At 60.2% G+C, this 57671-nt stretch carries 49 protein-coding genes, 1 tRNA gene and 1 pseudogene (2 of these 51 only partly in view); 13 read left to right on the forward strand and 38 right to left on the reverse strand.

Annotated features, from left to right (window positions below):
- A protein-coding gene (locus DW178_RS00825) for a hypothetical protein (protein ID WP_118349247.1) crosses the window boundary here: on the forward strand, positions 1-290 show its final stretch. Its footprint begins 298 nt before the window's first position; 290 of the gene's 588 nt are visible here — the last part of the coding sequence; the start codon falls outside the window, past its left edge; its stop codon occupies positions 288-290.
- Positions 291-366: 76 nt separating this feature from the next.
- On the opposite strand, the gene DW178_RS00830 is transcribed toward DW178_RS00825, so the two are convergent.
- On the reverse strand, positions 367-798 hold the full coding sequence (locus DW178_RS00830) for an acyl-CoA thioesterase (RefSeq protein WP_118349248.1): 432 nt from the start codon (positions 796-798) through the stop codon (positions 367-369).
- 41 nt (positions 799-839) lie between these two features.
- On the opposite strand from DW178_RS00830, the gene DW178_RS00835 reads away from it, so the two are divergent.
- The 3 genes from DW178_RS00835 to DW178_RS00845 are packed head-to-tail and all read left to right on the forward strand — an operon-like array spanning position 840 to position 3453.
- Positions 840-2027: an Mbeg1-like protein gene (locus DW178_RS00835; RefSeq protein ID WP_118349249.1), complete on the forward strand. Its 1188-nt coding sequence runs from the start codon at positions 840-842 to the stop codon at positions 2025-2027.
- Positions 2027-2974, forward strand: coding sequence for a prenyltransferase (locus DW178_RS00840; RefSeq protein WP_286168429.1), 948 nt, complete (start codon positions 2027-2029; stop codon positions 2972-2974). The genes DW178_RS00835 and DW178_RS00840 overlap by 1 nt, the downstream gene beginning before the upstream one ends.
- A 38-nt stretch (positions 2975-3012) precedes the next feature.
- Positions 3013-3453 carry a hypothetical protein gene (locus DW178_RS00845; protein WP_118349250.1) on the forward strand — a complete coding sequence of 147 codons (441 nt, stop codon included), beginning with the start codon at positions 3013-3015 and terminating at the stop codon, positions 3451-3453.
- An 11-nt stretch (positions 3454-3464) separates the two neighbouring features.
- Here DW178_RS00845 and gluQRS read toward each other — a convergent pair whose 3' ends face one another.
- The 17 genes from gluQRS to DW178_RS00925 all read right to left on the reverse strand — a co-directional run bounded on the left by gluQRS (position 3465) and on the right by DW178_RS00925 (position 21233).
- Positions 3465-4424 (reverse strand): tRNA glutamyl-Q(34) synthetase GluQRS, encoded by a 960-nt coding sequence (gene gluQRS / locus DW178_RS00850; RefSeq protein ID WP_286168430.1) that lies wholly within the window; start codon positions 4422-4424, stop codon positions 3465-3467.
- Entirely contained in the window at positions 4425-5789 is a 1365-nt protein-coding gene (locus tag DW178_RS00855) for a phenylacetate--CoA ligase family protein (RefSeq protein WP_118349251.1), read from the reverse strand.
- A gap of 28 nt (positions 5790-5817) precedes the next feature.
- Entirely contained in the window at positions 5818-6249 is a 432-nt protein-coding gene (locus DW178_RS00860; protein ID WP_118349252.1) for an ACT domain-containing protein, read from the reverse strand.
- Positions 6249-6839 carry an indolepyruvate oxidoreductase subunit beta gene (locus tag DW178_RS00865; protein WP_042434236.1) on the reverse strand — a complete coding sequence of 197 codons (591 nt, stop codon included), beginning with the start codon at positions 6837-6839 and terminating at the stop codon, positions 6249-6251. The genes DW178_RS00860 and DW178_RS00865 overlap by 1 nt, the downstream gene beginning before the upstream one ends.
- 3 nt (positions 6840-6842) lie before the next feature.
- Positions 6843-8582 carry a thiamine pyrophosphate-dependent enzyme gene (locus tag DW178_RS00870; protein ID WP_118349253.1) on the reverse strand — a complete coding sequence of 580 codons (1740 nt, stop codon included), beginning with the start codon at positions 8580-8582 and terminating at the stop codon, positions 6843-6845.
- Positions 8583-8643: 61 nt separating this feature from the next.
- Positions 8644-9084, reverse strand: coding sequence for an FHA domain-containing protein (locus tag DW178_RS00875; protein ID WP_042434243.1), 441 nt, complete (start codon positions 9082-9084; stop codon positions 8644-8646).
- 22 nt (positions 9085-9106) lie between these two features.
- Positions 9107-10525 carry a D-alanyl-D-alanine carboxypeptidase family protein gene (locus DW178_RS00880; protein ID WP_286168431.1) on the reverse strand — a complete coding sequence of 473 codons (1419 nt, stop codon included), beginning with the start codon at positions 10523-10525 and terminating at the stop codon, positions 9107-9109.
- A complete protein-coding gene (locus DW178_RS00885; RefSeq protein WP_118349255.1) occupies positions 10515-10943 on the reverse strand; it encodes an ACT domain-containing protein in 429 nt (142 codons plus the stop codon). The genes DW178_RS00880 and DW178_RS00885 overlap by 11 nt, the downstream gene beginning before the upstream one ends.
- Positions 10944-10948: 5 nt before the next feature.
- The gene (locus DW178_RS00890; RefSeq protein ID WP_118349256.1) at positions 10949-12250 is read right to left on the reverse strand and encodes a phenylacetate--CoA ligase family protein; all 1302 of its coding nucleotides are present in this window, start codon (positions 12248-12250) and stop codon (positions 10949-10951) included.
- Between the two features lie 77 nt (positions 12251-12327).
- Positions 12328-14268 (reverse strand): VanW family protein, encoded by a 1941-nt coding sequence (locus DW178_RS00895; RefSeq protein ID WP_158573945.1) that lies wholly within the window; start codon positions 14266-14268, stop codon positions 12328-12330.
- 422 nt (positions 14269-14690) lie between these two features.
- Positions 14691-15335: a CDP-alcohol phosphatidyltransferase family protein gene (locus tag DW178_RS00900; protein ID WP_118349258.1), complete on the reverse strand. Its 645-nt coding sequence runs from the start codon at positions 15333-15335 to the stop codon at positions 14691-14693.
- A 115-nt stretch (positions 15336-15450) separates the two neighbouring features.
- Complete coding sequence (locus DW178_RS00905; protein WP_042434255.1) at positions 15451-15831, reverse strand: 4Fe-4S dicluster domain-containing protein; 381 nt, start codon at positions 15829-15831, stop codon at positions 15451-15453.
- Positions 15832-15835: 4 nt separating this feature from the next.
- Positions 15836-16924, reverse strand: a complete 1089-nt coding sequence (locus DW178_RS00910) for a hydrogenase large subunit (RefSeq protein WP_118349259.1) — start codon at positions 16922-16924, stop codon at positions 15836-15838.
- A 1-nt stretch (position 16925) separates the two neighbouring features.
- A complete protein-coding gene (locus DW178_RS00915; protein ID WP_118349260.1) occupies positions 16926-17972 on the reverse strand; it encodes an NADH-quinone oxidoreductase subunit C in 1047 nt (348 codons plus the stop codon).
- Between the two features lie 5 nt (positions 17973-17977).
- Complete coding sequence (locus DW178_RS00920) at positions 17978-18418, reverse strand: NADH-quinone oxidoreductase subunit B family protein (RefSeq protein WP_042434261.1); 441 nt, start codon at positions 18416-18418, stop codon at positions 17978-17980.
- Positions 18419-18428: 10 nt separating this feature from the next.
- Positions 18429-19298: an NADH-quinone oxidoreductase subunit H gene (locus tag DW178_RS11485; RefSeq protein ID WP_286168432.1), complete on the reverse strand. Its 870-nt coding sequence runs from the start codon at positions 19296-19298 to the stop codon at positions 18429-18431.
- Between the two features lie 15 nt (positions 19299-19313).
- On the reverse strand, positions 19314-21233 hold the full coding sequence (locus DW178_RS00925) for an NADH-quinone oxidoreductase subunit 5 family protein (protein ID WP_286168433.1): 1920 nt from the start codon (positions 21231-21233) through the stop codon (positions 19314-19316).
- 575 nt (positions 21234-21808) lie between these two features.
- Here DW178_RS00925 and DW178_RS00930 point away from each other — a divergent pair.
- On the forward strand, positions 21809-23290 hold the full coding sequence (locus DW178_RS00930; RefSeq protein ID WP_286168434.1) for a DHA2 family efflux MFS transporter permease subunit: 1482 nt from the start codon (positions 21809-21811) through the stop codon (positions 23288-23290).
- A 186-nt stretch (positions 23291-23476) separates the two neighbouring features.
- Here DW178_RS00930 and DW178_RS00935 read toward each other — a convergent pair whose 3' ends face one another.
- The 8 genes from DW178_RS00935 to ileS form a co-directional block, all read right to left on the reverse strand.
- A complete protein-coding gene (locus DW178_RS00935; RefSeq protein ID WP_158573947.1) occupies positions 23477-25648 on the reverse strand; it encodes a hybrid sensor histidine kinase/response regulator in 2172 nt (723 codons plus the stop codon).
- Entirely contained in the window at positions 25641-26462 is an 822-nt protein-coding gene (locus DW178_RS00940; protein ID WP_118349263.1) for a substrate-binding periplasmic protein, read from the reverse strand. The genes DW178_RS00935 and DW178_RS00940 overlap by 8 nt, the downstream gene beginning before the upstream one ends.
- 322 nt (positions 26463-26784) lie before the next feature.
- A tRNA-Pro gene (locus DW178_RS00945) sits at positions 26785-26861 on the reverse strand.
- Between the two features lie 133 nt (positions 26862-26994).
- On the reverse strand, positions 26995-28206 hold the full coding sequence (coaBC, locus tag DW178_RS00950; RefSeq protein WP_118349264.1) for a bifunctional phosphopantothenoylcysteine decarboxylase/phosphopantothenate--cysteine ligase CoaBC: 1212 nt from the start codon (positions 28204-28206) through the stop codon (positions 26995-26997).
- Entirely contained in the window at positions 28199-29230 is a 1032-nt protein-coding gene (gene hemH / locus DW178_RS00955; protein WP_118349265.1) for a ferrochelatase, read from the reverse strand. The genes coaBC and hemH overlap by 8 nt, the downstream gene beginning before the upstream one ends.
- A gap of 95 nt (positions 29231-29325) precedes the next feature.
- Complete coding sequence (locus tag DW178_RS00960; protein ID WP_118349266.1) at positions 29326-30393, reverse strand: RluA family pseudouridine synthase; 1068 nt, start codon at positions 30391-30393, stop codon at positions 29326-29328.
- Positions 30394-30954, reverse strand: coding sequence for a signal peptidase II (lspA, locus tag DW178_RS00965; protein WP_286168435.1), 561 nt, complete (start codon positions 30952-30954; stop codon positions 30394-30396).
- Positions 30955-30959: 5 nt separating this feature from the next.
- Positions 30960-33806, reverse strand: coding sequence for an isoleucine--tRNA ligase (gene ileS, locus DW178_RS00970; RefSeq protein WP_118349267.1), 2847 nt, complete (start codon positions 33804-33806; stop codon positions 30960-30962).
- Between the two features lie 302 nt (positions 33807-34108).
- Between ileS and DW178_RS00975 the strand changes: the two genes are divergently transcribed.
- Positions 34109-34996 (forward strand): DegV family protein, encoded by an 888-nt coding sequence (locus tag DW178_RS00975; RefSeq protein WP_118349268.1) that lies wholly within the window; start codon positions 34109-34111, stop codon positions 34994-34996.
- A 234-nt stretch (positions 34997-35230) separates the two neighbouring features.
- Here DW178_RS00975 and DW178_RS00980 read toward each other — a convergent pair whose 3' ends face one another.
- Positions 35231-36811, reverse strand: a complete 1581-nt coding sequence (locus DW178_RS00980) for a YfcC family protein (RefSeq protein ID WP_118349269.1) — start codon at positions 36809-36811, stop codon at positions 35231-35233.
- 290 nt (positions 36812-37101) lie between these two features.
- On the opposite strand from DW178_RS00980, the gene DW178_RS00985 reads away from it, so the two are divergent.
- Entirely contained in the window at positions 37102-38064 is a 963-nt protein-coding gene (locus DW178_RS00985) for a response regulator transcription factor (RefSeq protein WP_118349270.1), read from the forward strand.
- 178 nt (positions 38065-38242) lie between these two features.
- Here DW178_RS00985 and dinB read toward each other — a convergent pair whose 3' ends face one another.
- Positions 38243-39541 (reverse strand): DNA polymerase IV, encoded by a 1299-nt coding sequence (dinB, locus tag DW178_RS00990; RefSeq protein WP_118349271.1) that lies wholly within the window; start codon positions 39539-39541, stop codon positions 38243-38245.
- Between the two features lie 99 nt (positions 39542-39640).
- Here dinB and DW178_RS00995 point away from each other — a divergent pair, with 99 nt between their 5' ends.
- A complete protein-coding gene (locus DW178_RS00995) occupies positions 39641-40768 on the forward strand; it encodes an aminotransferase class I/II-fold pyridoxal phosphate-dependent enzyme (protein WP_118349272.1) in 1128 nt (375 codons plus the stop codon).
- Positions 40769-40862: 94 nt separating this feature from the next.
- Here DW178_RS00995 and DW178_RS01000 read toward each other — a convergent pair whose 3' ends face one another.
- Complete coding sequence (locus tag DW178_RS01000; protein WP_118349273.1) at positions 40863-43478, reverse strand: heavy metal translocating P-type ATPase; 2616 nt, start codon at positions 43476-43478, stop codon at positions 40863-40865.
- 20 nt (positions 43479-43498) lie between these two features.
- Positions 43499-43831: a metal-sensing transcriptional repressor gene (locus tag DW178_RS01005; RefSeq protein ID WP_286168436.1), complete on the reverse strand. Its 333-nt coding sequence runs from the start codon at positions 43829-43831 to the stop codon at positions 43499-43501.
- Between the two features lie 510 nt (positions 43832-44341).
- Between DW178_RS01005 and DW178_RS01010 the strand changes: the two genes are divergently transcribed.
- The 5 genes from DW178_RS01010 to DW178_RS01030 all read left to right on the forward strand — a co-directional run bounded on the left by DW178_RS01010 (position 44342) and on the right by DW178_RS01030 (position 51072).
- Positions 44342-44626: an ArsR/SmtB family transcription factor gene (locus tag DW178_RS01010; protein ID WP_042435168.1), complete on the forward strand. Its 285-nt coding sequence runs from the start codon at positions 44342-44344 to the stop codon at positions 44624-44626.
- Positions 44627-44679: 53 nt separating this feature from the next.
- On the forward strand, positions 44680-44898 hold the full coding sequence (locus DW178_RS01015; RefSeq protein ID WP_118349275.1) for a cation transporter: 219 nt from the start codon (positions 44680-44682) through the stop codon (positions 44896-44898).
- A 40-nt stretch (positions 44899-44938) separates the two neighbouring features.
- Positions 44939-46858, forward strand: coding sequence for a heavy metal translocating P-type ATPase (locus DW178_RS01020; RefSeq protein ID WP_118349276.1), 1920 nt, complete (start codon positions 44939-44941; stop codon positions 46856-46858).
- Positions 46859-47095: 237 nt separating this feature from the next.
- Positions 47096-49267, forward strand: a complete 2172-nt coding sequence (locus DW178_RS01025) for a HelD family protein (RefSeq protein WP_286168437.1) — start codon at positions 47096-47098, stop codon at positions 49265-49267.
- A gap of 20 nt (positions 49268-49287) precedes the next feature.
- Positions 49288-51072 (forward strand): ABC transporter ATP-binding protein, encoded by a 1785-nt coding sequence (locus DW178_RS01030; RefSeq protein WP_118349277.1) that lies wholly within the window; start codon positions 49288-49290, stop codon positions 51070-51072.
- A 21-nt stretch (positions 51073-51093) separates the two neighbouring features.
- Here the strand turns inward: DW178_RS01030 and DW178_RS01035 are convergent, their stop codons facing one another.
- The 8 genes and pseudogenes from DW178_RS01035 to DW178_RS01070 all read right to left on the reverse strand — a co-directional run.
- The gene (locus tag DW178_RS01035) at positions 51094-52194 is read right to left on the reverse strand and encodes a nucleoid-associated protein (RefSeq protein WP_118349278.1); all 1101 of its coding nucleotides are present in this window, start codon (positions 52192-52194) and stop codon (positions 51094-51096) included.
- A 100-nt stretch (positions 52195-52294) separates the two neighbouring features.
- A complete protein-coding gene (gene murB / locus DW178_RS01040) occupies positions 52295-53248 on the reverse strand; it encodes a UDP-N-acetylmuramate dehydrogenase (RefSeq protein ID WP_199669205.1) in 954 nt (317 codons plus the stop codon).
- Positions 53249-53253: 5 nt separating this feature from the next.
- Positions 53254-54774: a helix-turn-helix transcriptional regulator gene (locus tag DW178_RS01045; protein WP_118349279.1), complete on the reverse strand. Its 1521-nt coding sequence runs from the start codon at positions 54772-54774 to the stop codon at positions 53254-53256.
- Positions 54775-55058: 284 nt separating this feature from the next.
- Entirely contained in the window at positions 55059-55310 is a 252-nt protein-coding gene (gene tatA, locus DW178_RS01050) for a twin-arginine translocase TatA/TatE family subunit (protein ID WP_118349280.1), read from the reverse strand.
- A gap of 538 nt (positions 55311-55848) precedes the next feature.
- Entirely contained in the window at positions 55849-56655 is an 807-nt protein-coding gene (locus tag DW178_RS01055; RefSeq protein WP_158573949.1) for a formate dehydrogenase accessory protein FdhE, read from the reverse strand.
- Position 56656: 1 nt separating this feature from the next.
- Positions 56657-56866 (reverse strand): hypothetical protein, encoded by a 210-nt coding sequence (locus DW178_RS01060; protein WP_286168438.1) that lies wholly within the window; start codon positions 56864-56866, stop codon positions 56657-56659.
- Positions 56866-57198, reverse strand: coding sequence for a hypothetical protein (locus DW178_RS01065; RefSeq protein ID WP_147363783.1), 333 nt, complete (start codon positions 57196-57198; stop codon positions 56866-56868). The genes DW178_RS01060 and DW178_RS01065 overlap by 1 nt, the downstream gene beginning before the upstream one ends.
- A gap of 74 nt (positions 57199-57272) precedes the next feature.
- Positions 57273-57671 (reverse strand): annotated as a pseudogene (locus tag DW178_RS01070) (molybdopterin-dependent oxidoreductase) (its annotated part continues 151 nt past the right edge of the window); the annotation flags it as partial.

Genomic DNA, 57671 nt, shown 5'->3' on the forward strand with positions numbered 1-57671 from the left:
ACATTGATAAGGACACGGCAACCGTAGATCTCACCATCACCTGTAAAACCACGGACAGCATCTTTGCCGCACTGGAACAGAAAGCCACAGAAGATTTCGAATCCGGCGCAAGCGCGAACAATACTGAAGAGCAAACGCAATCCGAGGTTGCCGAAAACACACTTGACCTCATCAATGCGGCAGCACCGGTACAACATGATCCGATTACGGTAACCTTGCATAAGATTGATAAGTCATGGATTGTTGACAGCGACATCAATGGAGCATTACTGAAAGCGCTGCAAGGCTAGCTAATGTCACAAGAGCGCACAATGAGATTCAGATGCTGTATACGGATGGCACTTGATTTTCGTAAGCACATGAAGCTTATCGTTCGCAAACCTGTTCATAGAGATCAAACAGTTCAGGCAGCGTGCGCTTGATACTTACCGGCTTAAACGTGTTCGAATCAACAAGACAGTGAGTGCTCGTGCCTGTAACGCAAGGCTTAGCTACTTCCACGTCGTCACCCTGCTTAAACACCTCATATGAATACGTGGTTTTGGTGCCACGGGATTCACTGACCCAAGTGCGTACGATGGCAACGTCACCGTATCGCAAAGGCTCTCCGTAGCGCACTTCGAACGAGACGACCGGCGACATGTAGCCGGCTTGTTCAATGCGTGCATACGGATAGCCAAGCTCTTCAAGAAAGCGAGTCCGTGCGTCCTCAAAATACAGCAAATAGTTTGCATGATACACAACTGCCATCTTGTCTGTTTCCGCATATCGAACAGGTATCGCCGTGCAAACTTTCATAGCAACCTCCAAGTACCTAGCAAAACGATTAGAATGAAGCCATGGACTCAATCGTAACGTATATTGAACGTGAGCAGCGAACGTTTATCGAATCACCCGTAAATCCGGTTGATTCACTTGTGTTTTCATCGTTGTGCTATTTCAATTTTGATCAGCTTGTTCTAAAACCCGAGCTGACCGCAGTTAACTGCCTATTAGACACGCATACCTCAACGCCTGTATTGCTGTCCGACATATTAGCTTTATGCGAAGTCAACTTGCTTACCGAAGGGAGCTGGCTCAAGGACTCCGAGAACACATTGCGTTTCATTCAGGCCATCAGGGCCAGCAGGCGTTATCGAGATGTCTCCGTCGCTCTGTTCGTCGACGAAACCTCTGATGCGGTTGACAAGCAATTCTCGGCATGCACCTTTTTCTTCGAGTCCAGCCAAGGAATCATGGCATACATTGCGTTCCGAGGAACCGATGGAACGCTGACGGGCTGGAAAGAGGACTTCAATCTTTCATATAAACCGGTTATCCCCTCCCAGCGCTCCGCGCTTGCTTATGTTTCCGGCGTTTCGTCAGCAACGACCTGTCAGCTGATACTCGGCGGACATTCAAAAGGCGGAAACCTTGCCCAATACGCGGCATTGTGCACAGACGAAGGCACCTATCGTCGGATCATCGCCATATACGATCACGATGGACCTTCGTTCCTTGAAGACCCCTCCCCTCGTCGAACTACCGCTGAGTACGATCGTAAACTGCATAAACTTGTTCCCGAGTCTTCTGCGTTCGGAATGATATTGGAACGCAGCGACGATTATCGCGTGGTTCAATCGTCGGCTTCCGCTATCTTTCAGCACCACCCTTTCTCATGGATGGTCGAGGGAGACGATTTCGTCTACCAACAAGATTTGAATGCATCTGCACAGTTCTTCGATGAAGCGTTAGATACGTGGTTACGCAGCAAAACGCCTGCTGAGCGAGAGCGCTTTATTCAAACCATATATGATTTGATCACGCAAACAAACGCAACAAGCTGGGCAGATTTCCAAACCCGTCTGGGAGCGAATATGGCAACCGTGATGGGGGCTGGCTCCAAACTCGACGTCGACACCAAACAGTTCCTCATTTCCACATTAGGAAGTCTGGGGGCAACGCTGAAAAACCAAACCATAGCCCGCATTAAGGATGCGGGAAACGGTCTTCTGCAAAACGAGTCTAGAAAGCGAAGCAATCAGTAATGAGCCGATCACAAAACCCTAGCGGGCACTCTTACAACCGATTCACCGCGAAGATGGCATTCGACCTTGCTGCTCCTCACACCTGGCCAGCGTCGATAGCGCCTGTTGCAATAGCCGCCTCGTTGGCAATAGCGACGGGGTACCCGATATCCGCAACCTTGACCATCGCGCTCCTTGGCATCTGCATCCTCATGCAAAGCTCGGTGAACACGTTCAATGATTACTACGATTACGTTAAGGGCACCGATTCGTCGGATGATGATGTAGACCCTACCGACGCTGTGCTGATCTACAACAAGGTGAATCCTACCTGTGCACTGGTATATGCCATCGCTTTACTGGTTACAGCTTTTATCCTGGGCGGCTATGTGATCTATCACGCCGGACCGATTCCCCTTGCAATCGGTGTCATCGGCGCGGTTTTCGTTGTTCTCTATTCTGCTGGTAAAACCCCGATTTCTTATCTCCCTCTTGGAGAAGCGGTCAGCGGCATCGTTATGGGCGGCCTTATCCCCTTGGCGTGCTACCAGGTTCTCACCGGGTTGCTCACTCCCCTAGCTGTGCTTTGGGCGGTCCCGGAAATCCTCGGCATCGGCTTGATCATGTTCACCAACAACACGTGCGATATCGAGAAAGACGCCGTAGCCCATCGCCGTACGCTATCCGTGCTGCTGAATCGCGAAAAAGCCCGCAGGTTGTACCACGCGATCATGTGGTTATGGCTCATCGCAATCATCTTAATCGTCGGCATCTTCTTCACGCAGGGCCTGATCATGCTCCCCTTTTTACTGCTTTCGACCTATCCGCTCCTCAAAGCTTTGCGAAATAATCCTTTGGCGCCGCAAAGCCGACAAGCGGCCATGTCGCAGATTTGCTCGGTGAATATCGCCTTAGGTGCTTGGTATGCCGCTGCGATTCTGGCGAGCAATTCTGTTATCGTATGCTAGAGAGATTTACCGGACTGTAAAGAGACGAGGTTTGCTCAATGGGATTGCTTCAAATCTTTTTCGCCGTCATCTTTGGATGCGTTTCGCTGCTCGTGGCTTTTCAGCTGATGAATGGAAAATGCCTTCAGCTGGTCTACAAATATGACGAGAGCGCAAATTACCAAAAACAGCAACAAGAAGCCAAGGCTAAGGAAATCACCAGATTGGCAAGTGCCGTTACCTTCGCCTTCTTCGCCACTGATGCCAGCTTGTTGTTCTACGAACTCGGGCAGACCATGGGCGTTCCTGATCTGGCTACGATCTTCTCCCTTGTGTGCGATGTGGCCATGGTGGCGTTTCTGATCACCGTTGTTCGACTGTATGTGAAGCTTGTCGGTTCGAAAGACCCCAAAGCCAAGTTCAAAAGCAGCAATGTTCGAGTAACCATTTTCGTTTTGGCTCAATGCGTGCTTCTCAGCCTGATGGCGGTTATTTTCTGATCAGAAGGCCGTTATCGCCAGGCAATTTGAACAGGATCGCCAAACAGCTCAGGTAATTGCGCTGCATCGAACGTAGCCAGCAGCTGTTCAGGGGTTGCAGGATCGCACGTTGGGGCAAGTCCGCATATGCCTGCGATATGTCCGATAATCGCTTCCGGAGTCTTAAACCTTACGAGCAGCTCTTCAATACCGGCATCATGATCGCGCTTCGAAAGCCGGCGATTCTTCTCCGCAACCAATAAGGGGATATGCGCATAACGAGGATGATCAAGCCCGAGCAATTCCTGCAAGTATAGCTGCTGAGGCGTGGAACAAAGCAAATCAACGCCTCTCACGATGCTTGTAACGCCCTGAGCCGCATCGTCCACGACCACCGCAAGCTGGTATGCGAATGCCTGATCGGAACGACGGATAAGGAAATCTCCGCAATCATGCGCCAAGTTCTGCTCATAGCGCCCCTGCACCATATCCTCGAAGGAGTATGCGGCATCCGGTACGCGTAAACGCTGCGCTGGGGCCCTGCACAAGCTTTTTTCAGCAATCTGCTCCGCAGTCAACCCGCGACAAGTGCCAGGATAGACGAATTTCTCTCCCCTATGCGGAGCAGATGCCGCATGCAGGTCAGCGCGCGTACAGAAGCATGGGTACACCAGACCTTTGCGCTCCAAGCCGCTGAACGCCTCGAGATAGGCCTCATCCCTATCATGCTGAAAGAACGGGCCTTGATCCCAGGTAAGGCCCAACAACTCGAAATCTCGTTGCACAGCGCTGATATATTCCGCTTTAGAGCGGTCACGATCTAGATCCTCGATACGCAGAACGATCGTTCCGCCTTGGGATTTAGCAACCAGCCAAGCCGAAAGAGCAGCATAGATATTCCCCGCGTGCATCCGACCTGTCGGAGATGGAGCGAACCGCCCCACCACGGGACGGTTCGCTCCAGGTTCGAAATAATGCGACTGCGACATCATTTACTTGCGCAGATCCTGAACATGCTTGGTCTTGCCGAACGAACGCTCGATACCGCCAGGCTCGACAAGCTTGACCTTCGAAGCCACAAGCAGAACGCTCTTGAGTTCCTTCTCGATATGCTTGCGGAACTTGTCCATTTCCTCGAAGGAGTCGCTGAACGCCTCAGGCTTCAGCTCCACATGCACGACCATGCGATCCAGACCCGTTTCGTTGTCAACGACGATGCGATAATGCGGGGTCACGCCGTCAATGCCCGAAAGCACATCTTCCACTTGGCTCGGGAACACGTTCGTACCGCGAATGATGAGCATATCATCGCAACGGGAACGGACCTTCTGCATCCTTGCGGACGTGCGGCCGCACTTGCAGGGATCCGTAACCACGCGCGTCAAGTCGTGCGTGCGATAGCGCAGAACCGGGATAGCTTGCTTGTCGAGCGGGGTGAGGACCAACTCGCCCATCTCGCCATCGGCAACAGGCTCGCCGGTTTCAGGATTTACCACTTCCCACAGGAAATGGTCCTCAGCGATATGCTGCATATCGCGTTCAGCAAGGCACTCGCCCGACACGCCAGGTCCCATGACCTCGGTCAGACCGTAATTGTCCGTGCAAACGATATGCATACGGGATTCGATTTCGGCCTTGAGACCCGGAGGGCATGGCTCTCCGCCGAACAGACCGACGCGTAGCGTGGAGGTCTCCCAGTCGTAGCCCATCTTCTCGCCGACTTCGCAGATATGCATGGCGTAAGAAGGCGTAGCCACCAGCACCGTCGTGCCATAATCCTGGATCATCTGGATTTGGCGCTCGGTATTGCCCGAGCCGGCAGGGATCATCATGCAGCCAAGACGCTGCAGGCCGTAATGCAAGCCGAAACCGCCGGTGAACATGCCGTACCCGAATGCCATCTGCACGCGGTCGGTAGGCACGACGCCCGCCATCTGCACCAATCGCATGATGCAATCGTTCCAAACGTCCATGTCGTGGCGGTTATAGCCCACCACGATGGGCTTTCCCGTGGTGCCCGAAGACGAATGAAGCTCCACCACCTCGTCCAAAGGCACGGCGAACATGCCATACGGGAACGTCTTGCGCAGCGCATGTTTGTCGGTGAAGGGGAGCTTGCACACGTCCTCCAAGCACTTGATGTCGGAAGGCTTCACGCCCATCTCGTCCATCTGGTCGCGATACCACGCAACTCGCTCATAGGTCCACTCCACCTGCGCGATCAGCTTTTCAAGCTGAATGGCGCGGATGCGCTCACGCGAACAGCATTCCACATCCGGGTTATGAACGGGCAGCTCATTGAAGCGACCCTCAGAGGCCGCGCGAAGCGCTGCGCCCTTTTCCGTGATATCGATCATGAAACAACACCTTATCTAGCGTGCGAGGTTAGGCAATACCGGCCGTCATGTGAAGAAAATCCTTCTGATCAAGCAGCTCAACGGGCTGATCGGCCAACAGCTTCTCCGCTTGATCAAGGTCTTTGACGTACAGGCAAATATACGTGGAGATCAGCGAATAGCTGTACTGCACGTTGATGCCGCACGAGGAGAGCACCTTCAAAACACGCGCCAACTCGCCAGGCTTGTCCTCAAGACGAAGGCACAGCACAGAGGTTTTCGTGGCAGCGCAATTCATATCATGCAACACCTGCAGCGCGCGATCGGGGTCATCGACTACGAATCGCACGATGCCGTAATCGCAGGTGTCGGATGCGCTATAGCCTCGAACGCTGACGTTTGCCTGCGTGAACGCATCAACCACACGGGACAAATGCCCCGGCTTGCTTTCAACGAACACGCTGATCTGCTGAACGCTCATTATTCGGCCCCCTTTCGGGCAAATTCATAACCGGCATCGAATGCGCGAAGGTTCGCTTCGACGGTTTTGGGAGGAACGCGCTTTGAGATGACTTCCTTCCATACCTCTTCGGAGAAATCCAGGCGCGTGGCCAGAGCCCCGAGCAGCACCACGTTCACCGATTTCGAGGTTGCCACCTGTTCGGCGATAGGGCCCGCGGGGATAAGCGAAGCACCCGCGGCCTGCAGCTTCTCGCGCGCGTTTTCAGGCATGCCGGCCTTGCCGGTGAGCACGGGCAGCGGTTTGATGTCCTCGTCAGCCACCAGCAGATAGCCGCCTTCGCGAACGAAGGGCAGATTGCGCAGCGCCTCGGTGGTTTCAAAAGACACCACACAGTCGACGCACCCGTGGTCGGCGACCATGGTTGCGACCGGCTCGGTTCCGAAACGGACGACCGTGGTAACGGCGCCGCCGCGCTGGGACATGCCGTGGATCTCAGAAACCTTCACGTCGTAGTTGCTTGCAAGGGCCGTGCGAGCAAGCAGGTCCGCGGCAAGGATGGTGCCCTGCCCGCCGACGCCGCACAGCAAAACGGTAGTTGCGTTGGACATGGGCTATTCCCCTTCCTTGGCCGTGGATACGATGCTCTTGAACGCGCAATACTGCTCGCATTGTCCGCAGCCGATGCACATGCCGCCGTCGATGACAGCATGCCCGTCCTCGGTCTTGGCGATGGCCGGGCAGCCCAGCGTGGTGCACACGCCGCACGCAGTGCACGTATCCGCAACGGCATACGCAGGCTTGCGGATACGGTCGATGAGCACGCAGGGGCTGCGGAACACGATAACGGACAGCTCATCGGAGCGCGTGGCCTCGCGCAGGGCAAGACGGACAGCCTTCATATCGTTGGGGTCGACGGTGCGCACATCGGGCACGCCGATGGCATGAAGCACGCTTTCCAGGTCAAGCTCGCGCGACGGACGATGCTGCAGCGTTTCGCCATTGAAGGGATTGCCCTGTCGGCCCGTCATAGCGGTGGTACGGTTGTCGAGCACGCAAACAGTCCCAGCGCCCTTGTTGTACACAGTGCTGATAAGCGCCGAAAGGCCGGAATGGGCGAAAGTGGAGTCGCCGATGACGGCGACCACGGGGCGATGCTCGGTGCCCGCCCAAGCGAGTTCGAAGCCATGGGACATGGAAACGGAGGCGCCCATGTCGATGCATGTGTCCATTGCGGACAGCGGGGGCAACGCACCCAGCGTGTAGCATCCGATATCGCCGGTGACGACGGCCTTGATGCGTGAAAGCTCCTTGAACACAAGGCGATGCGGGCAACCGGCGCACAACGCGGGCGGGCGGCCCGGAACGTCGGCAGGAGCTTGCGCATGCGCGGGAGCTTCCTGACCGAACGCCGTGCGGATAAGTCCGGGAGTCAGCTCGCCGTCACGCGGCAAGCCGCACGGGAAATCGGCGACGCGAACGCCCAGCGCACGCACCGCGTCGGTCAAGTAGGTCGAACCTTCCTCTACAACGTACAGCGCGTCCACGCCTGCCGCGAACTTACGCAGCGCCTGCGCGGGCAAGGGATACGTGACGCCAAGCTTGAACACCGATGCATCTGGGAGAGCCTCCACCACATGCTGGTAGGCAGCACCGGCGCACACCACGCCAACAGCAGCGCCCTTGCGCTCGACGCGATTGAACTCGCAGGTTTCAGCCCATTTGGAAAGCTGCTCGATGCGCTCAAGCTGCACCTTGCGACGCGGCTTGGCGAACGCCGGCATCATAACCCACTTCGCCGGGTTGCTTTCGTAGGGCTTAAGCTCGTGCTCGGTACGCGGACCGCGCTCGACCGGGGTCTTCGTGTGGGACACGCGCACGGAGGAGCGGATGAAGAACGGCACATCGAAGCGCTCGGACAGATCGAAGGCGGTGCGGGTGAACGCCAAGGCCTCCGCGGAATCGGCGGGATCCATCATGGGGATATGAGCCGCCGCTGCATAGTAATGGGAGTCCTGCTCGTTTTGGGAGGAGTACATGCCGGGATCGTCGGCGGCAAGCACCACATACCCGCCGCCGACGCCGGTATAGGCGGCGGTGAACAGCGGGTCCGCCGCAACGTTGACGCCGACGTGCTTCATGGTGGACAGCACGCGCGCGCCGGCCGCGCTTGCGCCGACGCCCACCTCGACTGCGACCTTCTCGTTGACGCACCATTCCGCGTACACGCCGTCCATCTTCGCAAAGGTCTCAAGCGTTTCGGTGGAAGGCGTGCCCGGATAAGCAACGCCGATACGGCAACCGGCTTCCCATGCGCCTTGAGCTATCGCCTCGTTTCCTGATAACAGTTCCATGTCGCTCCCGTCTGTGAAAACGCGCGAACGCGTTTATCCGAAACCGCGGACTCCCGCGGCGTTACTCTTCTTTGTACACCAAGCAGAACGCGCCGATTTGCACGACGTCGCCGTCAGCCAGGAGATACGTGTCGATGCTGTTGTTGTTCACCCATACCCCGTTAAACGATGCCTCATCCGAGATCTCGTAGCCCGAATCCACCGGCTCGACGGAGGCGTGCGTGCGGGAGACGGTCATATCGTTGAGGAAGATGTCGCACTGCGGGCTGCGTCCGATGCTGAGCTTTTGGTCCCCAAGCTTGAACGACACGCCGGTTTGAGGCCCGCGGACCACGTGAAGCACGGCCGTGGGCTTGGTCTTCGCGGCGGCGACCAGCTGGTCTTCGCCGAACTGCAGCGGTGCGAAACGCTGCGTGGAACCCTGCAGCTTGAAGCCGCAGTGCGGGCAGGCCGAATCCTCGGGACCTACCGGATTGTTGCATACCGGGCATACATTGGCCATGATAGCTCCTTCCTACATGCCGCTATTGCGTCGACGTGGATTTGTCCACGATAAGCGGCGTGGTGTTCAAAAGCTGCGAGGTTGCCGTTTTATCCTCGCCAGAGAAACCGCGCATGAACCTGTCGAAGGCGATGCCGATGCCCTCGAAGAAGTTCGGGGCGGCAACGTCCTTGCACGCCACCAGATCTTGCGTGGCGATGACCTGGTTGCGCTGCTTGAACGTGACGGTTCCAACGACCTGACCCGCCTTCACCGACCCGTGCAGCTCGTTGAACTGCACGGTTTGGCTGACGTTGCCGTTCAAGTCGAAGACCTCCACGGCGCTTTGCGGATCGGAGAACGTAGCGGGCACCGTACGGTCTATCCAGTCATCATGCGCCACCTGAGCCACCAAGGGCACGGAGGTGCCGTTCATCTGCGTGTTCTGGTCGCAATTGGCAAGCTGGTAAGACTTGCGGTGCTCAAATACCCACTCTACGAGCTCATCCGCATCGAAAAAGCGCTGGCTTTCCGACGTCGACCCCAATACGATAGCGTACAGCTCCTGCCCGTCTTTGTTGACGGCGCCCGCGAACGAAGCGCCGGCCTTCTCGGTGTAGCCCGTTTTAACACCGATGGCATCATCGTTGATATCGAAGAAACCGTCGGTGGTTTCAAGGAACACATCGGCTGTGGACCCGCCGCGTTTTACCGTGATGGTGGTGGACCCGCCGCCGACTACCGAGCGGAACGTCTGGTTGGTCATGGCGTAGGCGACCACTTTGGCCTGGTCGGCCGCAGTGGAATGCAGGTTGCCGTCATATTGGTCGAAGTCGAGGCCATGCGGGTTCTCGTATACCGTGTTCGTGCAGCCGAGCTTTTGCGCCGTGGCGTTCATCTGCGCAACGAACGCCTTCACATCGGAATCGCCAGAGGCGGTGCCGCTCGACCGCAAGGCCGCGCCGACAGATTCGGCGATGGCGATGGCGGCGTCGTTGCCAGACGGCACCAACAGCGCGTACAGCGCCGTTTTAAGCGTCATGGTATCGCCTTCTTGCAACCCGGCGGAGGACTCGCCCACCGCGGCGGCATCCGCTGAAACGGTGATGGTGGAATCCAAGGACGTCAAGCCGGAGGCCACGGCGTCGAGCGCCACCACGCCCGTCATGATCTTCGTGACCGAGGCAATGCAGGCGGCATCGTCGGCGTTGCGCTCGAAATACACGGTGCCGTCGGTATCCACCACGATGGCGCGTTCGGCGTCGATGTTCGGGCACTGCGCCACGGCCAAGCCGCGAGCGTCGACCGTTTCGCCCATGACGACGTCTGCTTTGCGCACATCGGCGTACGCATCGCCGACGCCGCAGGCGACGGGGGTGAGGGCCAGCACGAACACAAGCACGCACGCGATGGCGCGTGCGTGCTTGTTCAGCCCACTATGCAACGTGAAGCTAGTCGACAATGTACACATCCTCCGCGGAAACGGGCGCAAAGCCGGCATCGGCGAGCTTGCGTTCGATTTCCTCGTCTCCTGATACCTTCAATACGTCGATAGCGTGCCCGCCTTCGACCGACATGCAGTAACCGTATTCAACGTTGACGTCGCACTCGTCCAAGAACTCGAGCAGCGAGGCCAAACCGCCCGGCACATCCGGGACGCGAACGGCCATGACCGGCGTGACGGCGGCTCGCCAACCGGCAAGCGTCAGCTTCTCGGCGGCTTTGTTAGGCGTATCGCACAGCATACGGGCCACACCGAAATCCTCGGTATCGGCCAGATACAGCGCGTGCATGTTGACGCCGGCATCCGCGACCGCACGGGTAGCTGCGGCCAGACGGCCCTTTTCGTTCTCCAAAAAAACGGTGAGCTGGGAAATCATAGCCCTTACTCCTTTCGCAGGTCGATGATGCGCTTTGCCTTGCCCTCGCTGCGCTCGATGGACTTAGGCTCGACGAGCTTGATGTCCACTGCGATCTGCAGGTTGCCCTTGAGCTCGGTGGCCAGACGCTTCTTGAGCGCTTCGAGCTTGCGGATCTCGTCGAACGGGAACTCAGGCACGGTCTCGACGCGCAGCTCCACGTGGTCGAGCGGGCCACGCGTAGTCAGGATGATCTGGTATTGCGTGGCGATCTCGGGGAAGCCGGTGAGAACCTGCTCGATCTGGGACGGGAACACGTTCACGCCGCGCAGGATGAGCATGTCGTCGGAACGGCCGATGATGCGATCGATCTTGCGATGCGTGCGGCCGCAGGCGCAAGGCTCGGAGATGATGCGCGTGATGTCGCGCGTGCGATAGCGCACAAGCGGGCAGCACTCGCGCGTGAGCGTGGTGAACACCAGCTCGCCGTACTGCCCATCGGGCACCGGCTGCAGAGTGTCGGGGTCGATGATCTCGGCGAAGAAGTGATCCTCGGCCAGGTGCAGGCCGCTCATCTCCTTGCACTCGAAGGCCACGCCCGGGCCCATGACCTCCGACAAGCCGTAGACGTCGCAGTACTGCACGCCCAGCTTCTCGGCGATTTCGTCGCGCATGCCCTGGCTGCAGGGCTCGGCGCCGAAGATGCCGGCGCGGACCTTCAGGTCGGTTGCAGGGTTGATGCCCATCTCGATAGCGGTGTCGGCGATATGCAAGGCGTAGGACGGCGTGCACGCCAGCACGTCGACCTCCATATCCTTAAGCATCTGGATTTGACGCTTGGTGTTGCCCGAGGAAATGGGGATGACCGCGCAGCCAGCGGTTTCGCCGCCCCTGTGAGCGCCCAGGCCACCGGTGAACAGGCCATAGCCGTAGGCGATCTGCATGGTGGCGTTCTCGTCGCAATCGCAGATGGCAAGACCGCGCGCAAAGCACTCGCCCCAATGCTTCAAATCGTTTTCCGTGCACCCGACGACCGTGGCCTGACCGGTAGTGCCGGATGAGGCATGAAGGCGTACGACCTTCGATCGCGGCACGGCGAACAACCCGTCAGGGTAGTTGTCGCGCATGTCCTGCTTGAGAACGAACGGGAACTTCGTGATGTCTTCGAGCGTTTTCAGGTCGCCCGGTTCGACGCCGGCGTCCTTGAAGCTCTTCTGATAGAAAGGGACGTTGTCATACGTATACTGCACGCACCACTTCATGCGCTCGAGCTGCAGGTCGCGCAGCTCCTCACGTGACATCGTTTCGATTTCCGGCTGGAAGTACACCTTTCTCTTACCTTTCTTTGTGCGCGGCGCCTGGCGTGCGGTGGGCGCGTATCGCCGCTTAAATATGAAGTAACCCGCTAGCTTCGATCCGGACCCTTCAAGATAACCTCGTTGATGGGATCGTACACGCTAGCGAACAGGTCTTGGCGCACGATGTTTCCGTTCACGTCCTTGACCGTACGCGTCACCTCGATGGTCGAACCGTCGGTGCCGCGCGTTTTCACGTAGCTGGTGCCCGGCGCAAGGGTATCATCCACTTTGGTGGTGGTCGAATACTTCTTGCCCGCCTCCCATTGACCGGTTTCGGTGGTTACCTGATAGCCGGGATCGACTCCATACAGTGTAGCGGTTACCGACCCGACTTGGGTGGAAACCTTTACCAAAACATCGCTGGAGATGTCGTTTCGCCACACAAGGTCAAGTTCGGGGTACGAGACGGCCGCATCGCGTCCGGCCGGATAGCTGGCGATGTAGAGCGAATGATTATGGCGCTCGACGATCGGAAGACCGGACTCGTAAACCGCATCGAACACCGTAGTGGCAACCTGGCAGATGCCGCCGCCCACAGAATCGGTGTACTCGCCATCGATGATGGCGCCCGCTCCCAGGAACCCTTTCTCCTCGTTGCAATCCCCCGTGGTCCCGTTATACGACCACGTCTCGCCGGATTTGCAGATGGAGTTGTCAAGTATCTGGGAGACCAGCTCGATATTGTGGTTGCGGTTCTCGGTGCCTTGGCCCGTGGTATAGGTGGTGGTGAAGGTACCGATAGGGCCGACCACGCCTTTATCGACGGCCTCCTGGAAGGTGAGACGCTGAGGCATATCTTCGGCATCCACCTCGATCACGGGAACCTGTTGCGCCGGGGCAACGCTATCCCCTTGCCCGAACAACGCAGAAGACAACTCTTCTGCGGCATCCGACACATCGGGGAGCTTGCCTTGCCCGTCGGTGGTGACGCTCACCTGGCCGGACCCATCGGTCTCGAAACCGACGCCTGAGAGCGAATCGCCCTCAGCCTGACGGATGCCCGATGCCATGGCCGACTTGGACAGCTGTTGGTCGATATAGGGGCGCAAACGCCAGCCATCCCCCGCCCGCTCCACGCACGTGGATACCCAGGCGCCGACCTCGGAGGCGGTTGCCTGCCATGTATGACCGCCAAACTGGAAACGTGCGCCCCCGGCAAGCGCCGAGGTGACGTCCTGACCCAGCTGAGCAGCGGCATCGGATGATATGCGCACGGGGGTGTACTCGGTATGCGCGACGATACGCCCATCGGAGAAACCGAGCATGGCGTCACCGAGAAGACCTGCCAGCGTTTGCCGGTTGACCTCCCAGCCGTCATTACCCCGCACCACATAGGCCACGCCGCCGGAAACCTTCACATCGTAGTCCACGCGCGCCTGCCCGATGGCCGCATCGATGCCCGAAGCAAAGTCCTCAAGCGCCCCTTCATCGAAGGAAGGTTCCACTTCGATGCGTTTACCGAACAAACCCGCGCCCACGCGCGCGAGCACGCCGCCGTCGGAGCGCCCCACAGCAAGCGCCTGCTGGGCAAGCTGGCCGGAATCCAGCGACGCCCCCAACTCCGCGCCGGTGGTCTGCCACGCCTGCTTCGAAGCCATGGCCTCGTCCACCGCCACCTGCTCGGCAAGCGCCGCATCCTGCTGGTTTTGCGCCGCAGCGGCCTCGTCGGTTTGCTGCGCCGCCTCGTCGGAAGCGAACACCGTGGCGCTAGCCTGCTGAAGCGGCTGCGCGTAGGCTTGGTCGAGCGTTTGCTCGATCTCCTGGGCGCTCAGCCCGGACACGTCGATATCGCCGACCTTGACGCCGGAGTACGCACGACCAGCATGGGAAACCCCATCGACGGCGCAAACGACGACGAGCGCGATAGCGCACACCGACACGATAAGCGCGGGCCTGCTCTTCCGCACAAGCTTGAACCAGGCGCGAAGCAAGGCGCCTACCACGCGCCCGATGGCGCGGACAAGGGTGGTAAGAACCCCGAATAGCAAGGAAAGCACGCTCCCGGCAACTGATGCAATGGCGGAACCGCCGCCAGAACGCGCTTGCCCGCGATCGCGAGCACCGGAAGGACGCGAAGAGGTGCGCTGCTGCTTGGTCCATAGATTTGGCTGCACGCCCGAACGTTCGGTCCCCGCAGAATGCATGCGACGACCCGACCGCTGGGCGGTTCGGGCCGTCGATGACGTTCTATTCCCTTGTCTTGGCGCACGAGGCGAACCCGCACCCGCGCAGGAGCGGCCGGATGCATGTTGATAAGATCCGCCGGAGGAGGAATGCGCGGCCGCATGTCGAGGAGATCCGTTGCTGCTCCTGGGCCTTCCAGAGTTTACGCGAGCGTAATCACCCGAACGCGTTTGCGAGCCAGGACGCGAAGCACCCCCTCGCGAAGACCTGCTATGCTGCGGAGCACTCACCTTACTCGCCCCTTCGCTTCAAGCCGACGAGCCTTCTGCATCTTGCGGTACCCGGCCAACACATAGTACAGCGTGGTGAACAGGCCAATCAGCAAGCCGGCGTACACGAACCAAATGCCCCAAGAGCATGCCTCGGAACCAAAGCCCGGCAACCAGGATGCTTCAAACCAGCCAAGCCCGCCGATGAGGGGCATGTTCAGCAACAAGCCCGCGAACCCGACGAACAAAAACGTGGTGGCCACCTTGCCGGGATAGATGACGGCGACGCGCTCGTGATAGCGCTTCAGCAGATACGCTCCCCCGACAAGGAGCATCAGATCGCGCCCCAAAACGACGAAGACGATCCAGATAGGCAAACGGCCCACGAGCATGAGCCCGATGACGCCGCAGCTCATGAGGATCCTGTCCACCGCAGGGTCGAGCAGCTGTCCGAGCTTCGACACGCAGTTCGTGCGCCGCGCAAGCTGGCCGTCGATCCAATCGGTGCCAGCCGCCAGCGCGAACATGAACGTGGCGAGCAGATCGTAGCCGTTGAGCAACAGCACCATGTACACCGGCACCATGCACAACCTGATGAAGGATATAACGTTGGGAATGGTGAAGATGCGGTTAGTGACTGCTTCGGTTTTCTGAGATGACATGTGTTCCCTACCCCGTGGCCTGCAACGTAAGACGGGGCGCCCGAAAGCGCCCCGCGCAAGTTTCGAATGCGATTATACTAACCTACCGAGCATCGAAAGGTTACGGTTGGGCTACCTATTCACCGGCATCTTCACGTTTAGGAGCGGCTTTGGGCCGCTCGGGGATGCTGAAGGTGTGCACGCGCTTTTGCCGCGATACGGTCTCATAGGTGGGCAGCATGGTAAGGCTGCCCTTGGGGCACTCATAGGTGCAACTGCCGCATTGGACGCAGCGGAAGTGGTCGATGGCCCAGGTACGAGCCTTCTTGTCAACCTCGATAGCACCGCAAGGGCAGCGCTTGACGCACAGGCTGCACAAGATGCAGGTGGACTCGTCGACCTCCACATGACCTTTCAAGCCCGCGGGAGGCTCGGGTTTCACCACGGGGTACAGCACGGTCTCGGGCTTTTTGAACAGCGAGCCGAACGTCATTTTTCCAAGTTTGAATCCGCTCATCGCTCTACCTTTCCGTGCAGCTGATGCAAGGGTCGATGGTCAGGATGATGTTGTTCACATCAGCCAGATCGCAGCCCTTCAGGGCGATGGTCATGCCTGCGATGTTCTGAGAGGTTGGCGTGCGCATGCGCATGCGCTCCAAGAACTTCGTGCCGTTGCCGCGTGCGTAGTAGTAGCACTCGCCGCGAGGCTGCTCGAGCACGTTGCAGGCCTCGGCGCCATCGGCGGGATTGCCCTTGACCTTCACTTCGATATCGCCGGCGGGCATTCGGGAGATGACCTCTTCGATGATGTCGATGGACTGCAGCACCTCAAGGCAGCGCACCTGAACGCGCGCATAGCAATCGCCGTCGTTGGACAGGATGGGCTGGAACTCGGAAAGCTTGCCGTACCAGCCGTTGCCGAGCATGCGTACATCGTAGTTCACGCCCGAAGCGCGGCCGAACGGGCCGACCATGCTTTGCGCGACGGCGTCGTCGTGGCTGACATAGCCGACGCCCACCAGACGGTTCTTCACCGAGGTATCGGTGAGCAGCGTGTTCATGATCTGGCGATACTCGTCCTTCAGACCTTCGAGAACCTGCTTGATGTATGCGAACATGGCATCGTCGACATCGCGCACAACGCCGCCGACCTTGACCACGGATAAGATAACGCGGCCGCCGGTGGTCTTCTCGAAGATGTCGAGCACGCGCTCGCGTAGGCGCCAGCAGTGCATGAACAGGCTTTCGAAGCCGAAGGCGTCGGCGGCAAGGCCGAGCCACAAGACATGCGAGTGGATACGCGAGAGCTCATGCCACATGACGCGCAGCGCCTGGGCCCTGTCGGGGATCTCCACGCCCATGAGCTGCTCGACCGTTTCAGCATAGCCCATGGAATGACCGAAGGCGCAGATGCCGCAGATGCGCTCGGCAACATAGATGAACTGGTTGTAGTCGCGCGTTTCCACGAGCTTCTCAAGGCCGCGATGCACGAAGCCGATCTGGGGCATGGCCTCGATGACCTTCTCGTCTTCGACGACGAGATCCAGATGAAGCGGCTCGGGGAGAACCGGATGCTGCGGTCCGAAGGGGATGACGGTTGCCTTTCCCATGCTATTCACCAGCCTTTCCGTTTTCCTGCGCTTGGCGCTGCTTCTCCTCGAACGCGGCGCGCACCTTGGCGGCCTTCTCGGGATCCATGTTCTTCAAACGCTCCTCGAGCACGGCGACCTTCTCGTCGTGCTCGGCCTGAGCGGTTTCCTGCCGTGCGCGCGCATCGAGCGCGGCGCGTACCTTGGCGGCCTTCTCGGGATCGAGCTGGGCGAGCTTGGCGTCGAGCTCGGCCTGCTGCTGGGCCGTGGCCTGGCCGGTGGCCCGCTGGCTTTCCATCTTCGCCTCGTTGGCAAGCGCCCCGCGGACAGCCTGGGCCCTCTCGGGCTCCATGCCCGAGAGCTTGGCCTTCGCGGCCATAGCCGCACGCACCTTGGCGGCCTTCTCGGGGTCCATGGCCGCAAGCTTTGCCTCAAGCGCCTCGTCGTACACCTGCGGGCGGGCAGCCTGCGCCTCGGCCTCGGCCCGCTTGGCCTTTGCGGCAAGCGCTGCCTTGACGCGGGCGATCTTCTCAGGATCGGCGCCGGCCATCTTCAGCTCGATGTCCTCGGCGTTTGCCGAAGGCGCCACGCCGGAGACCTTGCCCCTGGCGTCGGGGTGGGATGTGACGAAGCTTGCGTTGGCCGCAGCCGCCTGGCGGGCGCGCTCGGCCTTGGCAGCCGCCGCCTTCTTGGCCTTCTCGCGGGCGGCCTTCTGAGCCGGCGAGATGATGGTCATGGGAGTGGGCTGCGCCGTCACGTAGAAGTTGCCGCCGAAATCGATGGCGATGTCGCGGACGTTCACGCCGAACAGGTCGTGGATCTCGTTCTCGAACACGAACGCCGCGATGAAGCGGTCGGTGATGCTGGGGATGGGGATCTCAGGCGTGACGCTTTTGATGGTGAAGACCTCGAGCACGCCGTCTTTCATGAATGTATACTGCACGTCGATGCCGGCTTCGGTATTGACGGCGAGCAGCTGCACGAAACGGTGGCCCTCCGTCTGCATACGCTCGGACAGGGCGGGCAGGCCCTCGACCGAGATCTCCTGGTACTGTGCGGGTATTGCCATGGCGCTTACGCCTCCTTCCCGTTCTTCATTGCGGCGCGCTTCTCCTCCAGGATGCCCACGGCCTCGACGACCGCATCGATGATGGCCTCGGGGCGCACCGCGCAGCCCGGAGCGTACACGTCGACGGGAATGGCCTGGTCGACGCCGCCGATAACGTTGTAGCAATCGTGGAAGATGCCGCCGGAGCATGCGCAGATGCCGCATGCCACGACCACCTTCGGCTCGAGCATCTGTTCGTAGATCTCCTTGACGACCGAGATGTTCTGCTCGTTGACGCTACCCGTGACCAGGAAGATGTCAGCGTGCTTGGGGTTGCCGGTGTTGATCACGCCGAAGCGCTCGGCGTCGAAGCCGGGGCACAGGGCCGCCAGAACCTCGATGTCGCAGCCGTTGCAGCTTGATGCGTCGTAGTGGATGACCCACGGCGATTTCGCGAAATAAGCCATTGCGACCTCCTTACAGGTACATAAGGACGGCGATGTTGATGCCGCCGGCCACCAGGGCCACCGCCCACGCGCTCTTGAGCATAAGCTGCCACTTCACGCGGGCGAAGTTGTTGTCGATGAGGATTTCCAGGAAGAACGCGGCAAGGGCGGCGACCACGGCCACAACGAGGGAGACGGGGTTGCCCCACACGAAGAACAGGCCGATCCACCCGAGCGCCAGGACGTTCTCGCACCAGTGCATGACCTCCACCTTCGCGAGCGTGCGACCGCTCATCTCGGTGGTGACGCCCTTGACGAGCTCCTGGTGGGCGTGGTGCGAATAACTCAGGTCGAAGGGGCTTTTGCGCATCTTGATGGTGAGGATGAACAGGAAGCCCAGGAAGGCGATCCAGGTGGCGCCGATGGCCGGAACCTCCAGGCCGAACACCGCGCAGCTGTCGAACGAACCCGTTGCCAGGAAGAACACCACGGCGATGAACAGGCTCATGGGCTCTTCAGCCATGATCTGCAGCGCCTCGCGGGCCGCGCCGACCTCGGAGTAGGGGCTGCGGGTGCAGTACGCCGCCAGAATGAAGAACAGGCTGGACAGCGTGAGCACGAACACGGACAGCAGCAGGTTGCCGCCGCCGAAGAAGATGCCGCCTGCCAGGATGGCGAACACGAGGGCGCAGGTGATGTAGGTGCCCTCGACGTTGTTCACCGCCGCGCGGTCCTTCTCCAGAAGCTTGCGTACATCGTAGTAGGGCTGCAGGATGGGCGGGCCGACGCGGCCCTGCATGCGGGCGGACAACTTGCGGTCAAGGCCGGCGAGCAGGCAGCCGACCACAGGAGCGAGCACGGCGAAGGCGATGGTGCCCACGATGATGGGGATCAAATACATGAGACACTTCCCTTCCTAGAGCAGCCCGCACAGCGTGGCGATAGCTGCGCAGAACCCGACGACGATGATGATGCTGGTGGCCCAGACGCCCACCGGGGTGATCTTAGGCTCGCCGAAGACGCCCTCCATGTACCAGTTACGGGATGTGGCCATGGTCTCACCGGACGAGGAGTTGCGGAACGTGCGGTTGGCGTTGTTCTCGCTGACGCCGGCAAGGTAGACGGGAACCTGCTTGACCTGCTTGGAACCCAAGCCGCCGAACAGGACGACGAACACCACGGCCGAAAGCAGAGCGGCAACCCAGAGATTTGCCTGGCTGACGCCCTGGGAGCACACGCCGAACACGTCGACGATGTAGGGCTCGACCAGGAACGTGGACAGGACGGGCAAACCCACGCAGCACAGCATGGAGAGCACAGCCATGACCATGAGCGCGATCCACTCGCTGCGATGCACGGTGGTCTCGACGTTCAGAGGATGTGCGGCGATGCCCGAAAGCTTGCCGAGCCACTTGGCCCAGAACAGGAACGTGGCGGCAGAGCCGAAGCCCAGGATGAGGATAAGGGCGACGTTGCCGGTGTCGGCGAAGCTGACGAGCGTGCCCCACTTCGCAACGAGCATGCCGAAGGGCGCCACGAACATGATCATGATGCCGGCCATCATGAAACGGGCCAGACGCGGCATGCGCTCGAACATGAGGTCCATGTCCTCGATGTCGCGACTGCCGATATGATGCTCGGCGGTGCCCACGCACAGGAACAGGAGGCTTTTAGCCACAGCGTGGAACAGCACCAGGAACGTTGCCGCCCACACGGCCTCGGGGGTGCCCACACCGGCGCAGGCCACGATGAGACCCAGGTTGGCGATGGTGGAATACGCCAACACGCGCTTTGCGTTGGTTTGCGAGATGGCCATGAAGCTGCACAGCAGGAAGGTCAAACCGCCCACGAGGATGGTCATGACCGCCGCCACGGGGCAGACGAGGAAGATCGGCGAGAGCTTGATGAGCAAGAAAACGCCGGCCTTGACCATGGTGGACGAATGCAGGAGCGCGGAGGTGGGAGTAGGTGCCACCATAGCGCCGAGCAGCCAAGTGTGGAACGGCATCTGAGCCGCCTTGGTGATGCCGGCGAACGCCAACGCCACCGCAGGCAGGGCGGCAAGCGCCGGAGCCATGACGCCGGCGGCGATGAACTCCACGAGCGAGAGCGTGCCCATGGTCAGCGCGATGGCGAACAGCGCCACCAGAAAGCCGATGCCGCCAGCCAGGTTCATGATGATCTGGCGAAACGCGTTGTTGATGGCCTCAGGCGTTTTGGTGTAACCGATGAGCAAAAACGAGCACACCGTGGTGATCTCCCAGCCGGTGAACATCCACAACAGGTTGTTGGAGAACACGATGACGTACATGGCGGACAGGAACAGGAACATGAGGGCGAAGAACCTCGGACGGCGATCCTTGGCATCGGCAGGCTCATGAGCCTGGAAATCCTCCATATAGCCCAAAGCGTAGATGCAGATGCCGCTGCCGACGACGCCGATGATGAACGTGGTGACCAGCGTAAGGCTATCCAGGTACAACCCATATTGCACTTCGATGCCATGGGCGACGAACACGTCGAACACCAAAGAGCCCACAACCTGCACCACGGCAAGCACGCATGCCAATACGTTCTTGTACTTCACGCCGAAGCACAAGATGACCGCGGCGATGACCAAGCCGATGAGCGTGCATACGATATCGATCGCACCTGAAGAGAACTCGATTCCGACCCACGGCGTGCCCAGGTTGGCCAATACCAGCCAAACAGACCCGAATCCGATGATCACCGCTGAAGAGCACACGATGACGCGTCGCGCCGTCTCGTTGCCCACGAGCAGCAGCACACCGGCCACGAGCAACGGGAACAGAATCAGAAACCCGATGAGAGCCACGCTGCTTCCCCCTTTCATTTTCCTTGCTAGCCGAATCCGACCCCGCGAACCTTCTAGCGCCACATAAAGCCGAACGTGCCCGGGGTCGGGCACGGATAGCACTCTACCATCCCACCGGCCGTTTCCCCCGCAAGCATAGAGGACGGACGGTATGCTCGGTAAATGGGTCCGTTTTAACAACAAAATACCGGTAAACGGCATATCGTGGGCACAATGATTCCCCATTCCGAAGATATTGGGGTACAAGCGGAGCGCTATTTCGCAGCCACCCGAATCCTGCAAGACGGAAAACCGCTCCTTCGCCCGAATCCGAGAAGTGCACAGAGATGACGATTCCATGACAGAGAAGAAACGCCCGTTCGTACGCCAATGGATTTGCTAGGATAACCCAACGTCATGTTTCAATCGCTTGCCAACATATTCCACCGTATCCGCCGCACGGACTCAATGCTGTGCGCGCCATGCTCGCTGCCCGCCTACGGCACCTGCAGCCTCACCTCCATGCTCATATGATGCGTGCGCGCAAACCGCGCTGATCGAACACGTATCATATCGGCTTTTTGGAGGATCTTCTTTTGAACAATGCAAGCTCCGCCGCAGCACACCGTGTGCGCATCACGGGTGTTGTGGTCTTCGGCGCCTTCTTGGCGCTGCTCAATCAAACCGTCATGTCCCCCGCCCTGCCCGTCATCATGGCCGACTTCGCCATCGATGCCTCCACGGCACAGTGGATCATGTCCATATACCCTCTGGTCAGCGGCATCATGGTGCCGGTTTCCGCCTTTTTGATCGACCGCTTCACCACCCGTCAGCTGTTCTTCGCCGCAACGGGTGCGTTTGCCGCGGGAACCGCGCTTTGCGCCGCTGCCCCGACATTTTTCCTTCTGATCTGCGGACGAGTGCTGCAAGCGGCCGCATCCGGCGTGTTATTGCCGTTGGTATCGGTGGCTCCCATGCTCGTGTTTCCCGTGGAGAAGCGAGGAACCGCCATGGGCATGGCCGGCATCGTGATGTCAGCAGGTCCCGCGATCGGGCCCGTCGTGGGCGGGGCCATCATCGACGCGTACGGATGGCGCGCATGCCTGGGCTGCATCGTTCCGTTGGCCCTAGCGTCGCTTGCCTGTGCCGTGTTCTTGCTCGATAACGTCGGGGAAGGAAAGCGACCGCATCTCGATGTGCCGTCCGTCGCGCTTTCCACCGTGGCGTTCGGAGGCATGCTGTACGGCTTCTCCAGCGCATCTTCGATGGGTTGGACGAGCCCGGTGGTACTCGGATGCATCATCGCGGGCGTAGCCTGCCTGGCGCTGTTCGCTCGCCGTCAGCTGCGCTTAGAGGACCCGCTGCTCGACCTGAGATGCCTGAAATCGAGCGATTTCGCCGTTGCCGCCATCGTCGTCACCCTTATCAACGCGGCATGCCTGGTCACCAACACCATTTTGCCCATTTTACTGCAGACTGCGATGGGCGCGACGGCGCTGCAGACGGGCATGGCGATGCTTCCCGCCGCCGCGGTCGGCATCCTTATCAGCCCCATCTCGGGCGTGGTGTTCGACAAGTTCGGCCCGCGAGCCATTTCCGTGGGCGGTTTGACGCTCATGACCGTGGCTCTGTTCGCTCTCTCGCGCATGGATGCAAGCTGCTCGATCGCGATGGTGGCGGTGCTGTGCGCTGCGCAGGCTGCAGGTCAATCGTTGGCGAACATGCCGGTGAACACCTGGGGCATCAACGCGCTTGAGAACAGCCAGATCGCCCATGGCAACGCCATCGCCAACACCGGACGTCAGGTTGCAGGCGGCCTGGGGACCGCTATCATCGTAACGCTTATGACCACGGTCACCTCGAACGCGGCTCTGCAAGGCGCCGCAACCATCGAGGCGACGGTTGCCGGTACGAGCGCAGCTTATATGGCATGTGCCGCTATCGGCTTGGCGGCTTTGGTCTTCGGCGTGCTGAAGATCCGCGTTGCAAAGGAGACGCGACAGCAGCCTCATGTGATTCGCGACACTGCCGCCGAGCGTTCGAAGGCCGCAAGCCAGCTTCGCGCCGGCGCCGAATAGCGCAACGTGCACCTTCCCGATAACCACAACGGCCCAGATAGCAGAATCGACGACGAACTGCGATCCGGGCCGTCTTTTCACAGAAACGTAAGTCGAGCCCCTGTTTCCAGGATGCATGCTGAGCAACGCGCATATCTGAGGGCATCCGACCGATAAGGCGCCGACAACGACCCTTATCGCGTTACCTTACCCCTCCTTCGCCGCCATGATCTTCGCAAGGGCGTCGATGAGCTTATCCGAATCGATAGGTTTCGTCAGATGCCCGTCCATACCGGCTTCCCGGCAGCGGACCTTATCCTCGGTGAAGGCGTTTGCGCTCATGGCCACGATGGGAATGGTGCGCGCATCCTCGCGTGAAAGCGAACGAATGGCACGCGTTGCCTCATAACCGTTCATATTGGGCATCATGATGTCCATGAGAATCAAATCGAACGTGCCGGCATCGGCCTGCTCGAACGCTCTGAGCGCCTTGAAGCCATCATCTGCGCACGTCACCTTCGCACCCGCCTCAGTAAGAATGAATAGAGCGATCTCACGATTCAGGTCGTTATCCTCAGCCAAAAGGATGTTCATATCGGCGAACGTCGCCCGATCGTGCGCATGGTGCTCGTTCAGCGTTGACGACGCTTCGAAATCTATGGTCAATGGCAAGGTGATGGTGCAAACCGTGCCCTCGCCCAAGCGGCTCTCATATACGAGGTCCCCATCCATGAGCTCGGCAAGCTGCTTGGCGATGACGGTTCCCAATCCCGTACCTGTTACATGCTCGGCATCCTTTCGCTGCTCACGCGAAAACGGGTCGAACAGTCGATTTTGGAAGTCTGAGCTCATGCCGATGCCGGTATCGGCGATGACGAACCTATACGTTGCCGCATCGCCTTCTTGCGCATGCTCCGAGCAAGTAACGCGTACCGCACCGCCCGGCTTGTTGTATTTCACCGCATTACTGGCGATATTCATGATCAAGCGCTTCAGATGCAGCGAACTCGCCATGACCACGGGATGGGATATGCCGCTTCGGTCGCAGCTGATGGTCACACCGAGTTGCGCGGCTTGATGCTCCATGATCTGGCAAACCTCCTCGACGACTTCAACAAGGTTGGTGGGCTGCAGGTCCAGCTGCACCTCGCCGCTTTCGAGTTTGCTCATGTCAAGAACTTCGTTGACCAGTTCGGAAAGTATCCCCGACGCCGTCCAGATCTTCTGGCGACACTCGCGCTGTTTGGCAAGATCCCCATCGTGGGCGTTGGCGATTTCCACCATGCCGCGGATGCCGTTTATGGGCGTGCGGATGTCGTGGCTCATGCGCTGCAGAAACTCGGTTTTCGCCCTGTTCGCGCTCTGCGCCTGATGCGCCGACATAGCAAGACGATCGGCGTACTCGCGCTCTTGCAGCACAAGCTGATGCAAGTGCTCGTGCTCGGATTTGCGCCGAGAGAAGGCGAACACGGCAACCACGAAGCAATACAACGCGACGGAAACCAACACGAGCCCCGCCACTTCGCCCAAGCAAGACGAAACCGGCATGAACGTGAAAACATAGTAATCACGAGCCTTGTCGAGGGAAGCGATATAGGGTTTCGATCCAGAAAGCAACAGCGTGGTCTCACCGACCTGGCAACGGCTTTTGATATCCTCGACCACCTTCGCATCAACGGGATCGAGCTGGATATCCCCGCTCATCTGATTGGAAACCATGTTGGCGGCCACAACCGAGCCATTAGATTCCACCACGATATCGCCGCTGCCCCGCACATCGTAACCCGCCAGCATATTCTGCAACGAAAGCAGATAACGATTGGAAAATGCCTCCGAAGTATAGTAGCCAGCAACAACCATGCCCGCCTGATCGATGCGCGCCGCGCAACCTACATCGATATACGACCCGTCATCGAAAACAATGCGTGTACCGTAGACTTTACGGGGATGATCCACCACATCAAGGGCTACATCAGCTGTAATCTCGTGCTGAACCATGCCGAATGTGACGTTGTTGTTGGAATATGAGCTTACAAGCCGGCCATCGGCGGTCAAAACAAATGCATTTGAAACGCCAAGCTCTCGTGCAGCACGCTCAAAATCGGCTTGGTCGTCCCCATCTCCACCATAGGAGTTGCTACGAGCAAGCAGAGAAGCGTTCTCAAGCGCAAGAACCTGGCTTGTCATGGCTACGGAATCATTGAAAGAATCGTAGGTCAGGCTCTGCGATTTCGCAAAACCGACCACATTGTCGGAGCGCGCGGCAGCTTCCCTGAGCACGGAACCGAAACCGAACATCCCGCTTACGCAAGCCACCATAACGCCGACGACGATGGCGATCGTCCAGAAACGTCCGTCTCGTTGATATTTTTTAGCCACGCACATCGCCTACTTGCAGAAACGGCGAAGGATCCTCGAAGTACCTCGAGAGAATCTCATACATGGTGCCATCTTCGATCATGTCCTCAAACGCGTCCGAGAGCGCAACATCGATGCCACGATGGTCGTTTAGATCGAACGCGCAGCCAAGACCGACATCGAGCAATGACTCATCTAGGATACGCACGTCCACACCGTAGTCTTGCTCATACTGCAATATCGAGGTCTCGTGCGCCGCAATGGCGTCAACGGAGCCCTTCAATAACGCGGGGACCAAATATGAACGGTCGGAGAAGCTGAACACGTTCGCCACCTCCGGCATGTCGGGGTTCGTGCGGTTAAGCAGAATGCCCTCCGGCTTGGTAGTGGATTGCACGGCAACGCTTTTACCCTCAAGATCGGCAAACGAGGTGATTGCGCTTGAGGGTTCGACCGCCACTACCTGACGGCTTTTCATATAAGGTCCAGCCCAGCGATAATCGGCCTCGCGACCCGTCATCGAGAAGCAGCCCGCGATACAATCGAGCTCGCCTGTGGCAAGCAACTCGTTTTTCTTCTCCCAAGCAATGTATTTGAATTCGGGTTTATACCCGATGCGACCTAACGCCTCGGTAAGGATATCGACATCGATGCCGCTGGCATTGCCTTCCGCATCGTCGGAAACGAACGGCGGGAAGGGATCGGTGCCGATCACAAGGGTTTTCAGCTCCGTCGACTTCGAAGGTTCGTTCGAGCTTGAGAATACGCAGGCAGGAAGCGTAAAAGCCAATAACGCCGAAACGACGATAAGCGCGATAAGCTTCTTACTAGCCATCTGTATCCTAACCTCGGTGACACCCCCTACGCAGTATAGCCGAATCCTAGATATTACCTCGGAAAAACGGCCGTATCATCATACGCGACCGCATCGCAATGTGAGGCCGCCCCCAGAGATTGATCCATAGCACCCTCGGCGGGCTCCATGCGCCGCGCGTCGTACCCGCAAAGCAAAAGCCGAGGCTGCGACATGCGGCGTGTTTAAACAGCAAACGTCACGGTTGAAGCGCGGAAAAGGTAGCTATCTACATAATGAAATAAAACAGTCAAGCAAAAAGAAAAGCGGGTCTCAAATAATCTTGAGACCCGCTTGTGTAAGCTGGTCGGGTTGACAGGATTTGAACCTGCGACCCCTTGACCCCCAGTCAAGTGCGCTACCAAACTGCGCCACAACCCGAACTTTCAAATTGCTGCTGTCCGAAGCAGCTCGTTTATAATACCAAAACCAGGAAAGCGCGCAAGGGGTAATTTCAAACTTTTTCGCGAATCATGAAAAAGTTCGCCCGCACGCGGCATCTTCGCTCAGCGACCTAGCGCAAATACTCCAACGCATGGTCGAGAATCACGTCCGCCAGCTTGTCCTTGGGCATGCTGGGCGTCTCGTCAATCTCGTCGGCGTCCACGAAGCATACCGCGTTGTCGTCGGTGCCGAATGCCAACCCCTCGCCTACTCGATTGGCGACGATGACATCGGCGTTCTTCTTCACAAGCTTTGCCTGGGCGTTGGCGATGACGTTGTCGGTTTCTGCAGCGAAGCCCACCACAACCTGGTGCGGGCCCTTCTTCGCCCCGATCGTGGCAAGGATATCCGGGTTCTCGACCAACGTGATGGTGCCAAGGTCGGCATCGGCCGCGCCCTTCTTCAGCTTATGGTCCGCCGCATGCGCCGGGCGCATATCGGCGACGGCTGCGGAGAACAACGCGATATCGGCGGAAGGGAACGCCTCTTCGCAAGCCTGCAGCATCTCGAGCGCGGTGTTCACGTGCACCACGTGGACGTCCGAGGGGGCGGGAATGGAAACCGGCCCGGTGATCAGCGTCACATCGGCGCCACGGCGACGGGCAGCGCGCGCGATGGCGTACCCCGTCTTGCCGCTGGAACGGTTGGAGATATAGCGCACCGGATCAATGGGCTCGACGGTGGGACCGGCGGTGATCATGACATGCTTGCCCTCAAGGTCTTGCTTCACGCCAAGAACCTCGAGCGTGCGCGCGACGATGGCGGCAGGGTCGGCCAAACGGCCGCGTCCCACATCGCCACATGCCAGATAACCCTCGTCAGCCTCGACGAACACGGCGCCGCGGATGCCGAGCTTGCCGATGTTGTAGCGCGTGGCAGCCGCTTCGTACATGTGCACGTTCATGGCCGGCGCCAACACGAGCGGCGCGGTACACGCCAGGGCCGTGGTGGTGAGCAGATCGTCGGCGATGCCGTTGGCCAGCTTAGCTAGGACGTTGGCCGTGCAAGGCGCGATGACGAAGGCATCGGCCTCCTCAGCAAGCGAGATGTGATGAATGGGATCGGTAGGGTCGTCGAACAGGTCGACCGCCACCTTCTCGTGGGTAAGCGATCGGAACGTGACGGGATCAACGAAATGCGTGGCGTGCTCGGTCATGCATACTTTCACACGCACGCCGGCCTTCTGAAGGCCGCGGACGATCTCGCAGGATTTATATGCGGCAATGCCGCCGGTTACGCCCAGCAGCACCGTTTTCTGAGGTTTTGCAGCCTCGCTACTCATGATGATCCTCTCCGGTAAGATACGGCGCAAGCACATGGGCAAGCACCGATGCATGCATCGGCGTGCCGTTGAGGCACGGAACATATACGAATTCGCTGCCTTCGTACGGTCGGCCGGCTTCCTCGACGGCCTGTCGATACCAAGGCACCAATTCGTAATCGATATCATAAAGGGTTTCAAGGCAATCTACCGCGAAATTCGGGCAAACCATGAAGACACGGCCATCTCGCGCCTGCGCCCAACGCTTGAGAACGCCTCGGGTAAACGGCTGCAGCCATTCGCGGCTTTTGTCGAACCGGCAGTTGTAGCCGATGGTCCACTGCGTTCGATCAAGACGAAGGCGACCCGCCACCGCCAAAGCGGTTGCGCCGGTCTGAGGCTCGTAGGTATCGCCCTGTTCGATATCTTTCATCGGAATGGAGTGGTAGTTGAACAGCAGCCTATCGCCCGCCTGCGCGTTGAAGCCCGCAGCCGAAACGGTTTGAGCGATCGCATCGATATAGGCGCTGTCCATACCATAAGAATCCACGAACGCCACCGGCGCCTGCCATGACAGCTCGGTCATAGCCGCCGCAACGCCGTCCTTGACGCTCAACGTGGTCGAATGGGCGCTTTGCGGATACAGGGGAAGCACCACCACCTGCGTGCATCCTTGATCGCGAAGGGCGGCAAGGGCGTCTTGGACGGAATCCTCGCCATAGCTCTGCCCCACCTGCACCCGCGCATTCATGCCATCGCCCTGCAGACGTTGTTCCAGCAGATTCCGAAGCTTGGCATGCTCCACGTCGAAGGGCGACCCGGCTTCAGTCCAGATCTTCCCGTATTTCCTCCCGGACTTCACCGAACGTGTGGGAAGGATGAACAGGTGCAGGATCAACCACCATGGCGCCTTGGCCATAGGACGTATGCGCTCGTCCATCAAAAACCTTCCCAGATACCTGCGCACGTCGCGCGGTTCAGGGCTTTTCGGCGTGCCCGTGTTCGCGAGCAGCACGCCGATTCGCGTGGCCTCATATGCCGTCATAGCAACCTTCTCCAAACTTCGCCTGCGAAAACAAGAAGGCGGCTGTTGCAAGCCGCCCGATGCAACGTGTTTGCACGCAAACACGCTACCAAATGCTATAGAGCTCCGAAATCCTCCAGATGGTGTACCGGCGCCGTGGGGTGCGGCGAGTCTGCCAGCAACTCGAACACTTCCCTACCCGCTTCGGTACGGCCAAGGCTGCGTGGCGCCAGCTGATCGAGCACGGCAGCAAGGTCATCGGTAAGGTTATCGGCAAAGAAGAGGTCCTCGCCCGTCATGGGCTGGGTGAAACCCACCTGGAAGGAATGCAGGAACTGCCGATCCAGCCCAAAGTTCGCATCGGCGTCCTTGGGCGCACCGGAGTTGTACACCGGATCGCCCACCAACGGATGCTTCGCGTACTGCATATGAACGCGGATCTGATGGGTTCTGCCCGTGTACAGCTTGCAGTCGATCAGGGTATAGCCGTTGTCGCGCGAGCCATGCTCGAAGCGCTCGAGCACGCGGAACGTGGTGAGCGCATCGCGCGCCGAGGGGCATTCGCGAACCGCCATGCGCGTGCGCTCGTTGAGCGAACGGGCAATGGGCGCATCGATCATGCCGGTATCGTGCGGGATGACGCCGTGCACCAAGGCAAGATAGCGGCGATCAACCGCGCGATCGCGGATATCGGCCATAAGCACCAAGCCGGCTGCATCGTTTTTTGCGGCCAGCATAAGGCCCGTGGTGTCGCGGTCGAGGCGATGCACGATGCCGGGGCGATCGCTTTCGCCCTGGACGTTGCACAGATGCTCGACGCCGCAATGGTAGACCAGGGCATTGACCAACGTGCCGTCGGCATGATCGACCGAGGGATGGCACACAAGCCCCGCCTGCTTGGAGATGACGAGCACGTCATCGTCCTCGTAGCGGATATCGAGCGGGATGGCCTGGCCTTGCACGGGGCCTTGTTCGGGGGCATCCGGCACCTCGTACACCACCGTATCGCCCGCGCACAGCGTATGCTTCTTCGCCACAGTGGAGCCGTTGACATACACAGCGCCGTCTTCCACGGCCCGGGCCGCCGCGCTACGGCTGGGATACAACCCACGTGCGGCCAGCACGGCGTCGATACGCGAACCGGCATCTTCGGCGCTGGCGGTATAGCTTTTCAACGCGCCCATCTAGCGCACCTCCTCATGATGTCGTTCGCGGATGATCCATCCAATCAAAAACAAGGCAAGACCGCACGTCACGCCAATATCGGCGATGTTGAACACGGGAAAATCCATGAAGCTGAGGTCGATGAAGTCCACCACGTAGCCCAAGGCGAAACGATCGATGGCGTTGCCTATGCCCCCGCCGATGACAAGCCCCAGCCCGATAAGCTCGGGCCAGCTGATACGGGCACGCTCGTGCACCGCGAACGCCGCAAGCGCCGCGCACATGACGATGGAGAACACGCCCAAGGCTGCCGTGGCGCCCGAGAACATGCTCCAGGCGCCGCCGGTGTTGTGCACAAGGTGCAGCCTGAACAAACCGGCAACGGGATCGGACAGGACGCTGCCCGCCGCATGGGCGTTCAAGCGGAACTTGACCGCCTGATCCAGGGCGATCCAGCACAGGGCCAAACCGCCCATGGCTCCCAAGCGAAGCGCCTGGGAGCGCACCGAAGGCACGGGGCCGGCGCATACCGCGTCGGCCCCTTCGCTTCCAGCGATGTTCATAGGTTTATGCTGGGTCAAACCGTTTACTCCTCGGTGAAGCCGATGGCGTCAAGGGCGTCGCCGCAACGCTGGCATACATCGGCGTGGTTGGCGTTGCCGCCGAGCTCGCGATAGTTCCAGCACCGCGGGCACTTGTCGCCCTCGGCGGGCTTGACCTCGCATGCAAGCTCGTCGCCTGCGGCGAACGTCACGCCGGACACGATGAACAGCTCCTCGAACACGGAGGCATCGAAGGCGGAAAGCGCATCGAGGGTTGCCTGCGGAGCGGTAACCGAAACGGTGGCTTCCTGGCTCTTGTTGATCACTTTGGCGCCGCGAGCATCCTCAAGCGCCTTGGTGACCACATCGCGCACCTCGAGGGCGCCGCCGAACGCGGCGAGCACCTTCTCCTCTGCCTGCTTGCCCGGAAGCGCAGGCACGAAGTCGGAGCGATGCGGCCAGCCTGCCAGCTGCACGTTGCACACGCGGCCTTCGCGGTTGCGCATGGCCTCGGGATAGCACTCCCACACCTCATCGGCCGTGAATGAAAGGATGGGCGAAAGCACGCGCACGAGCACTTCCAGGATGTTGAGCAGCACCGTCTGCACGGCGCGACGGCGCGGGCTGTCGGGCGACTCGGAGTACAGGCGGTCCTTCGTGACGTCCATGTATACGCTGGACAGGTCGTTGACGAAGTCATAGACCGCACGGTAGACGCCGTTGAACTTGAAGCTGTCGTAGGCCTGCTCGACGTCGGCGAGCAGCTGGGCGGTCTTGGCCATCATGTACTGGTCGATGGGCTCAAGATCGTCCCAATTGGAAACCGCGTTCGCCTGATCATCGAAGTCGGACAGGTTGCCCAGCAGGAAGCGGAACGTGTTGCGGAAACGGCGATACGCGTCGGAGATCTGCTTCAAGATGTTGTCGGAGATGGATACGTCCTGCGCGTAATCGGCGGATGCGACCCACAGGCGCAAGACATCGGCGCCCCATTTGCTGGTGACATCGGCCGGGTCGACGCCGTTACCCAGGGACTTGGACATCTTGCGACCCTGCTCGTCGACGGTGAAGCCGCACGACAGGATGCTCTTATACGGTGCGCAGCCATAAGCGCCAACGCTGGTGAGCAGGCTGGACTGGAACCAACCGCGGTGCTGGTCGGAACCTTCCAGGTACATATCGGCCGGGAACGTCAGGCCCTCGCCTGCGCGGTGCTTGAGCACGCTGGTATGCGTCACGCCGGATTCCCACCACACGTCGAGGATATCCCTCTCAGGAACGAGCTCGGTGCAGCCGCACTTCTCGCAGTGCGTGCCGTGCGGCAGGTACTCGCTGGGCTTCTTGGTGAACCAGGCGTCGGCGCCCTCTTCGTAGAACAGCTTGATGACGGCGTCGAACGTTGCCTCGTTGGCCACGGTCTCGCCGCACTTGGCGCACTTGAACACGGGGATGGGCACGCCCCAGCTGCGCTGACGCGAGATGCACCAGTCGGGACGGTCCGACACCATGGAGCCGATGCGGTTGACGGCCCAGCCGGGATAGAAGGTCACATCGCGCTCGATGGCGTCCATGGCCTTGCCGCGCAGACCGTTCTCCTCCATGGAGACGAACCACTGGTCGGTGGCGCGGAAGATGACAGGCTCATGGCAGCGCCAGCAATGCGGATAGCTGTGGCTGATCTTGCGCGCAGCCACGAGCGTGCCCCGCTCGCGCAGCCAATCGATGATGACGGGGTTGGCGTCGTCGGTATCCAGACCCGCGAACGGGCCGGCATCCTCGGTGAGCACGCCGTTGTCGTCGACGGGCATGAGGATGGGGATGTCGAACTGCAGGCCCACCAGGTAGTCGTCCTGGCCATGGCCCGGGGCGGTGTGGACGCAGCCGGTACCGGAGTCGAGCGTAACATGGTCGCCGTAGATGATCTTGCCCTTAAGGTCCTGGCGGATGGGGCAGGTATAGGTAAGGCCGCACAGCTCCTTGCCCTTGAGCACGACGGGCTGGCCGTCCTGGCCGCACACCAGGGAGTAATCCTCCCAACCGGCAATCTCGGCGACTTCCTCGACGAGCTCCTTGGCGAAGATGACGTTGCTGCCGTCGACCTGGACCATGATGTAATCGGCGTCGGGCATCAGGCACACGGCGGCGTTGGCCGGAAGGGTCCACGGCGTGGTGGTCCAAATAAGCACGAATGCATCGCCGGTGGCGCCGGCAGCCTCGAAGATGCCGGGCATGGCGTCAAGCTTGAACTTCACGTAAACGGAGGGAGAAACCTCGTCGGAATATTCGATTTCGGCCTCGGCGAGAGCCGTATGGCATTTCTTGCACCAGTGGATGGGCTTGCGGCCGCGATACACCTGGCCCTTGAGGTACATGTCGCGGAAGATCTCCACGTTGCCGGCCTCGAAGTTCGGGATATAGGTCAGATACGGATGATCCCAGTCGGCGTTGACGCCCAGGCGCTTGAAGCCATCGCGCTGGATGCCGACGTATTTGGTCGCCCACTCGCGGCACAGACGGCGCAGCTCGGGCTGCGGCGTTTCCTTCATCTTATCAGGGCCCAAGGTGACCTCGACCATATGCTCGATAGGCTGGCCGTGGCAGTCCCAGCCCGGCACGTACGGGGTGAAGTATCCGCGCTGGGCATGGCTTTTGTTCACGAAGTCCTTCAACACCTTGTTGAAGGCGTGGCCAATGTGGATGGGGCCGTTGGCATAAGGCGGGCCATCGTGCAGGACGAAGGGCTTGCCGTCCTTGTTCTTCTCGAGAACCTGTTCGTAGATGTGTTCCTGCTCCCACTTCTCAAGCCTTTTCGGCTCGGATGCCGGCAGGTTGCCTCGCATCGGGAAATCCGTCTGCGGGAGATTCATGGTGTTCTTGTACGTGTTCGCCACGAGATCGCGCCTTCCTTTGCCTAACTATGCCCAGACGGCGCATGCCGTCCTTGCTTATAAACCCGATTAGTATATAGGAAACCCACGGAAACGAAACGCGCGCAGGCCACATTCCGAAAAAGCACTCAGAGAAAACGCGGTACCGTTCATTGCGGTAGTGCAGCGATATGGTTTCGGAAGGTTATACTGGTGTGGACATGTAAGCTGAATACGGGGCGTTGCGCCGTATGCACCGCATCGAATCCAAGGGTTTTGCGACGTCTCACCCCGCAGACGGGCAACCTGCTAGGAAAGGCACGACCATGAACCGAAGCTTCGAGATAGTGACCGACTCTTGCTGCAACCTCACCGAGGAAACCATCGACCGCTACGAGCTGCACGTGCTGCCGCTGACGTTCATGGCCGATGGCGACGACACGGTGTATCGCAGCTATCTCAAAGGCGAGAAGACCGATCTTTCGCAGTTCTACACCATGATGCGCGAGGGAAAGGTGTTCCGCACCTCGCTTCCCAACCTTGCCGATACCGAGACGCTGTTCCGCAGCTTGCTCGATCAAGGCAGGGACATCCTGTACCTGGGCTTTTCCAGTGGTCTCTCGGGCACCTATGAATCCACCGAGCTTCTCGCAAAGCAATTGCGCGAGGAATACCCGCAGCGCAAGCTGCTGACAGTTGACACGCTTGCCGCCTCGGGCGGCCAAGGGCTGCTCGTGTGGCACGCATGCCAGCGCGCCGAGCAGGGCGAGGGCATCGAGGAAGTGCGCGATTGGACGGAGGCGAACAAGCTGCATCTGGCGCATTGGTTCACCGTCGACGACCTCATGTTCTTGTGGCGCGGCGGCCGCGTCTCGAAGACGAGCGCCTGGGCCGGCACGCTGCTCAACATCAAGCCGGTCATGCACGTAGACGACGAGGGTCACCTTGTCCCTTTGGAAAAGGTGCGCGGACGCAAGAAGTCGCTGTCCGCATTGCTCGACCACATGGAGCGCACCGGCACGGCGCCGATCGCCGAGCAAACGGTCTTCATCACCCATGGCGATTGCATCGATGACGCGAAATGGCTCGAGAAGAAGATCCGCGAACGTTTCGGCGTCGAAGACATCCGCATCAACTATGTCGACCCCGTCATCGGAGCGCATTCCGGCCCGGGCACCATGGCGCTGTTCTTCCTGGCATCGAACCGCGACTAAAGACACGCCCGATACAAAAGCATGCCCAGGATCGATCGTCATCGCGAATCGGAATCCGAAACGTCGACATCGCCTTGCTTGATCGAGGAATGACCACGGAACACAAGCAGATGAACGAGGGGGGGGGTATTGCCAGCGCGGCTTGCCCCGACGATCCATCGATCGCACAGCCGGCGCAGACATGAAGAAGGCTCCCCACGGGGAGCCTTCTTCATAAGGAGTATGTTTGCGGCATTATGCGAGCATGACCTGCGCGCACAGGAGGATACCGCCGAACACCAGGGTGAACACCACGATGGGCCACACGAACTTGAACCACTTGGAGTACTTCATATCCAACATGGTCAGGGTTGCCAAAACCAGGCCGGTAGGTGCGAGGTAGAGCATCGCGTACTGACCCCACTGATAAGCGCAGACGATGGAGTAGCGATCGATGCCGACCGTATCGGCCAGGGGAGCCATAATGGGCATTGCCAGAACGGCCAGACCGGAGGAAGACGGGACCACGAAGCCGAGCAGGAAGAACAGCAGCATCATGATCAGGATGAACGCCGGGCCTGCCATGCCCTGGACCGCGTTGGAGGACCAGAACAGGAGCGTATCGGAGATCAGGCCCTCTTCCATGATCAGGTTGATGCCACGGGCCAGGCCGATGATCAGGGAAACGCCGACCAGCGAGGATGCGCCGTTGATGAACGCGTTCACCACGGTCTTCTCGTCGGTACCCGAGATGAACATGATGATGATCGAGATGGCCAGGAACATGGCGGCCATCTGCGGGAACCACCAGTGCAGGTTCATGACGCCGTACACCATAAGGACGAAGGCGGAGATGAAGAGCACCAGGATGGCCTTCTTGCGCAGGCTGAAGCCTTCTGCATGGGCAGCAGCGGTCTCGCCGCGCTCAACGTTGAACAGCTGCGCGAAGTGCTCGCGATCCTCGTAGGTATAAGAAGCCTCGGGGTTGGCCTTGATCTTCTTGCAGTACCAGTACAGGTAGCTGATGACCACGATGGCGCCCACGATGCAGCCGCCGACGCGCCACTCGAAGCCCTCCATGAAGTTGATGCCCGCCGCGTTCGAGGCGATAACGACGCTGAACGGGTTAATCGTGGAGAACGTGGTGCCCATGGAGCCGGCCAGGAAGATAGCGCCAACGCATACGATGGAGTCGTATCCGAGCGCTAGGAACACCGGTACCAGAATCGGGTAGAACGCCACAGCCTCCTCTTCAAGGCCGCACGAGGTGCCGCCGAGGACCATGAGCAGGGCGACCAGGAACACGAGCAAGAACTCATGGCCTTTGGTCTTTTTCGTCAAAGCCATCAGACCGGATTCGAACGCTCCGGTTGCGTTGACCACGCCGATCAGACCGCCGAGCACCAGGATGAACACCATGATGTCGACGCCGTCGATCGTGCCGGATACCATTGCCTGCGTGACATCGGCGATGCCCTTAGGCTGAGCCTGAAGCTGCTCATAGGTTCCGGGGATCGAAATGGCCTTCGTGATGGACCCGCCGGTGAACTGCTCGATACCGATCTGCACGCCGAGCTGGTCGAGCTCGTCTTGCGTAGCAGGTATCTCGCTGATCTCACCTTGCGGGCTTGTGACCGTAAGCACATTGGAGTCGGCCACATACTGAAGCTTAGCATACTGTCCTGCCGGCACGAACCATGTTGCGATAACCGCGATGATGGTCAAGACAAACAGGATGGTGAACGCTGTCGGGAAACTAAGCTTTTTCTTCCTCTTCGTCTTCTCCTTCACCACGGGCCCGCCTGCGGAGTCGACGGCAGCGGCCTCGGTAGACATATGCACCCCCCTTTCATGGAGTTCCGGACTCTCGTCCGGTATAGCGTTGTCGCAACTTCCACGCCCTGCTTGGCTCAGTTCGCTTAGCTGCGAGCGACTTGCGCCCGTCTTGTTCGGGCTGACCACATGATTGCCAGGTTTAGCCGTATGCCACTAGAGGAAACGTGGGTATACACATAGGTATAAACCGGATATAGATGCTTCTCATCAGGCGTTTCTTTGTTAAGAAGATTTAGCATATACTGAGCTCGTTGCGACTGGGACCCATAACCAAACGAAAGCGATGCGCCATGGATTCAAGCATGTTCCTGTTTTACTACTCGATCGCAATACAGATATGCGCGATCCTGACCTCGGCATGCTGCCTGGCGGCCTATCTTGTCTCCCGAAACAAGGTGCAGCTGTACTGCTTCGTGGGCTTTCTCATGTACTACGCCGATTGCATGCTGGTGTTCCGCGACGATTACATGATGACATCGTCGACGGTATCGCATGAGGCGTTCTTCATCGGGGACCCTGCCTTCTCCATCATCTTCGGTTGCGCTACGCTCATGTCGTTTTGGCTGATGGTGTGCGCCTACGTGGAAGAAGATTCGATTATCGTCAGATTCTGCCCGGCGTATCTGTTCGTAGGCGCAAGCCTTGCCGTAATGCTGCTCCTTCCGCAAGGGTATGTGCACATGTTCGCGTTCTATTCGCTGCGCGAGGTGTTCATCGCTTGGATGCTGTTTTTCGCAGCATATAAATACATCACCACCGAGGACGATCGGTTACGGCTGCGATTGAGCCGTTTCCCAAAGTTCTATGTGCTGCTGTGGGTGCTGCTGCTTGCGGTGGTGGCCGAGAACGGCTTGGTGTTGCTGCTGATCGGCCCCGGACACGTGGATATCCCCCTGGGCTTCTTCCCGGAACGCAACTTCGCCGAGAACCTGCTTGCCTTGGTCTGCGAGTTCGTGGCCCTGCGCTCTTCGCTGACGTACCTTTCCGTACGCCATAGCGAACCTCCCACGCAAGGAGGCGAGCATGTGGAAACCTATATCAACCACAACCTGGTACCGTACGCGGCATCCCACAAGCTGACGCCTCGCGAAACCGAGATCTTGCGACTGGTATTGCTTGGCAAGGACAACCAGAACATCGCAGCCGAGCTATCGCTTGCACCGGGAACCGTGAAGGTACACGTGCACAATATCCTGAAGAAATCGCAGAAGGCGAACAGGCAAGAGTTGATCCAAGATTACTGGGATTACTAGCCGTTCATCCGCTTGCCTCAAGCATGCCGATCGACCATGCGCATGGGGTCCCAGCAAGCGCGCTGCCGTCAGGCTTGCACGCTCACCCGTCGAAGCCAGCCGCCGCCAAGCCCGCGGAAAGGCGAAATCGATAGCACGCCTGCTTCCCATCGAGGAAGCAGGCGTGCTTCGCGTGATGCTACTTATAATCAGCGGGATTCTTAGCAGCGGTGCCGGTGGTGTTGCCGTCGTTGCGCAGCTCGTGGCCGAAACGCACCGCCCCTTCCCCGAAGCGATCTTTCACCAGGTCGGTTGCCTCAAGCAGGCCACGCCGCTTCGACTCGTCTTGAATGCGCGGCTTCGCATCGCCCTCGAGAGGGGCGACCTGCTTCACATCGAACAAGCTGCCCTGCTCGCCTTCCGGCTCGGAAAACCCGGACACGGACACCCCGATAAGGCGCACCGCGATGCCAGGCTCCCAGAGCTCATTGAGCATGCCGCAGAGCTCGGGGGCGAACAGCAGCTCGTCGTCGGTCGGGCGAGCAAGCCTGCGCTGGACCGAGCGGCTCGACCTGTCGGGATACCGAAGGCGCAAGCCGATGGTGGACCCGCGTAGGCCCTTGCCGCGCAGCCGTCTGCCCACTTTTGCCGCCTGCGTGCTGATGGCCGCCTCGATATCCTCGCGCATACGAAGGTCGTTCGCGAAGGTAACCTCGTTCGACACCGATTTCACCGGCACATGTTGCTGGATGGGCGAGTCGTCAAGACCGCAGGCCCGCATATACATGACGCGTCCGTTCTTCCCGAACAACCGCTCAAGGCGCGCAGGGCCCTCGCACACCAGCTGCCCGAGCGTTTCCACCCCATGGCTTTTCAGGCGCTGCTCGGCGGCGGCGCCGATACCGCTCATGCTGCGCACGGGAAGCGGATCGAGAAACGTGCGCTCGGTTCCCGGATAGACGACGGTAAGGCCGCGGGGCTTATCCATATCGGAGGCGATCTTCGCAACCGTCTTCGAAGTCCCCACCCCTACCGAGCACGTTACGCCAAGCTGTTCGACCCGTTGCTGGATACGCCGTGCAACGGCAACGGGATGCTCCCTGTTGGTGCGCGTGGGGGTGACGTCGAGGAAGGCCTCGTCGATGCTGACCTGCTGCACAAGCGGCGTCTCGTCGTTAAGGATGGACATAACCTGGTTGCTGACCTGCTTGTACCGATCGAACCTGCCAGCGGCCCAGATGGCCTGAGGGCAAAGCTTGCGCGCCGTGACCGCAGGCATAGCGGAGCGAACGCCGAACACGCGCGCTTCATAAGAGGCCGTGGAAACCACGCCGTGCTTGTCGGCGCTTCCCCCGACGATGACGGGTTTGCCACGCCAGCCGGGATGGTCGAGCTGCTCGACGGAGGCGAAGAACGCGTCAAGATCGACCAGCAGGATCGCCGGCCCATCCCAGGGTTCCAAAGGCAGCATGCCGTCATGTTCGCTCGAATCGATCATGTGTTCCAGTTTACCACGGGGCTCGGTGCTCGAAACGCTGTGCTACTATAAGCGTTCGGCTTTATCGCGATATCAGGCACCAACGGGAAGGAGGGCGGTTTGGACGGATTGAACGGACGCCTTCGCACCACCGGATGGGGCGCCCTCGCTCCGGCATCGGCGGCACCCGACATGTTGCCCGGTTCCGAGGTCTCCATCATCGATTGGCTCGACTTCTCGCAGACGCTCAACCCGCTCGGCATGCCCGAGGCCTTCAGCCCGGCGTTGAACCTGCTGACGCGAAACCCCATCACACCCGAAGAAGAGCGCACGTCGCAAGCCCAGATTCCCGTGCTGTTGGCGAAGCGCTACGGCGTACGCCCCGATTGCGTTGCCGTCGGCGCATCGGCGACCGACGTGCTGGCTGCCGTGGCGAACTCGTTCGAGCCACGATCCGTGGCGGTGCCCGTACCGTCGCGCGCCGCCTACGAGCGATGCCTGGGAACCGCCGGTCATCGTATCGTGGAGGTTCCCGGTCCCGATGGCTTCGTGGTCCCCGACCCGCAAGCTGTTCGGCGCATGGGGCTATCCTTCGATGCGGCGATGCTCGCCAACCCCGCCTTCCCCACCAGCCGGCTGCTGGCGCGGCAAACGTTGCTGGATTACCTGCAAGCCTGCACATGGGTGATCGTCGACGAGCGAGGAATCGACCTGACGCTCGGCGGAGAATCAACCGCGAGCATGATCGATGAGCACTCGAACCTCATCGTTATCCGGTCGCTCACGGACACGTTCTCGCTGCCCGGCATGCCGTTGTCGTGCGCATTGGCGCACCCCGCCGTGGCCGGCCGCATCTCCCAGATAGCCAAACGCCCCGCCTCCGCCGCGCTCAGCGCGCGCCTGCTGAAGCTGGCAACGCCCGATCATCACCTGGAACGGGCGCGCGAGGTGCTTGAAACCGAGATTCCCTGGATGCAGTGCATGCTCAGCTTGGTCCCCGGGATCAGCATCTACCCTGCTGAAGCGAATTATGTGATGTGCTCGTTCGCTCCGGGGCGATCCATGCATCTGGGAGCCGCGGATGCGCCTGACCTCGTGCGCAAGCTGCAGAAGCGAGGATTTCCGGTTCGCACCCTCGATCGCACGCCCGGGGTCTCGCCCGGAAGTCATTTTTGCGTGAGCGTACGCACGAGGTCGGACAACGAGCGGTTCATCGCCGCGTTGCGGCAGATCGTCGCCGGAAGCTAACGCGACCAACGGAAACGGCGCCGCCATCGCACCGGGACCTGTGACGTCCTAGGCGATGACGGCGCCGCGATCCACGGAAAACACGAATGCCGGCCTATTCGATGCCCTTCACCTCGTAGCCGGCTTCGACAACGGCGTTCACGAGAACGGTATCGTCCACGGCATAGGCAAGCTTCGCGACGGCGGTCCCAGCGTCAAGATCGACGACGGCCTCCGACACGCCCTCGACGCCTTCAAGCGCCTTCTTCACATGGGCGACGCAATGAGGGCACATCATTCCCTCGACGGTGAGCTTCTTTTCCATGACAACCTCCTTGCCCGCGGGCGCACCCGCATCGATTTCCGGGATATCCTGCTCGGATGCGCTTGCATCCACAGCTTCTTCGTTGGGTTCGCCCTGCCTGCCGGCGAGCTGCTGCGCCTCAGTCGTGACGAAGCGCGGCTTCCACGTGCGTAGGCGCAGCGCATTCGACACCACGCATACGCTTGAGCAGCTCATAGCCGCCGCAGCGATCATGGGGTTGAGCGTGAAGCCCGCGAACGAGAACGCACCGGCGGCCACCGGGATGCACACCGCATTGTAGATCAGAGCCCAGAACAGATTCTGCTTGATGTTGCGCAGCGTGGAGCGCGAAAGCTGTATGGCAGCTGGCACATCCAGGACATCGGAGCGCATGAGCACGACGTCGGCGCTCTCGATGGCGATGTCGGTGCCCGCGCCGATGGCGATGCCCACGTCGGCGCGGGCAAGCGCCGGGGCGTCGTTGATGCCGTCGCCGACCATGGTCACGCGTCCTCGTTCGGAAAGGCGGCGGATCTCGCGCTCCTTATCCTGGGGGAGCACGCCGGCTATGACCTCATCTGCGCCGACCTGGCGCTGGATAGCCTGCGCCGTACGTTCGTTGTCGCCCGTGAGCATGACGGTGCGCAAACCCATGGCGCGCAACTCCTCGAGCGCGGCGGCGCTTGAGGGCTTGACGGTGTCGGCTACGGCGACAAGACCGCACACCTTGCCACCGCAGGCGAAGAACAAGGGCGTTTTGCCTTCATCGGCAAGCTCGCGGGCACGCGATTCGAACGCGGAAGCGTCCACGCCCGCTTGCTGCATCAGCCTGGCATTGCCCGCCAGCGCGCACGCCCCGCCGACGTTCGCGCGCACGCCTCCGCCGGCTACCTGCTCGAACGCATTGACCGGTTGAACCTGTCCTGCGGCGGCCTCCGCCCAAGCTGCAACAGCCTGGGCAAGCGGATGCTCGCTGCGTTGCTCGATGGAAAGCGCAAGGCTGGCAAGCCCACGCTCGTCCACGCCGTCGGCGCGCACAACATCGGTGACCACGGGTTTGCCCGTTGTGATGGTTCCCGTCTTGTCGAACACGACCGTTTTGACATCATGGGCGACCTCGAGCGCCTCGGCCGACTTCACCAAGATGCCGCTGGAAGCTCCGCGACCCGTTCCCACCATGATGGCAGTTGGCGTGGCCAGGCCAAGCGCGCAGGGGCAGCTGATCACGAGCACGGAGATGGCATGCGTGAGCGCCGTGGGCACATCGGCGGAGAGCACCATCCACACAAGGAACGTCGCAACTGCGATAACGATGACGACGGGGACGAACACGCCGGCGATCTTGTCGGCGACCTTCTCGATGGGGGCCTTGGTGGAGGTGGCCTCGTCGACAAGGCGTATGATGCCCGCAAGCGTGGTGTCGACGCCGACGCGATCAGCCCTCATGACGAACCACCCGGACTTGTTCAGGGTGGCGCCCGTGACGGGATCGCCGGCGTGTTTGCCGACCGGCACGCTCTCGCCGGTGATGACCGACTCGTCCACCACGCCGTCGCCTTCGATGACGATGCCGTCGACAGGCACGCTCTGACCGGCCTTGACCACGAGCATATCGCCAACGCGGACTTGCTCGACCGGAACCTGCTCAACGCCGCCATCCGATGTGCGCCGCGCGGCTTCCTTCGGCGTCAGATCCATGAGCTTGGTGATAGCGTCGGTGGTCTTGCCCTTCGCCCTTGCCTCGAAGTACTTGCCGAGCGTGATGAGCGTCAAGATCATGGCCGCGGATTCGAAGTACAGGTCCATGGCGGCCGTGTGCGCGAAATCGATATCCCCATGGCCCATGCCCCAGCCGATGCGGTAGATGGCGGCAATACCATAAATAGTGGATGCGGCAGAACCGAGGGCGATGAGCGAATCCATGTTCGGCGCGCCGTGGGCAAGCGTTTTGAAGCCCACGCGGAAAAACTTGAAGTTCACGAAGATGACGGGCAGCAGCAGCAGGAATTGGGTGAACGCGAACGTGAGCATGTTCTCATGGCCCAAGAAAACCTCGGGCAGCGGCCAGCCGAACATATGCCCCATCGACAGATAGAACAACGGGATGGTGAAGCAGAAGCTCACGATGAGGCGCATGCGAACCCGTTTCGCTTCCGCAGCGGAATCGTTCATCGTCTGCACAGGCTGCTGCACGCTGGTAGACGAAACCCCCGCCTCAGGCCGCGGATATGCGCCATAGCCCGCCTTCTCGACCGCCGCGGAAACAGCGGCAAGGGTGGCAGCTTCGCCATCGAAATCCACTTCCATGCTGTTCTTCAGCAGATTGACCGCTACCGTGGCAACGCCCGGGACGTTCGAGGCGGCCTTCTTGACACGCGCCGAGCATGCGGCGCATGTCATGCCGGTTACGTCGAATGTACGTTTCATGCCTATCCTTCTTCCAGCGCTTACCGCGCGAATTTCTTGATGAGCTGCATGGCTTCATTGATAATCTGCGTGTTGCCTTGCTCGATTTGCTCGACCACACAAGTTTCCAAGTGATTTTGCAGCATGATGGCGGAGATGCTGTGCACGGCGCTTTCGGCAGCCGAAAGCTGCACGAGCACATCGCCGCAGTAGCGGTTATCGTCGATCATAGCCTTCACACCGTTAAGCTGGCCTATCACGCGATTCAGCCGTTTTTGCAGGTCATCCTGCATCTGCTGACTGCGCGGCGTGGCCTTGTGATGGCATCCGCATTGCCTTTTCGTGCCGCTGGGTTCGCTAGCTTCAGCATTCATACGCATCCTTTCGCGTCTGGACCCCCGTATTGGACCATCAAATGTCCCATATACCCCCTAGGGGCATGTTTTATTCGCTCAGTATATACCCCTTGTGGGTATCGTCAAGATAAAGTTATCTCTAGGCACCTTACATTTGTCGCTTCGCCGGCGCTACTGTCCAAACGCACACTACCTGCTGCTGCGACAGCATCGACGAGCACCCATGCGACGGCCGCTCGTCCCCCCCCGCACCGAAAATACCCGATGGGTTGACAAGCCTGTAACCCAGGCTATACTTATGAACTGTTGCTCATATGTTTAGTTCTTAATCGAAAGGTTCGATCAATGGCAAGCGATATCCCAACTGCCTTTCCGCAGACGGAGCAATGCGATGCTGCCGCTATCGACCAGCCGATAGCATCCGAGACGCGCACCGGCCCACCCTCTGCAGCCGATTCGATCGAAATCCCAGACGACGATTGCCCATGCGGATGCAACCGCCAGGAAACGCAGCAACGCTTCGACACCATGCCCGACGAGGAGCTGCTCTACGATTTGGCCGACCTGTTCAAGGTGTTCGCCGATACCACCCGCATCAAGATCCTGTTCGCGCTGATGGCGCGTCCCATGCCCGTGGGCGAGCTGGCCGAGGCCATCGGCGCCACGCAATCCGCGGTATCCCACCAGCTACGCCAGCTTAAGCAAGCCCACCTGGTGAAGTTCCAGCGCGACGGCAAATCCGTCATCTATTCCCTATCGGACGACCACGTGTACACCATGCTTGCACAAGGCATGACCCATATCTGCGAATAGCCGGGCACCCGCCCGATACCATTCGAAACATCCACCAAGCGAAAGGAACCATCATGCGTAAAACGTTCAAACTCGACGAGCTCGACTGCGCCAACTGCGGAGCGAAGATCGAAGCGGGGATCAAGCAGATCGAAGGCGTGAACGACGCCAAGGTCACCTTCATGACCCAGAAGCTCATGATCGACGCCGATGATGCCCGGTTCGACCAGATCGTCGACGAAGCTCAAAAGGTTGCCCACAAGTTCGAGCCCGATTGCGACATCGTTCGTTAAGCAAACCGGGCGCAAGCTGCCTACATAAGGAATCACTCTCATGAACAAAAAGCAACGAAAGTGGCGCAACCGCATCTTGGTCGCGTTGGCCCTGTTCGCCGTCATATTCGCCGCCGAGCACCTGCTGCCGCTGGCCGATATGCTAGGCAGCGAGGCCGCTGCGGTCTACCTGCTGTTCGCGTTGTACCTCGTGCCTTACCTCATCGCCGGCCACGATGTGCTGCTGCGGGCAGCCAGCAACATCAAAACCGGCCAAGTGTTCGACGAGAACCTGCTCATAGCGATCGCCACCATCGGCGCATTCGCCATGATCGCGTTCCCCGACGCGGAGCCTTCGATGGCGGAAGGTTGCGCCGTGATGCTGTTCTACCAGGTCGGCGAGCTGTTCCAAAGCTATGCCGTGGGCAAATCACGCAAATCCATCGCATCCATGATGGATATCGCGCCCGATTACGCCAATATCGAACGCGACGGCGAACTTGTGCAGGTCGACCCAGCCGAAGTGGCCATCGGAGACGTCATCGTGGTGAAGCCCGGCGAGCGTGTGCCCATCGACGGCACCGTCATCGAAGGAGCAAGCCAGCTTGACACCGCTGCGCTCACCGGCGAGTCCGTTCCGCGCCACGTGGAAGTCGGCATGGACGTCATCAGCGGTTGCGTGAACATGACCGGCGTGTTGCGCGTCCGCACGCAAAAGCCCTTTGGCGAGTCGACCGTCAGCCGCATCCTTGAGCTGGTGGAAAACGCCGCGGAGAAGAAGGCTCGCACAGAGAACTTCATCACCCGCTTCGCCCGCTACTACACCCCCACCGTCACGGGGCTTGCCCTGCTGCTTGCCATCATCCCGCCGCTTTTGGGCATGGGCGCCTGGAGCGACTGGATTTTGCGCGGCCTCACCTTCCTGGTGGTCAGCTGCCCGTGCGCCCTGGTCATCAGCGTGCCGCTGTCGTTCTTCGGCGGCATCGGCGGCGCCAGCAAGCTTGGCGTGCTGGTCAAGGGCAGCAACTATCTTGAGGCGCTTGCCAAGGTGGACACCGTGGTGTTCGACAAGACCGGCACGCTGACCAACGGCACCTTCAACGTGGTGGCGGTGCATACCGAACACGACATCGACCCCGATTACCTGCTGAGCTACGCGGCGCACGCGGAATCCTATTCGGACCATCCCATCGCGCTGTCGGTCAAGGAAGCATATTCCGGCACGATCGACCAGGAACGCATCCATGACGTTCGCGAAGAGGCGGGCCATGGCGTGGCGGCCGTGATCGACGAGCATGTGGTGCTGGTGGGCAACGACAAGCTCATGAACGCGAACGGCATGGATTACCATGATTGCGAGCTTACGGGCACGATCCTGCACGTTTCGATTGACGGACGCTACGCCGGCCACATCGTCATCGCCGACGTGGTGAAAGAAGATGCCGCCGAGGCCATCACGCGCCTTCACGCTGCAGGCGTGCGCAAAACGGTCATGCTCACCGGCGACCGTGCCGAGGTGGCGCGCGCGGTGTCAAAACAGCTGGGCATCGACGAGTTCCACGCCCAGCTGCTGCCCGCCGACAAGGTCGCCCAGGTCGAGCGCCTGCTGTCCGAGGAAGCCGACGGCGCGAACCTGGCCTTCGTAGGCGACGGCATCAACGATGCCCCGGTGCTCACCCGCGCCGACGTGGGCATCGCCATGGGAGCAATGGGCTCGGATGCCGCCATCGAAGCCGCTGATGTGGTGCTTATGGACGACAAGCCCTCCAACATCTCGCGCGCCATCGGCCTGGCGCGGCGCACCATGCGCATCGTGTGGCAGAACATCGTGTTCGCGCTGGGCGTCAAGCTTGCCGTGCTCGTGCTGGCAGCGGTGGGCATCGCGAACATGTGGCTGGCGGTATTCGCCGACGTGGGCGTGGCGACCCTTGCCATCCTCAACGCCATGCGCTGCATGAACGTGAAGGGGTTGCGCAAGTAGCCGCCGAAAGCAAGCGCGCCGACAGCTGCGAAGCCTCGCGCAAACGCGTGCGACATGGCGCCCCCTCGTTCGGGAATCCCCGCACCAGGCGCAGTTTCGCAAGCGCATGACAAACGACGATCGCATCGTACACCGCTTTGCGTTACCTATTTATGGAGAGGCCGCCCGCAATCGGGCGGCCTCTCTACGCTTGCGCTAAACTAGAATGCCGAAATTTCGAGCGAAGGGTGGGCAGCTGTGGCCGACAACATGCAGGATAACCTCAACGAAACCGCATCCGACCAGGCATGCGACCCGGTCTTCCAACAAGAGCAGGACCACCTGTCCGACACGTACGCCAAGCTTGAGGCCATAGCGAAAAACCTGTCGGAGAAGATGGAACGACGCCGCTGGCAGGCCGCCAAAGACAAAGACGACATGCAAGGCGAGGTCAAGCACAACTTCGCCAGCGACGGCGAAGCCCAGGAGACCTACGTCGACTACGCCGTGCTCAACAACCTTATCCGCGATTACAACCTTGAGCAGGACGCCGACAGCGAGCGCCTTGCCGCAGCCGCAAAGCTGCTCGAACAGCCCTACTTCGCCAAAATCAGCCTGGAGATGCGCACCGGCGCCCCGGCCAAGGACATCTACATCGGCCTTGCCGGCGTTGCCGACGAAAACTACCGCCGCATGGTGGTGGACTGGCGCAGCCCCGTTGCCGAGGTGTACTACAACCAGGAAAACGGCGCCACCTCCTACGAGGCCAACGGCCGCACCATCAAAGTCAACCTGCTCAACCGCCGTCAGTTCGACATCGAGGGCAAAACGCTTCGCGCGTATTTCGACTCCGATGTCGCCATCGAGGACTCGCTGCTGCTGCAATCGCTTTCCGCACAGCGCTCCGAGCACATGAAGGCCATCACCGCCACCATCCAAAAAGAGCAGAACCTCATCATCCGCCACGAGGACGTGCCCGCATTGCTGGTCGCGGGCATCGCCGGCAGCGGCAAGACCAGCGTGCTGCTGCAGCGCATCGCGTACCTGTTCTACCGCAACCGCGGATCGCTCGACCCGCGCCAGGTGTTCTTGATCAGCCCCAACCCTGTGTTCGCGAAATACATCGAGAACGTGCTGCCGGACCTGGGCGAACGTAACCCGGAAACCATCACCTACCACGACTTGTGCGCCCGCCTGCTTCCCGCTGGCCGCAATCCGCAGGACAAGGAAAGCCCGCTTGAACTGCTATGGAAGATCGACCGCGCCGTCGAGGGCCTTCGCTTCGAGCTTGCGGACTTGCGCGACATCAAGTTCTACGGCGTACGCCTGGTATCGGCCGGCGCCATCATGCAGCTGATGCAGAAGTACCCCAACGTGCCGGCCGGCCCGCACCTGGTCACGTTGGTGCGCGAGGAACTGTTCAACCGCCTAGACGCGCGCCTGAAGCAGATGGCTGCCACCGAAGCGGTGCAGGACGAGCTGTTATGTCTGTCGCTTGATGAGCAGGTGCGCCTGTTCAACGCGCCGTACGACCCGCAAACCGAGCAGGAAGCTCGCGACTGCGCGCTCGCTTATCTGCAGGAGCGCTTCGCAGGGGCGATGCTTGCCATCGAGCGCGATGAGTGGCTGCGCATCGACCGCATCGGCATGCGCCTGCTCGGCGTAGAGAACCTACCCGTGAGCGCATGGCTGTACCTGAACATGGCCGTCACCGGCCTGGGCAATCCTGATGCGCGCTACGTCATGATCGACGAGGTGCAGGACTATACGCCCGACCAGCTGGCAGTCATGGCCCGCTTTTTCCGCCGCGCACACTTCATGCTGCTCGGCGACCCCCATCAGGCCATCCGTCCGGAAACGGCATCCTACGAGCAGATCCGTGAGGTGTTCGAGTGCCTGCGCGGCTCCATCGAGGATTGCCAGCTGTTGACCAGCTATCGCTCCACGCCCGAGATCACGGCGCTGTTCGCGGGCCTTTTGCCCGAAAGCGAGCGCATGCAGATTTCGGCTGTGCAGCGCGCCGACCAACCGCCGGCGCTGATCGCCTGTCCCACCGAGGAGGACTACGAGCAGAACCTGCGCCGCGTGATTCGCGAAGCATCCGACTACGACGGGCTCACCGCCGTGGTGGTGCCCTGGAAAAGCCAGCTCAAGCGCTTGCAGAAACTGCTCGGCGACGACACTCCGCAGATCATCGGCCAGGATAGGCGCCTGCCGTCCTCCGGCGTGCTGGCGCTCACCCTGCCGCTGGCGAAGGGCTTGGAATTCGATCACGTCATCATCCCCGACGCCGGCGCCAGCCTGTTCCCTGCGAACGACCACGTGGCGCAGAACCGCCTTTACACCACGATAAGCCGCGCAACCCGCACCATCACCATCCTGTCCAACGGCCCGCTCACCCCGCTGCTGGATTTCACGCACCAGGACTGATACGCATTCGAAGGAGCCTCATGGCAACGAACCGATCGACCACCACACGCCGCACCCTGCACTACTACTGGCAGGTCACCCGCAAGCACTTCGGCTTGTTCGCAGCCCTTATGGCGTCGACGTTTCTGTTCGTGGCCTTGCTATCGTACGGCAACCCGTATGTGATGAGCCTGGTCGTCGATCGCGTGAGCGCCGGAAGCGTGGAGCCCGACCAGGTGTTTGCGGTCTACAGCCCCTATATCGCGGCGCTCATCGCCATCAACGTGCTCGGGCAGGCAGCCAGCAAGCTTCAGGATTACACCATGTACAAGCTTGAGATCGCTGCGGCCTACGACCTTGCCACCATGAGCTTCGACGCGCTGTGCAACCAGTCCATGAGCTTCCATTCGAACCGGTTCGGCGGCACGCTGGTCAGCCAGACAAGCAAGTTCATGAGCGCCTACCAGCTGTTGCTCGAAACCATCACCTTCCCATTTTTGCCGGTTATCTGCTCGGTGATATTCACGTGCGCCATTCTGGCGCCGCGCGTGCCGGTATACGTGGTCATCCTCATGGCGCTGCTAGTCGTATACGCTTGCGTTTCGTACTACATGTACAAGCGAATCCTTTCGTTGAATGAGAAAGCCGCCAGCGCGCAAAACCAGCTCTCCGGTGAGCTTTCCGATTCGGTGGCCAACATCCTAGCCGTGAAGACCTCGGGGCGCGAGGACTACGAGCGCGCGTTGTTCGATCAGGCGAACCGCCAGGTGGTGGAACGCGACAGCAAGCGCATGTGGGCGAGTTTGGCCCGCGGCATCATCACCGCGTGCATCACCGTGATCATCATGAGCGTGGTGGCCGTGTTCATCGCCGGCGGAAACGCATGGTACGGCATCAGCGCCGGCACGCTCGTGATGATGTTCACCTACACCTACACCGTCACGAACCAGTTCAACTTCATCAACAACGGCCTGCAGCGCTTCAACCGCGCCTTCGGCGATGCCAGCGGGATGACGCAGACCCTTGACGAACCCCGGCTTGTGGCCGACCTGCCCGGCGCGCCGGACATGGTGGTACGGGACGGCGCCATCGATTTCGAGGGAATCGGCTTCCACTACACCGACGGCAATGCGAAAACCACGGTGTTCGAGAATTTCAACCTGCATATTCCCGCAGGTCAACGAGTGGGTTTGGTCGGCCTGAGCGGCGCCGGCAAAACCACGCTCACGAAACTGTTGCTGCGCTTGTCCGACATCCAGGACGGTCGCATCCTCATCGACGGGCAGAACATCGCCGAATGCACGCAGCAAAGCCTTCGCCGCTCCATCGCCTACGTGCCGCAGGAGACGCTGCTGTTCCACCGCAGCATTGCCGAGAATATCGCCTATGGGCGTCCCGACGCAACTATGGAGCAGATCCGCGAGGCCGCGGCCCAGGCCAACGCATTGGATTTCATTGAGAACCTGCCCGACGGGTTCGATACCATCACCGGCGAGCGCGGCGTGAAGCTCTCCGGCGGGCAGCGCCAGCGCGTCGCCATCGCGCGTGCGCTGCTGGCAGACTGCCCGGTGCTCGTGCTCGACGAGGCCACAAGCGCCCTTGACTCCGAAAGCGAGGCGCTCGTGCAAGACGCTCTGTCAAAGCTGATGCGCGGCCGCACCTGCATCGTCGTGGCGCATCGCCTTTCCACCGTTGCCAGCCTTGACAGGATCGTGGTCCTCGACCACGGCAAAATCACGGAAGACGGCCCGCACGCCGACCTGGTAGCCGCCAACGGCGAATACGCAAACCTTTGGAACCGCCAAACCGGCGCCTACCTGAAGTAACGCCACCCCAGACACTTTGGGCTAGCGGTTCTCGATGCTGCCGATGTTTTTGAGCTCGATTTGGATGAGGCCGTTCGGGGCGCTTTTGAACTCGATGAGCTCGGTGTTGTGACTGTACTCGGCAGGGAACGTCAACACGATGCCCGTGTCGGTGACGATCTTGTGGTTGCGGCTGACGCGTTTGGCAACATCCCGCTCCATGTGCACGCGGTCACCAAGCTGCTCGTCGGCAGCAGCTTGCTCGAAACGGCGGCGCGGACCTTCATCGTCGAACACCTCGTCCACGAACTCGTCAAACGGCACCTCGTCGGAATCATCAGCGTTCTCGGCCAGGTAAGCCTTGGCGCGTCCCATGGCAACGGCGGAGTTCACCCCGAACTCCTCGGCAACTTCCTCGACCAAGCCCATAGTGGTATCGAACAGCTCCTTGCTGGAAGCCTCGTTGGAGCATTGCAGCAGGCCGTCGGGGATGAGCCAACGCTCCTCACCGGCGATCTGGCGGGGCTTGTCAACGAACAGCACCGCCATAGTACGGGCATTCACCAGCGCAAACGATGCAATCTTCTGCGAAGGGTTCGGCAAAATGGCGTGATGACGCTCGATATTGTTGCGGGTGGCGCCGTCTTCGCCGCGCCCGACCTCATGCATGAAGGCGGGCTTGCTCTCAAGCAGCAGCAAGCCAAAGTAATGCTCGCTGCGCGCGTTGTACGCCGCAGCCTCGGCAGCTGCGGTAGCTGCCGCGATCTCCTCCTCGGTGGCGTCGTCGGCCAACGGCGGCATGGCGGGCGGCTTTTCCTGATCTTCGAAATCCACCACCAACAGATCGCAGGAAGAAGGGTTTTCCATACGACCGAGTTCCTCGGACATGAACTGGGCCACCTGCACGGAAAGGTCGACGAAGTCGCGCTCGCCCTTGAAATACGCGCTTAACTCAGCCGCAAAGCCGCTGTCGGGGAAGAACTCTCCGCGACGGTTGTCCATGCCGCCAAGCGCATGCCGGGCAATACGCATAACGTAGGACTTGACGTTCTTATTCGTCAAGTCCAGCTCGTCTTCGGAAAACACGTTCACGCATGAGACGAAATCGAACACATGCAACACCGCGTGGTTGATCTTAAACATCCAGCCTCTCCCCTGCCTACCTTAAACCTGCATCCGCGAACGCGATAGCGGCGCCTTATCTTACGCGCGCACCTTCTGTCCACCCTCGAAACGAACGGACCTATGCTTCGTCCTCGAAACGAACGCGGTCCCATTCTTCGCCCTCGAAGCCCCACATGCGCACCTCGGGATACATGTGCACGCCTTCCATCTCGTACACGCGACGCTGCACCTCGGCAATCAAATCGCGAACATCGCGAGCCGTCGCACCACCGGCGTTCACCACGAACCCCGTATGCTTCTCGGAAACCTGCGCGCCGCCCACACGGAAACCGCGCAAGCCAGCATCCTGAATCAGCTTGCCAGCGAAATAGCCAGCGGGACGCTTGAAGGTGCTGCCGGCGCTCGGCATTTCCAGGGGCTGCTTCTCAGCACGGCGCTGAGCCAGATCATCCATGCGCGCACGAATCTCACTAGGAGAATCAGGGCGCAGCTGCAAGGTGGCCGAGAGCACGGCCCAACCGGCATCGCCCATCATGGAGTGACGATATCCCCAGCATGCCTGCCAAGCATGAAGGTTCACGATACGCCCCTGCGGCGTGGCGCACACGAGCGAGCAGCACACGTCGCGGAACTCCCCGCCATAGGCTCCGGCGTTCATGATGGCGGCGCCGCCGATGGTACCCGGGATTCCGCTGGCGAACTCATAGCCCGCCAAACCGGCAGCGCATACGGCCTCGGCGACCTGGGCGTTCGACGCACCGGCCTGCACCGTCACACGGGAACCTTCCACAACTACGTCCGAAAAGCGCTCGGCAAATCGAACGATAACCTCGGGCAAACCCGCATCGGCCACAAGCAGGTCGCTGCCCAGGCCCAGCAAGCGCACAGGCTGGCCAGCGCCATGGCACGCTGCAAGAACATCAGCTGCCTCTTGAACGCTGGCCGGCTCGACCACCACGGCAGCAGGGCCGCCGATCTGAAACGTGGTCAGCCCGCTCATGGGCACATCCCTGCGCACCGCCTGCCCCCCGACGATTTCCCGCAGCGTTTCCAACAAAACCTCGTTCACCATATGGGTCACGACTCCTTACCGGATAACAATGCCTGGGATTCGCGTTCGCCCAGGTCGATCAACTCTTGTCGGCTATGTACGCCGCATTTCCCATAAATGCGGCGCAAATGCGTATCAACGGTGCTTTTCGCGATGAACAGCTCCGCCGCCATGCGCTCGCCCGTACGGCCGCGAAGCGCCAACGGCAAGATCTCGGATTCGCGCTTGGAAAGCTTGAACTTGGACGCCATGACGCGGCACGCATCCTCGAACCGATCGGCCTGCTTGGCGATGTGTGACAGCGCCAAGAAGTCGCCCTCGGTGAAAAGGAACAGGAACGCGAACAACGTGGCGAAACCCGCGCAAGAGGCAACGGCGAAGGGGATGTCGCCCGAAGGAGAGGCGATCTGCAAAACATTGCCGAGCGCCAATCCTCCCGCTTCGCCAAGGTAGAGCGCGGCAAAACCTCTGGAGAAGGAAAGCGCCGCATCCATGCCGGTCAGCTTCGCCATCAACACGAACAGCGAAACGAGCACGGCGGAAAGGCCTAGGTAGCCCGCAAGCACGATGGAATCGCCTGGGACGCCAAAGGGCTCCAAGACGGGCATGAACAGGTATCCGGCCATCATCAGCAGCAGCGCGAGACGATATACGCCCACCAAAAGCCTGCTCACTTCGCCATCGGACCCGCTACGGCGGGCGCTCATGCCCACAACCTGCAACGACCCGGCGCAGAACAGCGCCAACAGCAGCAACGTCGCAGCAAACGTAGGTGTGGCGACGCTACCCGGATCCGAAGCATAGGTTTCCATGAGCCCGCCTGCCAAGCCGAACACGACGGAGCCGCCCACAACCTTACGCGAAATGCGATGCGTCTCTGCCCGCTGCTTTTTTGAAGCGAGCAGCGTCGCGATAGTGAGGGCAGGTTTTTTTTGCGAGTCCGCGTTCTCCTCGACGCGCTCGCTCGAAAGCAACGGCTCGATGCCGACAAGCGCCCAGGCGCTGCCGAAGGGAAGCAGGTTAGCCACCGCAGCAGCGAGCGGAGCCTGCGAACAGACGACGGCGAGCAGGAACGTAAAAACGGCAGCAACGGCAGTTGCAAGCAACACGCCGCGGGAGCTTTCCCCATGCGATCGGGCGCCGAGCGCCCTTCCCCACGCCGCAAGCATGCAGGCGAAGGGAACGCCCACCAAAACGCCTTCCATAACCATTGAGGCAAGGCCGTATTCGGCGGGAAGGGAAACGGAGGAACCGATGGCCAGCAACACCGCATAGCACCACATAAGCGAGCGGTTCAGCAGCACATCGCGCACGCGCAGGGCAACGGCGCGCAGCACGATGAGGGTGACGGCCGCGGCAAGCAAGGTGATCAGCAAATCGATGCGTTCAAAAGTGAAGCCGCCAACTGTGAGCGCGCTGTTCCATCCCATGTAGAAGAGCGCGAACATGAACGCCTGATGGCACGCGTACCCAAGCAGCGTACGCACAAGAGTGGGATCGAAGCGCGTCTCAGGTGCGCCGGTATGATGGGTTGAAGAATTCTGCATACTCTGAAGTGTACCAGCAAGCACCGTTCAGACCTCGACTGCACGCAAGGGACCACAAGATTACCCGGGCAAATCCGAGCTCCCGGGCATTCGCGCCCCGCAGGCCATAACGCCATCGCCTCTACCCACCATAAGCGAAACCGAGGACGCCATCACCACGCAAATCCCGTTCCCATCAAAACTGCGGACCAGGATAGAGCGAAATGCCCGTGCAAAACCTTGCGCGGGCATTTCGCTGTTTGCTGTATTTCCGGTAACGGAGGCTTGACGCCCCCAAGGAAATCCTATTCCTCGCTTGCGGCGGGAGCCTTCTTGGCGGCCTTCACAGCCTTCGTCTTCGGCTCCTCCTCCACTTCCTCGTCCTCATCGAGGTCGATCTCAGGCTTACCCTGGTCGGAGGTCATGCCCTCGCGCAGGCTTTTAACGGACTTGCCGATGGCGCTGCCGAGCTTGGGAAGATTCTTCGGGCCGAAGATAAGCAGAACGACGACCAGGATGATAAGCAGCTCGGGAACGCCCATGCCCAAAAACTTCATTGATGACTCCTCCTTTTAGGATGTTGCAAAGCGGGATCGACGTTGCCCGCATCGCTTGTAACGTGACAGGCGATCGCACCCGTCAGCTCGTTTCAACGAATCCGATAATGCCGTCAGAGAATGATCGCGTCTATCATGCAAACCCGTGATTTCGTACTCAAACCTCCAATTAATACTGTCATGCAAATTGAGTATAGTTAGCGTTTTCCCTGATGAGTGGCTCTTGAAAGTCATATTAATTCAGTTTGGGCCAAAATCGCCAACCCTCGTATCAAATAAAAGGATCCCTAACCGACGTTCCCTAAACGAAGCCTAATAACGCGCGGCTTTTCCAAATCAGCAAGCAAATGCCCATGTCCCTTGACGAGAAAGATGCTTCGACTTCAGTTTTGGCCTGAATAGGATCTTGAAAGACAGGGGTTGCCGAAATCGAAATCAAGAACGGGAAAGTGCCTCGAACAGCTTTGCCCCAAAACGCAAAAAGGCAGGGGACGAAACCCCTGCCTTAGAACGGACACCGGATGTTAAGCCTTAACGTCTAGTCCTGCTGCGCTTCCTGTGCTACAAGCTGACGGTATGCGATCAAGTCCAGCTTCGCCATGATCACGTCCTCGACCTCGTAGCTGAACGGATACAGCTGCGCCATGGGACCATCCTCTTGGTAAACGGTTCGCACATAGCCGCCGCACTCATCGCACGTGGCAATGAGGTGATCATCGTCGCCCTCGACGTTGAAGAAATGCAAATGGCCCTGATTCTGCGTGCCGCAGCGAACGCAACGCACGCGCTCGATATCCCAGACGCAACCGCACTGCGCACACCACAGCGCACGGCCGCGGCCCTTGGTCTTCGTGCCGGCTTGGCCGACGTGAGCAACGGAAGCCTCGCAACCGCACACCGGACAATGGACCGAATACGGCTGATCGGCGTCACCTGCGACGCGTGCGGCCTGCACCTCCTGGGCAATGGGCTCCAGCAGCGCACGGAGCGCCAGCGAAACAACGGCTGCACCCATACACGCAGCATCCTCGCCGAGCCCATCATCTTGCAAAAGGCCCGCGAACCCTTCCACGTATGCGGAAGAGTCGTTTCCGGCAAGCTTCATGTCCGACGCCGCCACCAAACGGTCCCAACGCACACCCGCAAGCGCATCGAGCGTTGCCTGGTCGAACTGCTCGAACACCGTCATGGCACCCGCCAAACGCTCAGCAGCATCTGCCAGCGCATCAGCCGGGATGCCGGCAGGGTACGCGCGCAGCACCGGCTGCTCGGCATTCGAGCACTCCTTGAGCGCGCCCGCATCGGGAACCACATGCTCGACCTTACCGGCATGTTCCTTCTGCACCTCAGCCTGCACACCCCACAAGCTGCGGAACGAACACGAACAGGCCCGATATGGCAAGCAGGATGCACGCGATGACCGTGATGCCATGCGTCAGGCGCGCCTGCTTCGAATGACGGACTATGTACTTCTCCTTGCCGGATGCCGCGCGCTCCTGGAGGAACGCCGCGTCCTTGGCGCGGGCTTCCGGGGAAACGTTAACGGAGTGGCTCATTATTTGTCCCCCTTCTTACCGATCGGAAGGTTCTCGGTGATGTGTTCCATCGCCGTCTTATCATCCTGCGGGTCGCCGTGCTGCACCACGTCGCCGGTGATGACCGACAATGTATCCTCGGTCTCGGGGTTGTACGCCAGCTTGTAGCGCTTGTAGCCGATGGCCAGGCCGAACATGGCTGCCAAACCGGCAACGGTCAGACCGGAGATAGCACCGGTGACCGGCTTCATGATCTGGGTGAGCTGGGCCGTGGCGGGCGCCTTCGGGTCCTGCACCTGGTCATGAGCATCGATGCCGTACTTGAGCACCTGGATGACATGCAAACCGCCCATCTCATGCTCGCCGTACAGGCAGGCATCGGGATAGCCGTTCTCATGCAGCCAGGCGACCTTCTCTTGCCCTTGGCGATCATCAGGTATTCCTCCTCGGAGTTTTCCTGGGAACCGCCCAGGCTTGCGATGGCCGGGGTGTAGTTCACCGTCAGGCCGTTGTCGTTCTTCTCGATGAACGAGGCATCGCGCGTGTCCTTGACCTTGCGGGCGATCTCGGCGATGGCGTCCTCCCAAGAGATATCCTCCCAGTCGCTTGCGCCGGGACGGCGCACCAGCGGGCGCGTCGAACGCTTCGGGTTCTTGATAACTTCGCGCGTCTCGGGGTCGACAACGTTGCGCAGCTGGAACATGGTAGCGCCCTTCGGGCACAGGCCACCCTCGTTGATGGGATGGTCGGGGTCGCCTTCCAGGTTGACCAGCTCGCCGTCGCGCACCGACAGCAAAGAACCGCAACCACCTGCGCAATAGCAGCA

It is taken from the genome of Eggerthella sp. AM16-19, from assembly GCF_003474385.1.
Taxonomy (GTDB): Bacteria; Actinomycetota; Coriobacteriia; order Coriobacteriales; family Eggerthellaceae; genus Senegalimassilia.

Excerpts from the sequence above, each read along its gene's own strand:
- DW178_RS00885 (WP_118349255.1), bottom strand. The coding sequence starts at position 10,943 with ATGATTTCCCAGCTCACCGTTTTTTTGGAGAACGAAAAGGGCCGTCTG.
- DW178_RS00905 (WP_042434255.1), bottom strand. The coding sequence starts at position 15,831 with ATGAGCGGATTCAAACTTGGAAAAATGACGTTCGGCTCGCTGTTCAAA.
- DW178_RS01045 (WP_118349279.1), bottom strand. The coding sequence starts at position 54,774 with ATGCAGAATTCTTCAACCCATCATACCGGCGCACCTGAGACGCGCTTC.
- DW178_RS00855 (WP_118349251.1), bottom strand. The coding sequence starts at position 5,789 with ATGATCGATATCACGGAAAAGGGCGCAGCGCTTCGCGCGGCCTCTGAG.
- hemH (WP_118349265.1), bottom strand. The coding sequence starts at position 29,230 with ATGACGGCATATGAGGCCACGCGAATCGGCGTGCTGCTCGCGAACACG.
- DW178_RS01065 (WP_147363783.1), bottom strand. The coding sequence starts at position 57,198 with ATGGGCGGTTTGCATGTCATCCAGGTGCTCAAGTACGGCATCGATGCT.
- coaBC (WP_118349264.1), bottom strand. The coding sequence starts at position 28,206 with ATGAGTAGCGAGGCTGCAAAACCTCAGAAAACGGTGCTGCTGGGCGTA.
- DW178_RS00960 (WP_118349266.1), bottom strand. The coding sequence starts at position 30,393 with ATGGGCGCGTTGAAAAGCTATACCGCCAGCGCCGAAGATGCCGGTTCG.
- DW178_RS01005 (WP_286168436.1), bottom strand. The coding sequence starts at position 43,831 with ATGAATGCTGAAGCTAGCGAACCCAGCGGCACGAAAAGGCAATGCGGA.
- DW178_RS01020 (WP_118349276.1), top strand. The coding sequence starts at position 44,939 with ATGAACAAAAAGCAACGAAAGTGGCGCAACCGCATCTTGGTCGCGTTG.
- DW178_RS00975 (WP_118349268.1), top strand. The coding sequence starts at position 34,109 with ATGAACCGAAGCTTCGAGATAGTGACCGACTCTTGCTGCAACCTCACC.
- DW178_RS00870 (WP_118349253.1), bottom strand. The coding sequence starts at position 8,582 with ATGGAACTGTTATCAGGAAACGAGGCGATAGCTCAAGGCGCATGGGAA.
- DW178_RS00910 (WP_118349259.1), bottom strand. The coding sequence starts at position 16,924 with ATGGGAAAGGCAACCGTCATCCCCTTCGGACCGCAGCATCCGGTTCTC.
- DW178_RS00865 (WP_042434236.1), bottom strand. The coding sequence starts at position 6,839 with ATGTCCAACGCAACTACCGTTTTGCTGTGCGGCGTCGGCGGGCAGGGC.
- DW178_RS00920 (WP_042434261.1), bottom strand. The coding sequence starts at position 18,418 with ATGGCTTATTTCGCGAAATCGCCGTGGGTCATCCACTACGACGCATCA.
- DW178_RS00830 (WP_118349248.1), bottom strand. The coding sequence starts at position 798 with ATGAAAGTTTGCACGGCGATACCTGTTCGATATGCGGAAACAGACAAG.
- DW178_RS00900 (WP_118349258.1), bottom strand. The coding sequence starts at position 15,335 with ATGTCATCTCAGAAAACCGAAGCAGTCACTAACCGCATCTTCACCATT.
- DW178_RS00940 (WP_118349263.1), bottom strand. The coding sequence starts at position 26,462 with ATGGCTAGTAAGAAGCTTATCGCGCTTATCGTCGTTTCGGCGTTATTG.
- DW178_RS00915 (WP_118349260.1), bottom strand. The coding sequence starts at position 17,972 with ATGGCAATACCCGCACAGTACCAGGAGATCTCGGTCGAGGGCCTGCCC.
- tatA (WP_118349280.1), bottom strand. The coding sequence starts at position 55,310 with ATGAAGTTTTTGGGCATGGGCGTTCCCGAGCTGCTTATCATCCTGGTC.
- murB (WP_199669205.1), bottom strand. The coding sequence starts at position 53,248 with ATGGTGAACGAGGTTTTGTTGGAAACGCTGCGGGAAATCGTCGGGGGG.
- gluQRS (WP_286168430.1), bottom strand. The coding sequence starts at position 4,424 with ATGATGTCGCAGTCGCATTATTTCGAACCTGGAGCGAACCGTCCCGTG.
- DW178_RS00985 (WP_118349270.1), top strand. The coding sequence starts at position 37,102 with ATGGATTCAAGCATGTTCCTGTTTTACTACTCGATCGCAATACAGATA.
- DW178_RS00860 (WP_118349252.1), bottom strand. The coding sequence starts at position 6,249 with ATGAGCGTTCAGCAGATCAGCGTGTTCGTTGAAAGCAAGCCGGGGCAT.
- DW178_RS00875 (WP_042434243.1), bottom strand. The coding sequence starts at position 9,084 with ATGGCCAATGTATGCCCGGTATGCAACAATCCGGTAGGTCCCGAGGAT.
- DW178_RS01015 (WP_118349275.1), top strand. The coding sequence starts at position 44,680 with ATGCGTAAAACGTTCAAACTCGACGAGCTCGACTGCGCCAACTGCGGA.
- DW178_RS00980 (WP_118349269.1), bottom strand. The coding sequence starts at position 36,811 with ATGTCTACCGAGGCCGCTGCCGTCGACTCCGCAGGCGGGCCCGTGGTG.
- dinB (WP_118349271.1), bottom strand. The coding sequence starts at position 39,541 with ATGATCGATTCGAGCGAACATGACGGCATGCTGCCTTTGGAACCCTGG.
- DW178_RS01010 (WP_042435168.1), top strand. The coding sequence starts at position 44,342 with ATGCCCGACGAGGAGCTGCTCTACGATTTGGCCGACCTGTTCAAGGTG.
- DW178_RS01060 (WP_286168438.1), bottom strand. The coding sequence starts at position 56,866 with ATGAGCCACTCCGTTAACGTTTCCCCGGAAGCCCGCGCCAAGGACGCG.
- DW178_RS01035 (WP_118349278.1), bottom strand. The coding sequence starts at position 52,194 with ATGTTTAAGATCAACCACGCGGTGTTGCATGTGTTCGATTTCGTCTCA.
- DW178_RS00840 (WP_286168429.1), top strand. The coding sequence starts at position 2,027 with ATGAGCCGATCACAAAACCCTAGCGGGCACTCTTACAACCGATTCACC.
- DW178_RS00845 (WP_118349250.1), top strand. The coding sequence starts at position 3,013 with ATGGGATTGCTTCAAATCTTTTTCGCCGTCATCTTTGGATGCGTTTCG.
- DW178_RS00835 (WP_118349249.1), top strand. The coding sequence starts at position 840 with ATGGACTCAATCGTAACGTATATTGAACGTGAGCAGCGAACGTTTATC.
- DW178_RS01000 (WP_118349273.1), bottom strand. The coding sequence starts at position 43,478 with ATGAAACGTACATTCGACGTAACCGGCATGACATGCGCCGCATGCTCG.
- DW178_RS01030 (WP_118349277.1), top strand. The coding sequence starts at position 49,288 with ATGGCAACGAACCGATCGACCACCACACGCCGCACCCTGCACTACTAC.
- DW178_RS11485 (WP_286168432.1), bottom strand. The coding sequence starts at position 19,298 with ATGTATTTGATCCCCATCATCGTGGGCACCATCGCCTTCGCCGTGCTC.